Below are 57671 nucleotides of genomic sequence, written 5' to 3'. Positions count from 1 at the left end.
ATAGATTCTATATTATCAATAGTTATACTACTCTTTAATTGTCTTTTCGTTATAAATAAACTATTATTCTCATAGGATAATTTAATTACTGTGTCATTATTTAAAACATATGGTTCAACAGATATGATATCTGGATCTTTAAAACCTATTTTGTATAACTTCCCTTGATCTATTACATATATGCTATACCTGTTAACATTTAGACATGCATCTATGCTAAATACAATACTATTTTCGTAACACTCCCCTTTATTTATAATCGATTCTTTGTCATTGAATAACAAAATTGACGGACTTTTAAAATTGTAGTTACTAACTGTAGCCAACACAACTTTATTACCTTCAAACTTAAATTCCACACCATCTAATGTTTTAATAAAATGAGGATTTATTTTTTCTGTATCTTTATTGATTACAACATCATCATCCTCTAGATTATTTCCCTTTAAAAATGATTCAATAGAGATATTTTCTATTAAACTCTTATAATAATCTAAATCCGTATTTATATCATTATAATAAAAGTTATGAGATAATAAGTATTTAGACCCTGCTTCTATTTCAACAATACGTGAATCTGTAAAATAACTTACGATTTTTTTATCAGGATAAACACTACTTCCAATATTGCCTCTCGTATTATCTATAACAACATTTTTCAGTTGAATAACTGACGTAATTACTTCCCTTGTAAATGGTCGAATTCTATCATCCATCATAATATTATTTCTCTCCTTCTAAAAACATTGCTATTACGAACCTTACCATTTAATCCTTTTCCAATTCTTAAATGATTTATTCAAGGAGTAAGTTTTTATATAATAACTTTCCTTTTATACTATAAAAAATGAGATGCCAGATGCACCTCAGATACCAATGAACATATTAATTAATTACAGCAAATTATCGATTTTTAACTTTAAATCGTCTTTAATCTTAGTAGTAGATATTCCCTCTGTTCTCGGTAAATAAACTACCTCACAGTATTCTTGTAAAAAGTCAAATTTACCTACCCAGTCATCACCCATGACAAATGTATCTACTTCGTATTTCTTAACATCGTCAACTTTTTGTTCCCAGTTGTTCTCCGGTATTACTAGGTCAACATACCTTAATGCTTCTAGGAGATTTTTTCTAGCTTCATAGCTATAATAAGCTTTCTTCCCTTTTATTGCATTAAACTCATCTTTAGATAAACCAATTATCAAGTAATCTCCAAGTGCCTTGGCTCTTCTGAGAATATTGATATGTCCTTCATGTAACAAATCAAATGTACCATATGTTAAAATTCGTTTCATTTTTATCACCTTGCTTCAGTATTTTCATCTATAATATATTAGACATTATACCATCATCATATAATATTGTCCATATTTACTAAGTTCGTATGAGGCGACTAAAAATGATTTAAATATTCATCAGTTAATCTACAACATCTCTTCAGCAGATACCCATCTACTCTCCTCTCTTGCAGATATATAGCCCATCTCAATAATTTTCTGTGACTCTAATGCTTCTTTAATAGTCGGTGTTTCAGAATAAATAATCTTATTTTGATGTACATTTGAAAGCATATTACACAGTGATGTTAAGTGTGCATTTGTATGCCATCCTAAATCGTTTTTATTATTAGGGTATGCTTTTTTAATAAATAGTCCAAAATCCGAAACATACTCCAACTTACCAATTTCTTGTATACCCCTAGTGTGCTTGTATATTGATGGGTAATCTAAGTTATTTGATGAGATTTTTATATTTCCTTTGCTTCCGTAAATCTCTATAATAGTATCCTCGGTAATATCAGAAGTAATTCGAGACACCTCTAGTGTACCTTTACCTCCATTTACTAGATTAATATTTAATAGAGTCCATTCATCTACATCTGCTTGCACCTTTTCATTAGAGTTGGCATTTTTATATCGTTCTTTAAAATATATACTTGTTTGCCCCATAACTTCCTTAACTTCTCCTAACAAAAACCGAACAAGGTCTGCCATATGGATACCTAAATCCATAGCAGCACCACCACCAGATTGATCACTTTGGAGCCTCCACGACATAGGTCTATTTGGATTTAAATAACCACTATGATAGAGTGCAAATCTAAAATGTAATATATCGCCTAATTGACCTGATCCAATATAGTCTTTTGCCATAACTATAGCAGGAAAAAAACGATACATTAAAGCAACTTGATTAATTAACGAGCTACCTTCACTAATATTAGCTAATTTTATTCCTTCTGCTATATCTTTAGAAACTGGTTTTTCCATATAAATATGCTTTCCTGCCTCTAAAACTTTCACTCCTTGTTCAAAATGAAGAAAATTCGGTGTACATATATCTATCACGTCTAAGCTATTATCAGACAATAGATTTTCGAATTCACAAGTTGCATATTCAAAAGGGCTCATGCAATTTTCTTTGCTAGTACATAAACCCTTTAATACAGGATTAAAATTTATTTCATTACCTATTAATTCTAGCCACTTAATAGCTATAATATGTGTCTTAGCTATTCCACCATAACCAATAAGGCCAATATTAATATCATTCATTAAAGCACCTCTTTCACAACTTGAATTTCATTCATCATTTTAATTATCTCAGATAAATTTGGTGCTTTTGTACCTTCCTTTGTTACTGCTACTACCGAAGCGGCTACACCACATTTAAAAGCTTCCTCTATGGAACACCCTTTATCTAAGTAAGAAACTATACCTCCTAGCAGAGAATCTCCTGCTCCAACTGTACTTTTGACTGCTACAATCGGCACCTTTGCTTTTAGTACATAATCTTTTGTTATCAGCATAGCTCCTCGTGAACCCATAGATAAACATATATTACTTATGTCTTTGCTATCTAGTAATTTTCTACATTCATCTAATATTTCATCTTGACTATGAATTTTTTTTCCTACGACCTCTTCTAGTTCATCAATATTTGGTTTTATTAAAAACACCTTAGACTCTAGCGCTTCCTTTAGATAATTCCCTGATGTATCTAAAAATACTTTTGCACCTACTGTTTCGGCATACTTAGATAAGATATAGTATATGCTATCAGGTATCCCCCTAGGTACACTCCCTGCAATTACTACAAAATCACCTTTTCTAACTATTTCTTTATATTGGCTTAGAAACTCTTCTAATTCATTTTTCTGAATATATTCTCCTCTTTCATTTAAATCGGTTGTCTCACCTGTTGCTCCATCTATAATCTTAATATTCATCCTAGTATTAGCTTTTATAGATGTGAATTTTTCTTCTATACCCATTTGCTTTAAACTTTGTACAATAATTTCACCATTATTTCCACCTATAAATCCAATAGCTAAATTAATATTATCTATATTTTTTAAGACCTTAGATACATTGATCCCTTTCCCACCAGGATCTTGTATAGACTTTTCTACCTTATTTACTTGACCAAAGATAAATTTATTAGTGTTAATTGTTTTATCTAGTGCAGGGTTTAGTGTAACTGTTATAATCAACTCTAATACTCTCCTTTCACAAAAGATTAATTTTATTTTTATTTAGTTTTTTAAGTATCATATTTGAAGGTTCCCCTTCTGTAATAATACCAGTAATCTGGTTTATATTAGCAAATTTATATATTCCATCATAGTTAAATTTCTTATTTTCCATGACTAAAAATACTTCTTTCCCACAGTGAATAAATGCATTTTTTGTATTACCATCTTCGACATTAAAAGTTGTAATACTTTTCAGATCCAAGTCTACTCCGCAACTACCTATAAATGCCTTTTGAACATTGTACTTTCGTATAGAATTAATGGTTTCACTACCAACGAACCCCCCTGCTTGACAGAAGTACATCCCCCCTGGTGAAATAAGAGTAATCTTAGAACTTTTAGATAGAATATATAAAATATCAATACTATTAGATATAACAGTGATTTCCATTTCGCTATCCCTAATCATCTCTGCTAAAATCATATTTGTCGATGATATATCTAAAAGAATAGTCTCTCCTCTTTTTATCAGTTTAAAGGCCTTGTTAGCAATAATATTCTTTACAGTCTTATCTTTTTTATTTCTATCCCCTACATTAGTAAACTCTGCAATTCTTTTTTTTAATATTCCCCCTCCATATGTACGCTCCATTATTCCTTGATTTTCAAGTATTTTTAGATCCTTTCGAATGGCATCTTCTGATACTTGATATTTCTTACTCAAATCTTTTACTATTACCTTCCCATCTTTGTATAACAACTGTGTAATAGAATCTAATCTCTCTTGGGCAAACATAGTATCTCCTTTAGTTTCATTAATTGATTGTCTTTATATTATAATTCATAATACATGAAATTAAAACACAAATAATAATAAATATTGATAAACAAGTGAATATAATATAAAATAATAACAAACAATAATACGCTGAGGGGTGTTACTATGAAAGATACAAGTATACGAATAAAAGTTTTGAAGGATCAATTATTAGAAAATAAACGCGAAATTTCTTTGGAGCGCGCCAATTTATATACTGATAGTTTTAAACAAAGTGAAGGTAAGTCGAGTATACTACGTAGAGCTCTCGCAACTGCTCACATTCTAGAAAACGTAAATATTGCTATTAAACCCCACGAACTAATTTTAGGCGATCGAACTATAAAGCCGCGTAGTGGAATTGCATCTCCAGAAATGTCTCCTTATTGGATTTTAGACGAAATAGATACAATGTATTCAAGACCCCAAGACAAGTTTTATTTTACCAAGGAGGATAAAACAATTTTCAAAGAAAAACTTTATCCATTTTGGGATGGTAAGTCTTTAAAAGATTATGTAGATTCTAAAATGTCAGAACAAGTAAAACAAGCAATAAATATAGGTATTGTAAAAATAAATCAAACTGATAAAGGTCAAGGTCATATTATACCAACCTTTGAAAAGATATTTAGTAATGGATTAGCTTTTTTAATAGATGAAATTAAAGATAAACTAAAAACAAATGTTGAAAATGATTTTTTGCATGCTGGACTAATTACTTTAGAATCACTAAAAAAATATATGCTACGTTATGCACATTTGGCAACTACTTTAGCATTAGAGGAATCAGATTATAATAGAAAGCAAGAACTTATAGAGCTTCATGATATTTGCACTAAAATATCCCATGAAAAGCCTCAGTCTTTGCATGAAGCACTACAACTTTTTTGGTTTGTAAACCTAGCGTTACAGTATGAGTCCAACGCTAGTTCAATTTCTACAGGACGCTTCGATCAATTTATGTTGCCTTTTTACCGTCAATCTATATCTGATGGTATTGAAGAAGAATATTGTAGAGAATTACTAAGATGTTTGTGGCTTAAGATGAACGATGTAGTATTACTAAGAAGTGAAGATAGTGCGAAATACTTTGCAGGTTTCCCAACAGGTTATACGATTATACTAGGTGGTGTAGATAAAGCAGGAAGAGATGCAACCAATGAATTAAGCTACATTATTCTAGAGACATATGGAGATATAAGATTGCCTCAACCAAATATAGGTGTAAGAATTCACGAAAAATCACCGATGGAATTCCTAATGAAAGTAGCAGAAACAATCCGTCTAGGCACAGGTATACCTCAGGTATTTAATGATGAAGTCATCATTCCAGGCTACTTAAATAGAGGCGTATCATTAGAAGATGCCCGAGACTATGCAGTAGTAGGATGTGTTGAGCTATCTCTTCCAGGCAAAACCTATGGCCTTCATGACATTGCTCTATTCAACCTTCTTAAGGTAATGGAAGTTACTTTAGACAAACATAAAGAAAACATTACTTCCTTTGATATGCTCATTAACGAGATAAAAAACACTATTAAAGAATATGTGAAATATATGGTAGACGGTTCAAATATTACAGATGCTGCCCATGGGCTTATAGCCCCTACTCCATTACTTTCCTGCTTCATAGATGACTGCGTAGCCAAAGGTAGTGATGTGTCTACAGGTGGAGCTATATATAATTTCTCAGGAGTACAAGGTATTGGTATTAGCAACTTAAGCGATTCCTTGTATGTCATAAAAAAGGCTGTATTTGAAGACAAAGATATATCCTTATCTGAGCTACATCATATTTTGCATAACAATTACCATAATAATGAAATTGCAAGACAACGATTTATAAATAAATACGATAAATATGGCAATGATATAGATGAAGTTGACTATATTGGAAGTGATATTCTTTCCTACTATTGTCGAGAGGTAGAAAAGTATACAAATATAAGAGGTGGTATTTTTCAACCTGGATCATATACTGTTTCAGCTCACATACCTTTAGGTGAAGCTGTTGGTGCAACAGCTGACGGTAGATTATCTAAAGAACAATTAGCCGATGGCGGTTTATCACCTATGGTAGGTCGAGACAAAAATGGACCTACCTCAGTATTAAAAAGTGTTAGTAAGTTGGATAATTACCTAACTACCAATGGAAGTTTACTCAATGTCAAATTTAGTCCATCAGTTTTAGATGGTGTAGAAGGTTTAAGAAAGTTTGTGAACTATTTACAGGGGTTTATGCGATTAAAAATACAACATATACAATTTAACATAGTATCTGCCAAGACACTAAAAGATGCTCAAAAAAATCCTCTTAAATATAAGGACTTAGTTATAAGAGTTGCTGGATATAGTGCTATATTTGTAGAGTTAAATAAAGCTATACAAGACGATATAATTAATAGAACTGAACATGGAATGTAAAAGGTGAGCTTATGAAAAAAGCGATGATTTTTAATATACAAAGATATAGTATTCACGACGGAGAGGGAATTAGAACTATTGTTTTTTTTAAAGGATGTTCTTTAAGGTGCCCTTGGTGTTCCAATCCTGAATCTCAAAGTACTAATAAAGAAATAATGCGTAAAGAAGTTTTATGTATTAATTGTAGTAGTAAGAATATATTTGACTGCAAACAATCTCCAGAATTTTGCCCGACCAACGCCTTAGAATGGGTAGGAAATGAGATGACTGTGGATCAACTTGTAGAAGAGGTAATGAAAGATCATATATTTTACAATAGTAGTGGCGGTGGAGTTACATTATCTGGTGGCGAAGTACTAGTTCAGGGCGAATTTGCTATAGAATTTCTAAAAAAATTAAAGTCTCTTGGAATTCATACTGCCATTGAAACTACAGGTCATGGCAACTGGAATATATTAGATGATATGTCTGATTATTTAGACGAAGTTTTATTTGATCTAAAGATAATGGATAACCAAAGATTTAAAGAAGTTATTAAAGGTGATGGTAAATTAATTAAAGATAATTTCATAAAATTAGTAAATAAAGGTGTTAAAGTTACCCCAAGGATACCGCTTATCCCCACATTTACAATGGATAAAGATAATATTAATAGCATTATTGAATTTTTAGAAACTAATAAAATAAATGAAGTTCACTTGCTACCATTTCACCAGTACGGAAGTTCGAAATATAAAAGCATAGGAAAAGAATATACTCTACAAAAATTGGAGCCGTCATCCAAAGAACAGATTAATAGGATTAAAGATATTTTCATTAGCAAAGGATTTACTGTCACAGTTGGTGGTTGATAGACAATATTCCAATAAAAAGGAGGGCTTCAATAGTTCTTCTTTTTTTGTTATTACAAACCCAATATATAGTGGTACTTATTTACATTCGAATAAAAGTAACAATACACAAGACAATGTAAAAAGCCTTGTAGAATATAAGATCAATACAAATATTGAAGAAACTAATAAACTATTGCCACATTAATAACCCCTATTTCGTTACCTTTCAGAGTATTGATATACGCCTTTTTGTATGATAATCTGATGATGTAGTGAGACCACAACAAATATATTATTGCCACATATGTGCAATAAGAAATTGAAGGTGCTACCAATGAACAAAACCGCGGATACAAGATTAGAAAAACTTTTAAATCTATTAATTACAAATGACACTCCTATTACCATTGATAAATTATCTTTAAATCTGGGTGTTTCAAATAGGTGTGTAAGAAATGATCTTGAAAAGCTAGAATTATATCTTACTAATTTAAAAGAGGATGTACGTTTAATCAAAAAACCTAGAGTTGGCATCTGGATAGAGTATAGTAAAGATGGTTTAAAGAAACTCAAAAGCATCAGAAATATTAGTGATATATACATTGAACCATACTCAAGCGAAGAAAGACGAAGGTTCATTATTAAAAAACTAGTTCAATCCACAGAACCAATTTCAATGCAATTTCTAGCAGACGAACTATTCGTAAGTAGAGTGACTATACACAAAGATTTAAACTGCGTAGAAGAATGGTTCCAGAAATACAGTTTAACCTTAGTGAAGAAACAAAATTATGGAATCGAAATTCAAGGTGATGAAAAAAACTGGAGAAAAGCCGCAATCGATTTGTTAGTAGACTTAAAAAAAGGTCAAGAAATAAAGGATATTCTATCACAATCACTAGAGTATCTACCAAATAGTAGACTCAATCAACACGATATTAATCACATTAAGGAGCTTATTCCTCATATTGAGATCTTGACAATTGAAAAGATCATTACAGAAGCTGAAAAAAAATTAAAATACACATTATCCGACGAAGCATTTACAGGATTATTGATACACATTGCTATTAGTATCGAGAGACTTAAACAAGCAAAAGATATAAAAATGGATTCAAAATGGCTTAAAGATCTAAAAACTCATGATGAATATGAAATAGCCTCTACTATCGGGCTTCAACTAGGTAAAGAACTACACATCACTATTCCAGAGTCAGAGATAGGATACATTACCTTACACATACTAGGTGCTCAGCTATTAGAACCAGTAGATATTGGAGATAATAAAGACACCCTTATCAAAAATATAGAGCCAGAAATTATATCATTGACAAAAGATATAATTCAATTAACGGGAAATATCCTTTCAGTAAGTTTACAAAATGACAATAATCTGTTAGTCGGCTTAGCACTACATTTAAGAACCACCGTTAAAAGATTGCAATATGGTCTTAGTATGAGAAACCCTCTCTTAGGAAATATTAAAGAAAACTTTCCTAGTATATTTGGAGCTTCCTGGGCCACTAGCATAATATTTGAAAAGCATTTTGGCATAAGAATCACTGAAGAAGAAATAGGGTATATTGCTCTACATATTGGAGCAGCCTTAGAAAGATTAAACGAAAAGACAAAAGCCATTGTCGTTTGTGCCACTGGAGTAGGCACCTCTCAACTTGTTGTTTCTCGATTAGAAAAACGTATAAAAGATTTAGAAATAGTAGGAGTGTCCTCTTATCACGATATACAAAAATACGATACAACAGAGTTTGATATTATAATTAGCACGATTCCTATGAGACATGACTTAAAACCTGTGGTAAAAATAAATGTCTTTGTAGATGACCAAGATATAAGTGCAATCAATACCTATATTAAAAATTTCAATTATGCTAGTAAGTTTGGAAATACTATAAAAAATAACCATAATCATATATTTAGTAAAGATCTTATCTATACAAACTGTGTCTATAAAGATAAGAAAGACCTTATAAAGAATATAGGACAAAATCTCTTAGATAAGGGATATATAAAAAAAAGTTTTATACAAACCGCAATCAAAAGAGAGCAAATCACCTCAACCGCCGTAGGCAAAGGAGTAGCTATCCCACATGGAAAAGAGAGTTTGGTAATCACTCCTGTTATTGCAGTAGCAATTTTACAAAATCCCATTGACTGGGGTGATGAATTAGTAGATATAGTGTTTTTTCTCGCTTTACAATTTGAGAACGCTCAAGATACAAAGAGTTTTTTTAAAAAGTTTTATTCTCTACTAGATAACCACGCAAAGTTAGAAGAAATAAGATCTACTAATAATAAAGAAGATTTATATCAATTACTAATAGATATATAACTAAAAAACTAAGTAAAGGTGTGATAACTATGAATAATATTATTAATAAAAATCTTATCAAACTAGATGTACAAGCAAATAGTAAAGAAGACGCAATGAAAGAGCTAATCTCTCTAATGGAAGCAGAAGGCAGACTAAATGACGTTTCATGTTATACAGAAGAAGTCTTAGCGAGAGAAGCTTTATGTACTACTGGAATTGGCTTTGGCATAGCCATACCTCATGGTAAATGTGGAGCAGTAAAAAATCCAACAGTTGCCTTTGGCAGAATAACTACGGGCATTGAGTGGAAATCTCTAGATGGTGATCCTGTTAATATGATATTCCTACTAGCAGTGCCAAAAGAGTCAGAATCAAATGAACACTTAAAGATATTAGCTGCTTTATCTAGAAAATTAATGAATGAAGATTTTCGAAATGACCTATTAAGTATTCAAGACGAATCAGCATTATTAACCCTATTAGAAACAATATTCTAATAACTTATAATTTATATGTAATCTTATTGTTACATATAAATATGTAAACCATTACGTATATAATATTTTTATTATATAAACCATATAAAAAAGGAGGAATTATTATTATGTTTGAATTATTAAAAGATACTCGTAAGCATTTAATGTCAGGTGTATCATATATGATACCCTTTGTTGTAGCAGGTGGTGTACTTCTTGCATTAGCTGTTATGTTATCCGGTAGCCCTTCCGTCCCAGAAAGCGGTATATTAGCAGATGTTTGGGAAATCGGTATAGCTGGAATGACTTTGTTCGTACCTATTTTAGGAGGATTTATAGCATTCTCTATGGTTGACAGACCCGGGATTGCTCCAGGTATGATTGGCGCTTTCTTAGCCAATTCTATAGGTGCAGGTTTCTTAGGAGGTATGATTGCAGGTCTAATAGCAGGTATTGTAGTATTCTACTTGAAAAAAATAAAAGTTCCTAAAATCATGAGATCAGTAATGCCAATATTCATTATACCTTTATTAGGATCATTCATTGTTGGTGGAATTATTATTTGGGTACTCGGAACTCCAATTGCTGCAATGATGACTGGTCTAACAACTTGGTTAACAGGTATGGGTGATGCCAGTAAAGTTGTGCTAGGTTTAATACTCGGGTCGATGATTGCCTTTGACATGGGTGGACCATTAAACAAAGTTGCTTATGGCTTTGCAGTAGGATTAGTAGCAACAAATCCACAAGTTATGGCAGCTGTAGGTGTTGCAATTTGTACTCCACCTCTTGGTTTAGCACTTGCTACTTTCCTTTCACCAAAGAAATATACAGCTGAAGAAAAAGAAAGTGGAAAAGCAGCAGTTATCATGGGCTTCATTGGTATTACCGAAGGAGCTATTCCATTTGCAGCCGCAGATCCAATAAGAGTAATACCTTCTATTATGGTTGGTGGAGCTGCCGGTTCAATCACTTCCTTATTACTAAATGCTACAAATAATGCTCCTTGGGGAGGATGGATTGTTCTTCCAGTAGTAGGAAATGTATTTGGATATATTATAGCTACTATAGTTGGTGTAATTATTACCGCATTAATGGTAAACGTACTAAAAAAACCAGTTTCTGAATTACCTAATATTGGAGACAATAATTCAGATTTAGACGAGTTAGATATTGACTTTGAATAAAAGAAAAGATCTTCGCTTGTGAAAATTTACAAGTATCTCGCATCTAGCTTCCCGTTTCCTGAATCTCATTTATGATATACTATCCGTACCAGCAGATTGGCTCGCAATTGGGAAGCGAGAGGCGAGAAGCTGGATGCAGGATTGGAACTTTCTAGCATCTAGCATCTTACTTCTAACTTGTTACTTCTCAAAGGAGTAAGTGCCAACGACTGAGACCGCAAAGCGGTCGAAACAATCTACGTAGGATAAAGTAGACAATATAAATAATCATTAAAATATATGATATACTAAAACAAGAGGCTAATAACTAGATACGTGTTTAGACACTTAAAGTAAGGAAGGTGATAATATGAAGATAGTAGCTGTAACATCGTGTCCTTCTGGAGTAGCACATACTTATATGGCCGCAGAAGCAATCGAAAAAGCTGCAAAAGCTGCAGGTATTGGAGTAAAAGTAGAAACTCAAGGTTCTATTGGTATAGAAAATGAATTAACTGCTTCAGATATAAGTGAAGCTGATGTAGTTGTTATAACAAAAGATATGGATATAAAAAATACTGATAGATTCAAAAACTCAAAAGTAGTAAAGATATCTATTGGAGATGCAATAAAAAAAGCACCTACTTTAATGCAAAAAATTAAAGATCATGTAGAAAAGAAAAATTCATAGAACTACAGGCTCTATTCTAAGCGGATAGAGCCTGTAGTTTTTAGCAAACACAATAAGCCAAATAGATGATAATATCAACTAATTACTTTTATAATCTCTTTTCTCACAGCCTCTAAATCTGGCACATAACTTTTTATTAACTTTAATTTTCCAATAAACTTATAATTTCCTAATGTCGCTGGAATTAAAATACTGTCTCCAAGTGAAATGCTTTCTGTTCCACCGTCATAAGCGATATTTCCAGACCCCTCTACACAAGTAAATATAGCGAACCTCTCACAATCGCTTGTCTCTGTGAATCCTAACTTTGTACTATAAACCTCAACTGAAAAATGGTAATTCACCGTATAGTAGGTCTTTGTATAAGTTTCGTAATTTATTGATATACCACGACTTTTTTCACCTTTCAAGTTAAAATCAATACAATCTAAGGCCTGATCAATATGCAATTCACGTCCACGATTATAATCATATACTCGATAAGTAATATCGCTATTTTGTTGAATTTCAGCTAAAACCACTTCCCCGTCTACAGTATGCATAAGACCAGGTTTTATATGAAATACATCGCCTGCCACGAGAGGAATTCTTTGCATCAATTGTTCTGACGTATCCTCTTTTATAGATTTTTCAAATTCTCCTCTTGTACAATCTTTTGTACCTAGTATAATCTCTGAACCTTCTTTAGCGTACATAATATACCATAGTTCTTCCTTTCCATAAGGCTCACCTACACTTTGTGCATAATTGTCATCAGGATGAACTTGCACAGATAATTTATCAGATACAGTAAGTATCTTCATCAACAACGGAAATTCCACATCGACAAGCTGTGTTCCTACTAAGGAAGCTCCCTCCAAGCGAATTAATTCCCTTAGAGACATACCTTCAAATTCTCCATTGGCAATAATACTAATGTCATCTCCTTGACATGAAACATCCCAACTTTCACCAATTACTTGATCCGGAATATTTCCTCTAAATTTTTTCAACAACTCATTTCCCCAGGGTTTTTCCTTATATATATTTACAAATTTCAATGGATACATAAAAAGCCTCCTTAAATTAACAATCACAAAAACAATACTTAATTTTCATCTTAAAATTGCACTAAATACATCCATTAGTGTAAGCACTTATAATCAAACTTACTCTATTATTTTAATTGATTTTCACTATCTTCTAAGTAAAATTATATCAGTAATATCAAAGATTTACCAACATATCTAGTTCAAGATTTAAAACTGAATTTGCTTAAGTATATAATTCTCATGTTATCATTTTATCGTCATAAATGTTTTACTTTATATTTACACTCCTCACATAACTTTGAAATAACATCTATATTATTTCGAATGCAATCATGTTATAATCTTGAAATGATGTATAATGCAAATTTCAAGACAAAAAGGTAGGTAGATTACATGACTAAGAAAAAAAGTAAAAGAGGAAGTACTAAGAAAAAAGTATTAATTAGTATAATGATAATCATTATATTATTAATATCTGGTTTCTTTATAGCATACAACCTATTATTAGGAGGTATTAATACCGTCGATATGACAGACGATAATGATGAACTTAATATCTCGGCAGATTTAGATAAAAACATTGTCAATATAGCATTATTTGGTATTGATACTAGAGATGATAACTACGATGGTTCACGTGCTGATACTATTATGATCGCTTCTATAGACAAAATACATAAAAAAATTAAATTAACTTCAATTATGCGCGATACCTATGTTAGTATACCTGACAATAAATACGATAAGATTAATCATTCTTACGCTTTTGGAGGTCCTGCACTTACAGTTAAAACTATTAATCAAAATTTCGACATGAATATTAAAAATTACGTTACAGTTAACTTTAGCGCTTTAGAAAAAATAGTTGATGCTGTAGGTGGAGTCGAGATAGATGTACAGGCAAATGAAGTAAGTAGTGTCAAGGTTAGCTCTTCTGGATTACAAACCCTGAATGGCAGCCAAGCATTAGACTATAGTCGAATACGTAAGGTGGGCAATGGTGATTATGAAAGAACTGAAAGGCAAAGAACTGTATTAGAAAGTGTAGTCATGAAGGTTCTAAATAGCAAATCTCTTCCTCAAACACTTTCACTAATAGAAACATTATCTCCTTATATAGAAACTAGTTTTAAGAAGACTGAAATGATAACATTAGCTTCTACAGTATTTACATCGGGAATTAAAGAAATGGAAGATACGAGATTACCACTTGATGATTATTCTAAAGGTGGTCTAACTAATGGAGTATACTATCTAAAACCTAATAATTTAATAGATAATGTTATATATTTACATGATTTTATATATGAAAAAGAAGAATACGTCCCAACATCAACTGTACATGATATTAGCAACGAAATTATGAAATAATTTGGCTAGGTTAAATACTAACGTTAAAAAACACCTATAATGTAGTGTACATTATAGGTGTTTTTTAACCTGTTATTCTCCATCACTAGTTAGTACAACCTCATCGCGCAATAATTCTATTTGTTCATCATTATTATCATTATATACCGGCTTGTAAGTTGGCACTATCTTCATCATTACTTCTTTTATATTATTATCTGAAGCTTCTATAGCATCTCTTAATACAGATATTCTCCTTAAAATAAACTTATAATCCATATCCATTGGTTGACCTATAAGAATTTTAGAATGCTTCGTAGATCTTATGTCTTCTTCATCTAATAGTAATTCCTCGTAGAGCTTCTCGCCAGGCCTTAATCCTACAATCTCTATGGGTATATCTTTACCAATTTCAAAACCAGATAGTCTAATCAAATCCTTAGCAAGATTTAATATTTTTACTGGTTCTCCCATATCTAATACAAAAACTTCTCCACCTTTAGCCATCGAACCTGCCTGTATAACTAATTGTGATGCTTCTGGTATAGTCATAAAGTAACGAATAATATCTGGATGAGTTACCAAAACTGGTCCGCCTGCAGCTATCTGCTTTTTAAATAATGGTATGACACTACCATTGCTTCCCAAAACATTTCCAAACCTAACAGCTACAAATTTAGTATCACTGACATTATCAATAGATTGTATTATCATTTCACATAATCGTTTAGTTGCCCCCATAATGTTGGTGGGATTTACTGCCTTATCAGTTGAAATCATTACAAAATTTTCGACACCATATTTATCTGACGCTTGTACTACGTTTAATGTGCCAAATACATTGTTTTTAATTGCTTCTTCAGGGTTGTCTTCCATTAGTGGCACATGCTTATGAGCAGCTGCATGGAATACTACTTGTGGCCTGTTATCAAATATTATTTCTTCAATTCTTCTCTTGTCTCTTACAGATGCAATAGTAACTTTTAAATTCAAATTAGGATATTTTTTCTTAAGTTCGATTTGTAATTCGTATGCGTTATTTTCATATATATCTAACAGTATTAGCTCTTTAGGATTGTACTTAGCAATTTGTCTACATAATTCAGATCCAATAGAACCACCACCACCAGTAACTAGAACTTTCTTACCTTCAATGTAACCACAAATCTCTTCTGTGTTTAAATCTACTGTCTCTCTACCTAACAAATCCTCAATCTCAACTTCTCTTATTTGTTTAGTAAAATATTTATCATCTACTAGTTCAGCTAAGTTTGGAAGTATCCTAATCTTACACTTTGTATTTTGGCATTCACTTATGATTTCCTTAATTCTAGTCTTTGATACAGATGGCATTGCAATTACTATCTCATCTACATTATATTCTTTAACTATTGAACTTATCTCGCTTACCTTACCAAGAATCCTTAAACCATTAAGATACTTGCCATTTTTTCTCCAGTCATCATCTATAAATCCAACTAGCTTAGAATTTAGCACAGGATTATGCTTGTATTCCTTCATGATAGTGACGCCACCATCACCTGCTCCTACGATCAACACATTATTGGTTTTAACCGAAAACAATCTATGGTTTTTTAATCTTCTTACTAGACGATATATTATACGAGTTCCTCCAGTAAATGTAATATCAAAAACAAACATTACTGCAACTAAACTTAATGTCACTTCACTATTTATCATTCTAAATATTATAAATGAAATAATATTTCCCACAATATTTACCACTATAATTTTAGATAATTCCTCAATACTTGCGTATTTCCATAGAGTATTATATATATTAAAGATAAAAAAAAGACCAATTTTAATAACAATTAAAACAAACGCAAAACTAATAAAGTGGGATACTATAGAATAATTAGACGTAATTATAGCAGCAATATATAAAGATATACTCAAGAACATAATATCTAATAAACCTAAGAAACTTATTCTAATTATTTTCTTTTTAGATTCTTCCATGTCTACCTCCAAGTGCGTATTTCCTAATATTTATAAACTTATTATACCATTTTATCTAAAAATATTACAGTCTGTTTTTTTTCTAGAGTTTAATTAGGTTTATCGGCACATTTTGTATCAACATGGACATTGAAGTATATATTTTTAAGAAATGTGTTATAATACTCATATTCGGAGGTGCTAGCAATGTACAATACAATTGTTCGATTACAACAAATTGAATTAATAAATTTTAAAAATGTAAAAAATGGCACCATAGTGTTTCCTAGCTACATGAAACAGGATTGTAATAGAAAAGCAGAAATAATTGGTCTCTATGGACAAAATGGTTCTGGCAAAACTGCACTTATCGATGCAATGTGGATTCTCCAACACGCATTAACAGGAAAAAAACTTCCACTGAATACTAAAGATTATATTTTACAGACTTCATTAAGCTCTGAGCTGAATTTTGTATTTAGTTTAGAGCTACAAGAGGAGAGGTATCTTGTTTTTTATGAGATTGAATTAAGTAAAACAAAAGATAATAAATTGCAATTTACAAAAGAAAACTTATCCTACAAGCGTTTTTCTAATGGAGAATGGAAAAACAAATCTGGTATTATTGACTACAATACAGATTATAATATTACTATATTTAAGCCACTAAAGAATTTTAAACTCTTAACTGCAAGTAATCCAAATAATCACATTAATTTAGGAGTATCCAAGAAGCTTTCTCAGAAAAACATTACATCCTTCATATTTAGTTCTGAAACTGAAGAAGCTATTAAATGCTGCGATTCTTTTAAAGAGTATACAGATATTATATTAAATCTTAAATATTATGCTACTCATAATTTATTTATAATTCAAAACAATTCTGACAATACTCTTAATATGAACTTATTCAATCCGTCAAATTACGAAATAAGTGATTATAAAAGTATTTCTCAAGGTTATTTAAGTATTAGTTTACTTACTCCATCTGTTGTCGATAAACAGGTATTTGACTTGTTAAATAAAATACTTAAACAAATGAATATTGTACTTGAAACTATAATACCAGGACTAAATATAGATATAAAGAATCACGGCAAACAATTAAAAGAAGATGGCTCAGAAGGTGTAAGGATTGAACTAGTATCTATAAGAGAAACAATAATCATACCATTAAAATATGAATCTGATGGAATAAAAAAAATAATCTCAATATTGAGCACTCTAATATTGGTCTTTAATAATCCATCTGTCTGCATGGTTGTTGATGAACTTGATGCAGGTATTTTCGAATATCTTCTTGGCGAGATATTGCAAATTATCAATGAAAATGGTAAAGGTCAACTAATTTTTACCTCTCATAACTTAAGACCATTAGAAATGTTAGATACTAATTCATTGATTTTTACCACAACTAATCCTAATAATAGGTACTCTCGTTTTGCAAATGTTAAGAGCAACAACAACTTGCGTAATCTATACTACAGAAGCATAAATGTTGGCGGTCAAAAAGAGGATATTTATGAAGAGACAAATAATTTTGAAATAAGTCGCGCCTTCAGAGTTGCAGGGAGAATGATTGATGAGCACTAGAAAGATAGTACTATTTCTTGTAGAAGGTATATCTGATCAGACTTCTCTTGCCCTAATAATATCTAAGATAGTTAAGACAGAAATTGTGAGATTTCATACAATTAATGGTGACATTACTTCATATAAATACACTACAGCAGAAAATAGTGTTAATAAGATTAACGCACAGGTCAAAAAGTTTTTGAATAACAATTTTTTAAAAAAAAGTGACATACTAAAAATTGTTCATCTAATAGACACAGATGGAGCATTCATAAGTGATGAATACATGCTTGAAGAGGATATTAAAGGTTTTATCTATACAACTGAGTATATAAAAGCAAAAAATATCGAAACTATCCAATCACGCAATAATAAAAAAAGTAGTATCGTCAATCGATTATCTACTTGTACAGATATATTATGCATCCCTTATGTAATGTATTATTTTTCATGTAATTTAGAACACGTACTACATAACGAAATTAATACTAACAGTAACAATAAAACCGAACTCGCTGAATCATTTTCTGATATATACTACAAAAAAGAAGAAACTTTCATCGAGTTCATTAATAATATTCAATTTGCTGTGCCCGGAGATTACAAAGAAACTTGGGATTTTATTAAGATTAATAATAATTCACTTAAACGGTATTCTAATTTTCACTTATTCTTCAAATCTTCTTAAATTCAGAGTTTTCGTTGATAAAATACTGATAAATGATAAAATATCTAAAATCCTAGGGAAATTAGATTCCCTAGGATTTTATTATTTAAAAATGTATCTAAGTAATAGTAAAATTTACTATTATCTACTTTTCATATTTCTTAATTTTGTTGTTGCCCATTTATATCTTGTTGACCCATTTGATTTAATTGTTGTTGTGCTTGATTAATAAACTGATTCATTTGTCCAAGAACTTGACCAGTTTGAACTTGTTGATTAACTTCACTTAATTTAGACATTGCTTCTTGAATAGATTGCTGTAATTGTTGTTGAGTCTGTTGTTGTTGTTCCTGTGCTTGGTTTCTAATATTACTCATTTGATCTATCAGTTGAGTAGAAGCTTGTTGAACTTGTCCTTGTCCTTGTCCTTGTCCTTGTCCTTGTTGTCCTTGTTGTCCTTGTTGATTTTGTTGAGATTGTTGTCCCTTAGCTTGAGATTTCAACTGGTTTAGAGTATTTTGCATAGAATGTAATTGATCCTTAAGAACACCTACTTCTTCTGCAAGTTCTACATCTACCTTGCTCTCATGTAATTTTTTGAATAATTCATTATTTTTTTCTCCCATTTTGTAAACCTCCTAATTATTATTTTTTAACCACAAACTTATCATTCCCTTATGAACTTTATATATGCTTTTATTTAATACTAATTGATGTTAGATATGGTAGTTATTTTAAATAAATCTCTTCAATAGGATTAACTTTTTCTTTATGATTTTATAATTAATAATTATTAGTTCCTCAAAAAATCAATAAAAAAACAGGGGAATTATTTTTCCCACTGTTAGTATAATAAGTAAATTATTTATTTTTTTTCCATTTTTGTATTATCTAGATGTATATCTATTTGAGGATACGGTATAGCGATGTTTTCTTGGTCAAAACGTTTTTTAACATTTTCCATCATATCAAATTTTACGGTAAAATAATCTGGGGCATTTACCCATACTCTTATAGTAAAAATTAAGGCACTATCTCCATGTTCCGTCAACCTTACAAAAGGTTCATTATCTTTATTAACTAGTGGATGATTATCTAATAAATCCTTTAATAAGGCATTTACTTTGTCCACATCCTCTTCATAAGCCACGCTGAATTGAAGATCTAATCGTCTAGTATCTTTAGTAGAATAATTTACAATACTCTCGTTAGACAGTTTACCATTTGGAATATATATAACTTTATTATCTACTGTCACTAACTCAGTATATAGAATTTGAATTGTCTGCACTGTTCCATCAAATTTATCTGCTTCAATATAATCACCAACTTTAAATGGCCTCAAAGCTAACAATAAGATACCACCTGCAAAATTTGAAAGAGTTCCTTGAAATGCCAGCCCCACAGCGAAACCTGCAGCAGCAAGTACAGCTACAAATGAAGACGTATCAACTCCTAAGACGCTAACAATTGATACGACTAACATAATTTTTAAAAGAATATTTACTAAAGATGCAATATACTGAACCAACCCTTTATCAAGAGTTGATTTTACAAACAAAATTTCAACTTTACTACTAATCCATTTTATAAGAACTAATCCAACAATCCCTAAAATAATAGCAATTGCGATATTTTGAATAATCGGAATAATTAACAAAAAAATACTATTCATTTCTTCCTCCTAACACCATGCTTTGATTACACTATAATAGCATAACTCTATAATATATCCAATATCTCATAGAATAAGTGCTACGACTATTTGCTTTGGCATTAGTTTTTGTCTAGTCAACTATGTCTATTTTTTATAAGCCACATGATTATAATACCTTCAGATTAAGCTTCTTCTTGGCTTTCATTATCCATAACACTATCACCTTCATCGGCAGCTTCTCTTACTCTTGGCTCTGACACAGATACAATTCCATGCTCTGGATCATCTTCAATGACTACTCCACTAGGTAATTTAATATCTCTAATATACAATGTGTCTCCAACTTCCATCTTAGACACGTCAATCTCAATACTCTCAGGAATATCTTGTGGATATGCCTTTACAGATATAACGTCAATCTGTCTTACCAAAATTAATTTATTTGCATCTAGAACTTCAATTCCAATTACTTTAATCCCTACATCTGCCACAACCTCTTCTGTAAGGGATATTTTTTGGAAGTCCACATGTAAAAATTCTCTACCAAGAGGTGCATTTTGAATTTCTTTTATCATAACTGTAATTGGTTCTTCGCTGGGAATCTCTAAACTCAGTACAGCATTTCTACCTAATTTATTTAATATTTTTCTAAACTCTTCCATTTTAATGGACACTGATTCTGTTTCCATGCCTTTACCATACACACTAGCAGGTAAATACCCACCCTTTCTCAATCTAGCGTTTGCATTGCTATTAGTCTTAGTTCTTCTCTCAATTTTAATGGTCTCCATTTATTATTCTCCTCTGTACTAATATATTTTTATACTTTAGTAAATTTATACAAACTTTATATAGTTATACCCAGTTTTAAACATGTTAAAACATATTTTTGTATTCCATATTGAATGTTAAAACTTTTTTACAAATATCTAACACTTACAGTGTTTCTAACTTTAAGTTATCTATTTATATTCTATTATCATTACTAATATATTAAGTAAAAGCCCCTCAATACATTTAATCTTATTTTTGTGTCTTCTAAGGGATAACTAAAAAATTCCTCACCTTAAGATGAGGAACTTAGTTTTATTATTTAGTTTCTTTTACTCTATCCTCTTGGGATAGTTTTGATAATGCTTTGACTTTGTCTATATCAAGACCTAGCTTAGATGCTACTCTACTGCCATATTCTATATGTGACTTGTAAAATAGCGCTGTCTGCCTATATTGGATATTTTCCTTTGCGTTAACTAAATGACCTGCAATATTTGATATCAAATGATTTCTTTGCTCATCGTTCATTACTCTACTATATAGCTGTCCTGCTTGAATAAAATCAACATCCTCTGTTGGTCTTGTATGCCTGTCAATTATTGCTTGAACCTCAATTGCAGGAGGAGCAAATGATGGGTCTGGTTCTACTCCACCCATGGAATTAGGATAATAGTTTGGAGCGTTACCACTATTTCCATCAACATTCATCGCTCCATCTCGTTGATAAGTATTTGCAGTAGCATGTTTTGGAGAGTTCACCTCAATTTGATGATGATTTGCACCAAGTCGGTATCTATGTGCATCTTCATATGCAAACAATCTACCCTGTAAAAGTTTATCAGGAGAGGAACTAATACCAGGAACTAATGAGCTCGGTGCGAAAGCAGATTGCTCAACCTCAGCAAAATAATTATCAGGATTTCTATTTAAAACCATTTTACCTAAAGGAATCAATGGAAAATCAGATTGATACCATACTTTAGTTACGTCAAAGGGATCAAATTTGTATTCCTTGGCTTCCTCTGGCGTCATAATTTGTACATATACACTCCAAGATGGAAATTTTTCCTCTTTAATAGATTCAAATAAATCTCTAGTTGCATGATCAGGATCTTTACTAGCTAGTTCATCTGCCTGCTCTGCTGTCAGTGTTTTATTACCTTGATCAGTTTTAAAATGATATTTCACCCAAACGTATTCATTTTCTTTAGAATACCACATATATGTATGACTAGAATACCCGTTCATATGTCTAAAGTTCTCCGGTGTTCCTCGATCAGAAAAAAGAATGGTGACTTGGTGAATCGACTCAGGAGTAAGAGATAAAAAGTCCCAAAACATATCAGGATCTGGTAAATTTGTTTGTGGGTTTCTTTTTTGAGTATGTATAAAGTCTGGAAACTTAATAGCATCTCTAATAAAAAATATTGGCGTATTGTTGCCTACAAGATCGTAATTTCCTTCCTCAGTATAAAACTTAACAGCAAAACCACGAGGATCTCGAGCTGAGTCAGCAGAGCCCTTCTCTCCACCAACTGTAGAAAATCGTGCAAATAGTTCTGTTCTTTTACCGACCTCAGATAAAAAATCTGCTCTAGTGTATTTACTCAAATCATTTGTAACCTCAAAATACCCTCCTGCCCCAGCACCTTTTGCATGAACCACTCTTTCAGGAATCCTTTCGCGGTTAAAATGAGCGAGTTTTTCTACAAGATGTACGTCACTCATCATTGTGTAACCCTCTTTTTTTCCTGTTGTTACTGAAGCTTGATCATCATGTACAGGAATACCATATCCAGTAGTAAATCGTTTTTTCTTATCCATTAATATACCTCCACTTTCGTATATCATCACATTTCTACATCTATATTTTAACTACCCCTATAAAAGGACATTCAAACTATTTTATATAATTATACTTATGCCTTACTCTTAAAAATTCTTTTATATACCACTTTATTAGCTAGATAGGCTCCAAGTAAGCCTAGTATATAAATAACTATACAAAGTAAAGTTATAGAGATCCATCCACCTATTAATTTATACATTGCATTTCCTGTAAAATAATAAGACACTAAAAATGCCCACAACACCGCAAACATAGGGTATATCCCAGCAGAAGCAGTGATTTTCCATGTATGTCTATAATTATGTAAAATTATCAGAGTAAACAAATCAGTAGTAATTCCAGTCATAAATATAGCAATACCCATAAACACACTAACTGGGCTCATCAAAGCTGCAAAAACTGTACTCATTGCTGAAATAACTCCTATCTTTTGTATCTTTCGTGTAGGGATAAATATCATAAATCCTAAAAACGGTGCAAAAATAATAAATTTATAACCTGGAATAGGAAACATACTTCCCACAATATAAAATACGTATCCAATTACTACAGTTAATGCAGCCATTAAACCAATAACTACAATGTCCTTTACCGTATATTTCATTTTCACCTCTTCTGTATGACTTTTATGACATACTATTTATTCATCGCTTATGTAAAAATACTTCTATTTATATACCCATTATAAACCACAGAGAAACACGCTTCGCGAGTTTCTCTGTGGTTACGCGGACAGTCGCCAAATGTCTGCAAGCAGCTACTTGTCTCATTGTCTTCGCGATAAATAAAACAGAACAACCTTTATTGGGTTAATTGCTAAAATTTTAATAAATAATTACTAAATCAGAATAATCTATACATGATTGAAATATATTTAATACTATAATAACTTATTTTATAAGCTATATTATTTGAAAGGGGTTTAGTTTTACTAGTTAATACTTTAACAAATACTTTAAGGAGGATATTATGAAAAAATTATTAACATTGATGTTAATTACAACCTTGATATCTTTAGTAGGTTGCTCAACTACTACAAAAGAAAATTCCTATACAGCTGATACTTATACAGGTACAGGCATCGGTATGAAAGGTCCAATTTTAATGGATGTTACTTTTTCTGAAGACAGTATTACTAATATAACTGTAAATAGTTCATTAGAGACAGCATATCTAGCTGATCCTGCTTTTGAGAACATTCCTAAAGCAATAATTGAAAACCAGTCCCTTGATATTGATACTATAACTGGAGCTACTATGACTAGCAATGGTATTATAAATGCAGTATCAGATGCTGTTAATCAAGCAGGTGGAGATACAAGTATTTTGTTAGAAAATAAAGTTGAAATTCAAGCTCAAGAACCTATTGAAGGTACATATGACGTGGTCGTTGTTGGCGGCGGAGGTGCTGGACTTGCAGCTGCTATTTCAGCTGCTGAAGAAGGCTCTTCTGTTCTAATAGTCGAGAAAGCAGGTTATCTGGGTGGAAACACTTTAGTAGCAGGAAAAGTATATAACTCTGCTAATCCTGAAGTTCAACAGAAAGCTGAAATAGACGATTCACTTCGTATAGAATTAGAAGGGTATTTAAAAGAGGATCCAAAAAAATATGAAGATTATAGTGAAATAGTAGTGACTGTTCAAAAACAAATTAAAGAATATTTAGATAGTGGTGAATCCTATCTATTTGATAGCCCAGAACTCCACACTATGCAATGGTACATAGGGGGATCTCGTACTGGTCTAGATGGCACTACTATTAAACCAAATTTTGATTTAGTAAGTACAATATCTAATAATGCTCTAGAAACCCTTGACTGGATGAAGAGCCATGACATTACTGTTTCAGATTCAACTTTTACAGTCCTTGGCGCTCTTTGGCCTCGTACCCATGCTACTTTTACTACAGAAAACGGTAGCATAATAGGTACATTTGAACAGCAAGCTTTAGATCTTGGTGTTGAAATAATGACAGAAACTGAAGCTAAAGAACTCATGGAAGAAGACGGTAAAGTAATTGGTGTTAAATCTGTAAAATCAGATGGTACAGAAGTTACATCCTATGCTAATGGTGGAGTTATTTTAGCAACTGGAGGGTACGCAGCAAATGCGAAGATGGTAGCTGAATATGATAATTATTGGGGAGAATATGTTACTGATACGACTAAATCAACTAATGTAGGCACAGCAACTGGCGATGGCATTGTTATGGCTGAACAAATCGGAGCAAATTTAGTAGGTATGGGTTATTCACAGATGATGCCAAGTTCTCATCCTATTACAGGCACAATGACCGATGGTATATGGGGTAGTGCTGAATCACAAGTATTCGTCAATAGTGAGGGTGTTCGATATGTAAATGAGTATGCAGAACGTGATGTTCTTTCTAAAGCTGCTCTTGATCAGGAAAATGGTCTTTTCTACATTATCGGTGATAACGATATTTTAAGCAATTATGAAGAAGATGTTCTAATCAATATGCAAGAAGCAGGGCATATCTTCTATGCTGATACATTAGAAGAACTAGCAGAAAAAATGGGAGTTCCTGTTGATAATTTCGTAAATGAAATGAAGAAATACAACTCTTATGTAGATGATAATCTCGATCCTGATTTTGGAAAATCAAACTTTGGTGACGATAAAATTGATAAAGGACCTTACTGTGCAACTCCACGTATTCCTTCATTACATCATACTATGGGTGGTGTTGAAATCAATACAGATACCCAAGTTATTGATACTGAAGGTAATGTAATTGAAGGTCTTTATGCAGCAGGGGAAGTAACTGGTGGCATCCACGCAGGTAACCGACTAGGTGGTAATGCAACCGCAGATATTATGGTATTTGGTAGGATTGCCGGTACAAAAGCAGCTGCAGCTACTTCACAATAATTATCACATTATCCTTAATTTCGTATTATAGAGTCGTTTATTTCTATTTTTTAGTAAATTAACTTATAACACAATCATTGTCAATATAACTTTAGTAATAAGAGTGGGGCCCTTAAAAAGGCCCCTTTACTCTTATTTCCTCAACATCTTAGGTTCTTTAGGTTGATAAAGACCAAACCAACAAGCAGATGCTGAAGTAGTAGTAGCAACAAGAGTTAATATCATAGTTGCAAAAGCTACTGCTGACATAGTTAATCTTCTCTTCATTGAATTTCACCTCCGATATTATAAATTCTACCTAGTAGTTTATCTAAATTAGATATTATCAGATTTCCTATGTAGGTTAATGTAAAAGCTTGCCAACTTATTCCACATAAAATAGAAAAAACAATAATCAATCCATATAAATAAATACCTCTTGTAGACAAAAACAGTAGTAATACAGTAATTAATAAAAAAATATGTAAAACCCATAAGGATTTCTTCCTCAAACTTTTCCTAACTTCTACATTTGTAATTAATTTATTTGGTGTATCTTTAGGTGCATTTTTAAAAACAGTAAAATAAGCAAATCCAAAACATCCTATAATAAAGTAAAAATTTATTAGTAGACTGAAATTTATTAACTGTTTAATAAGTACAGCCATGCTTACAAATGCAGTAACACCTAATATAGTGCATCGACCTGAAGTACTTGCGTGTACTCCACCAGAATATTTTCTTAAAATAGATGCAGTAAATGAAATAATAAATGCTTCAACAGGTACTTTGAAAAAAATACTAAATAATAAAATGAGCAAAATAGTAAATATTGTTTGAAGCATAGAAAATGCACCATAAGCTAACACTTCTTCGTAATCCTTATCGTAATTCAAAATAGAAGAAATTTTTGCTGCTATACTATTAGATATTTTTTCTATATTGTTCATCCTAATCTACCCCCCTTATATCTACTTTTTATTAACGTTGAAAAGAGCTACTGATATTTTTTTTATTATACAGTATATATTCAACAATAATTTCGAAAATCCTTTATTTGTAATTAACTATTATAAATTACGTTACAAAAATTGATAAATCTACAATGAAAAATATGATTTCTAAAGCATTATCGTGAAGCCTCTTTATTTACTAAAGGTACAAAAATAAGCAGTTAGAATATGTCCAACTGCCTTAAAAGTTATGTTTAATGCTTATTTAGTCGTTTATTATTCTTCTAACTTTTCCTTCAATGTCAAATAATCTCTCATATTAATACTTTTTCCAATTGAAAATTGAATGTTTTGCTGTTCATCACTTGGCAAACCTCTATATGCATCCATAAGCTGATCTATTTTCTCTTTATAATCCCCTTCATTATTAAGAGTACTGTCAATGGCCTGTTGCGCTAATGTTACTACTTCTTTTTGTTGCTCTGTAGATAGAGATTCCCTTGCCTTCGTAAGATCCTCAGATATATTATTTAGAGCCTTCACCGATTTTTCATCAGAGAGAATTTCTCCACTTTCAACATATTGCTTTATTGTTTCTCCAAGACCATTCTCATTGGTAATTCCTGGTTCATCTCCATTTAAGTAATCTATACCTACTACAATATAAGGGTATACCTTCCATCCAATTACACCTAGAACAGACAACACTACTAAAAAACCAATTAGTCTTTTCATACATCACTTTCCCCATTTCTATTTATCTATATAAACTAAATTACCACATAAACCTTAATTTTTTCTTACATTACTTTAAATTTTAACAGAAAATTATATTTATTTGACTATATTCTTTTCATTAATATAAAAAGTCTTTTGATTACATTAAGTAAATAATATGTATGAATAACAACCAATATAATAAATAGAGAAGTACAATGTAATTTATTCACACTGTACTCCTTTTTGTTTGAAAGGTTTTGTATTCATTGTGATTCCTTATTTTAACTATTACATTACTTCATTCTTTCAGAAAGCAGTGACGTTCCGTTTCCAATATTATCAAAGTCATTTTCTCTAATAAGAGTGACAAATGCTTGCTCCGGAATATTCATTACTTCACTTGCTTTAGTAACAAGTTCTTTTACTAGTAAAGCTTTAACTTCCTTTGTCATTTGAGATCCTTCAACTGTTATTACTGGCATAAATAATCCCTCCTTTTCAAAATCATCTGTTTGTATTATATCATAAATTATGGTAGAAATATTTAATTACCTACTTTATCCTCTGCAAATTGCTTCGACCGCTTTGCGGTCTCAGTCGTTGGCACTTGCTCATAGAAATCCTCTCATCTTTTCGTGCAAGCATGAAAAATGCTTTGATTTCTGCGAGCCAATCTGCTGGTTCGAATATTATATCATAAATTATGGTGGAAATATTTAATTACCTACTTTATCCTCAACCTTTAGAACTAACACTATCCATCCGTCAGTAGCGACCTAAATCCTTAGATACAAAGTGGGCTATGCTAGTGGCATTCCAAATGTTTTTAGGTGCAACGCAGTCACCAATCTGATGAAATTCTCTGGCGCAATTTCTTAGGGAATTGGTTTCATCCCATAAAGGAGCTTGCCCCACAGCGTAAACTACCGTATCACCCTCTTAGAAGCATCGCCAACCTACGGCGGGAATCTTCGTGCTTGTTAATGCGGGATAAATTCTAAGAATACCAGCTACTCATCTAGATCATCAAAATCAGCTCATTCATATGCTTGTATACGTTCTAATAGAATAGCATTAATCACTCTTCTACTATTATTTATAATTTTAATACACACCATATTCTTTTACTGTTTTGATTACTGCCTTAATATTTTCTAATATAACATCTTTTCCTCTTAGAGGTGACTTATCTGCCATAAATTGATACTTACCTCCCGGTGCCACTTCATCCAAGAATTTTTTTGTAGTGTTTATAGCATCTTCTACAGTTCCACTACGATAAACTTCCATTGGAAAGAATCCTGTAAAAATATTCTTCATGCCACATTTTTCTCTTGCTAATTTATGATTCGTTTTTTCAAATCGAATCACCGCTTCTTCTGGAAGCTCTGCTACCATATCCATATATGGATCCCAATTATCTTCACAAAACACGTAAATTCCTCGGCCTGTATTCTTCACATGTTTTACAACCTCCATAAAACTAGGCCAGAAAAATTTCTCAACATCTTTAGGTCTCATAAATGTTGCCATATGCAAAGCAAAAAACACTCTGCTTCCAGGTACACTGCGATCTACTCTTTGAATCTCATATTCAGTAAGAGCCTCAACTGCCTCTAATACCTCTTGTGGTCTTCGTCGTATATCATTTAGAACCTTGGTAAATGAACGATTGAAATCCGCTAGAGTATCAAATGGTGCGCAACCAATACCATCAAAGAGATTACATGTAGAACGATTATACTTTTCTACGATAGCTTGCCTCCCAGGAAAAAACACTTCATTATAATTTTGCTGAGCAAATAAACCCTTTAAAAGAACTGTAGCATTCTGTATGGCACTGATATCCTTATTTCCTGTCAAAGTTATATTGTCAAATGATCGATCTACACCTTTTGTAGCATTAAAAAGATAAATATCTTTACTATATTCTTTATATTCATCTGCATTCATAAAACTTTCATTAGCATGTTGAATATATCCATCACTGCCAGTTTTAAATTTATGAGATCCCATAATACGCAGATAAACGGGATTTTGAGACATTGATACAGGAGTAATATCAGAATCTATCTGGGAAGTTGTATAATCAATAGCCTCTAATACTTTTTCTGGATTATACTGTTCACGTACAAGCGAATACCCTTTCAATTCAATTGCGCAAGCAGTATCTACCTGTTGAACAACAGGTACACGTTTAGGCACTCTTCCTTCCCATTGATCTATAAATAGTTGATTTTTTTCTTGAACCTCTAAATTTCCCATTATTTCTTCTCCTCTCTACAACATAATAAGAATATTGAATACTTGGTCTTCAACTTTTCTTAAAGCTGGAAGTAAATATACTTTTTCATCTTCTGTCAAATTATATTCCTTGATAATCTCATCATCAGTTTTATATAGGTCTGTATTGTACTTCATAATATTACACCTCCATATAATTAGTTTTGTTAAAATAAATCTCCTACATTTGTACCAAAAGTTTAAATATTAATGTAATAATTTAAAATGCTATTATGTAGTACGGTATAAGAGTTACGGCATTGTAAATAACATTTAATATTTAAAATTGACATCATTAATTAATATTAATTTATTTATGAATTATTCCAATTATTGATGTATTTAAAAGTCTATATTCTTTTGTATCTTTTACATTGTAAATGTATAGCAAAATTAATAATATTCAACTATAAAATCTAGATATTTGTTTCACCAATAAACCACTACAAAAACAGTTCTAAATAGAAGAAGCGATTCTTGATTCAATCCCCTTCTTGGTGTAATACTGCATTTTGAGATTTTAATTGTACTTGTAGCTTTTTTAAGTCAACTTTTCTGAAATCTTCAAATAATGCAGCCGCAGTTCCAGCCGCTTCCCCAGTAACAGCACATGCGGGAATTACCCTAGTAATATCCCACATTTCATCTGTCACGGAAATATTCCTACCTGCAACCAACAAATTACATACGTTATCGCCCATAAGGCATCTAAATGGAACTTCGTATACTGGACCGCACTTTCTCCAATCACTAATCATTCCTATGCTGTCTTCAAATTGCTTATGGGATTCAGTATCATGTAGAATATAGGTGCCAACAATTTTTCTAGTCATTCGTACTAAAGGAATAGTCGATATAGAAACAGGGACATACTTGGGGTTTTTATCCTTATGTTTCATAATATCATCAAACATCTCCTGATGCGCGTTTATTACCATATCGCTTAGCTCAACGCCGTCCACACCTGTGTAACGTTTACTTCCAATAATCTGTACCGTTTCATTAAATGTCTGTTGTCCTTCTTGATCAGGAACGATATCAGCTAAACCAAACATTTTTAGCTGAACACTATCTTTCTCAAAATAGTAATACCAGCTAGCAACACTGTTTTTAGGTTTATATAATTCTGTTTTTTCATCTGCAAACTTACAGATATCTGAGTCGCCTGTACAATCTATAACAGTTTTAGATTGTATTGCACTTCTTCCCGATTTATTTTCTAGTATTACTGCTTCAATCCGATCATCTAATTTAACTACATCCACAGCTAGGGTTCCATATAATATTCGAACATCTAAGTCAAGTAATAGTTTTTCCATTTCAATAGCATATAGGATAGGGTTAAACTGTGTCATAAAACGTTTGCTCACACGTTGTTCTTTGGTTCCCCGATTCAGCCAAGCAACAGGGTAGTTCTTTTCGGCGCCGTGCTTGATTGACAATCTTAACAGCTCTTCAGCAATACCAAATGATATTTGGTTTCCCATACCATCACATAGAGGTAGATAAATGGTAATAAGCCCTAATGTGGCAAGACCACCAAGTGAATATTCTCTTTCTAGTAAAGTCACACTAGCTCCATTTCTAGCTGCTGCAATAGCAGCAGCTACTCCCGCAATTCCACCACCTGCAACCAGAACGTCACAATTTAAATCAATGTTCGTTTTTATTTGATTTTCTATTACATATGTTGCCATAACAAATCCTCCTACAAAAGAAACTTTCCCAATCTAATTACAATTACTTATATCCTCTACTATCCACTAATTAATCGCGGTAACCATAAGCTGAGCTCTGGTACAAAGGTAACTAGAAGAAGCATTGGCACTCCTGTAAATATGAAGTAGTAATATAAAGGTTTAATAACCTTAGATACTTCTACATCCACTACTCTCGCTGCAATAAATAGATTAAAAGCCATTGGAGGTGTTATGTTACCAATACCTATTGCAACAAACAGCATAACTCCAAGCTGAATCGTATCAATTCCCATTGCCGCCGCAGTAGGCATAAGAAGAGGAGTGATTACAAATATAATTACTGCAGGTCCTACAAAAAATCCTGAAACAATAAATACTGCATCCAATAAGAGCAATAGTATTATTTTATTATTGGAAACAGAAAGAAAAAAGTTAGCTATTGCTGCTGGTGCTCCATTGGTAACCAGAACATATGTAAAAATTGCAGCAAACGGAGTAATAAACAATATCGTACCCATTTGTTTTCCAGTCGATGTAAAACTATCCCAAATACCCTTTGCTTTCATATTCTTAGTTATAATTACACCAAGAATGATCGCATAGACACCTGATACGGCACCTGCTTCTGTAGCAGTAAAAATCCCTCCATATATTCCACCGAAGATTATTAACGGCATAATTAAGGCAGGTATAGTCAACACAAAGGTTTTTCCCAGATCTTTAAAGTAAGTGCCTATCGTTTCACCCGGTATTTTGTCTCCATCTCTAATTGCTATTTCTTTATATTCTTCTGTTGCTACACTGGGATCATAATACTTCTTATATAAAAATCTATTCACTACCATCATCATTATAGCCCAAATTAATCCAGGTACTACCGTAGATAAAAACAAATCGCTAACAGAGCAACTTGCGATAACCGCAAACATGATTGCATTGGTATTTGGAGGAATCATATAACCTAGTGGACCAGACGCCGCTAAAACCCCTGCAATGTACTCTTTTTTATACCCCATTTTCATCATAGGTTCCTTCATGATACCGGCTATTGCAGTAATAGTGGCAATATTGGAACCTGTTAGCATGCCAAAGAACATGGATGCAAAAATAACTGCCGCTCCCATTGCTCCTTTTACATTTTTAAGCAAGGATGATGAAAAACCCACTAATCGATCGGCAATACCACTTCTTGTCATTAAATCTCCCGCCAATACAAATAGTGGTATAGCCAAAAAAGCAAAACTATTCATTGCATAAAAAGCAGTGGAGGCAACTGGACCAAGACTTAATCCATTTAAGATAAGAAATAGTAATGCTCCAAGTCCAAATGAATATGCTACAGGAGCTCCCATAATCATAATTACAAATACCATGATCGAAATCAATAATAATTGCACTGTTATCCCTCCCTTCTTTTACTTAATAATCTTGAATTAATCAAATGCACAATATAAGATAACTCATATATTGCTATGAGAGCAGAACAAAGAGTCATGATGCCGGTAAAAACCCAAATTGGGAAGTTAACACCTGATAAAACAGAACCTCTTTTTAACTGGTATATAAAGTATTTGAAAGAAAGGTTTGTATACATAGCCATAACTATAATTCCAATTATTTGCCATATGGAATCGAATACAGCCATTACTGTTTCATTTTTTACGTAAGTTCTTAGTAGATCAATCTTTATCTGCCCTTCTGAGTAATTTCTACTTACTAAAACAGCACCTACCCAAACTGAACTAGTCATACAATACACAGTAAACTCATCGATACCCCCTGTGTTAATATTAAATACATACCGACATAATATGGTATATAATACAATTGCGAATATTGTGAATATCAAAAATCCATTAAAATGATTCAGTAAAACTCCAGTTGCCTTATTGATTGGTTTTAAAAATCTAATTATGGTTTTCATTCCAATCTCTCCTTACTGAATAATATTACTTCACGTCGATGTCAGCTAGAAAAACGACGTGAAGCCAGAATTCATAAACGGTGATTATAGTTTCTTATTTCATAGCCGCTTTATTCTCTGCAACTGCAGCCATGTACTCATCGTAGGCTTCTGATCCTACATAATCTTTAAACCAATCATCCATTCCTCTTGAAAGTTCAATCCATTCCTGTCTTTGTTCATCAGTTGGCTTGATAATCGTCATTCCCTCTTCTTCTAAATCAGCAAAAACTTGTTCTTGATCTGCAATTTCATATGAGTATTGACGCTCCACCATTTCGTCGGCAGCCCTTTGAAGTGCTTTCTGTACCTCTTCAGGGAAAGATTCCCAAAGTTCAATAGGTAAAGTCAAAGTAGCACCATTTGTCCATTGCCAGTTTAAATCTGTAAAGTATTTGGCTACTTCATATAATTTAAAGCTCATAGTACCTGTTGCATGGAATTCCATGGCATCTACTGTTTTTGTCTGTAATGCTGAGTATATTTCAGACCCTGCAATAATAGAAGCCGTTCCAATTTCTCCCCAGAACTTATTAACAAGAGAATCTTCATATGTTCTAATTTTCATTTTTTTCATATCAGCAGGCACATATACTGGATCCTGTGATATTACACCTCTAAAGACACTTGTGTTTACTGCTAATAGCTTAACTCCATTTTCTTCCATCCAATTTGAAGTCAGTTTAAATAATACACCTGTCTCAGAATTAAATCCTATTTTAACTTCTTCCAAAGACTCGAAGACAAAAGGTACATTCCAAGCTGCAAAACGTTTGTCTGCGCTTGACATTGGTTGACCTATATGGAAATCTAACTCACCCATCATAATTTGCTCATAAAGTTGAACATTATTTCCAAGTACACTTGACCAGTGTGGTGTTATCTTTACTTTTCCCTCTGTATACTCATCTGCAAGTTCCGTGAATTCCAAAATAGCTTTACCAATCGAATTGTAACCTGTTGATGTTGTAGGATTGTTAGCAATACATCCTAAATTAAGTTCCCAGGTTTGTTCAGAACCACTAGTTTCAGTAGAATTATTACCACCACCAGTTCCACAACCTACTAAAAGTGTTAATGTTAATAAACATACAAGACTTATAGCTAAAATGCGTTTCATACTGCTATCCCCTTTATATTTTATTTAAACATTTTTAACTATTTCGATAAAACCTTCATCTGCATTAACGATTATGTAATCACCCGTTTCAATAATTTTAACTGGATCTATGTCAAAATCTGTCATCATAGGTTGTTTCATAGTCATGGCTGCAAAAATACCATATGAGATAGGTTCTGTGCAAAGCATTGCCAATGGATTAACTCCATATCTCTTGGTATGACCATACATAACGAAGCCACCTGATCCTCTTACATAAGGAAATACCAATATTTTATCTTTTAGAGGTACTTCATATAAGGGATGATCCCTTTCTACGGTGAAACCTTGTTTTACGTTTACATTACCCCAGCCCATTAATGGCATTTTAGAAACTAAGGCTTCTCCTTCAACTTTCCCTGGGTAAACAGTTCTTCCTTTTATGATGATACTGTCTTTAGTTTCACTCATTTCAATTACCTCCATTCCCCTCTCCATTTTCTAGTAACGGCAGCATCAATACATTCTTTCTGAGAACCATACCAAATCTGCGGTTTTCGTGGATACAAATGACCGGACATGTAATAGTTTTGTTTGGTAGCATCCATTGCCATGACACTGTATGGGTACAATTCTCCCCGAAGCTCACCAGCACATGTACCAGACATAAAATGCGCTCCCGATTTCTCAATAATATCTTTTAACCCCATTTTTTCTGCCATAGAATATACTTGGGGACTTGTCATTACCCATAAATCTGCTTTGACTTTTCTACCATATAAATGACGCGCAGCTTGTTGTACTTCTACGATATTATAATGTGGACATCCAAGAAAAACAAATTCTACATTTTCATCTGACGCATAATTTACCAAATTGTAAACTCTTCGTAAATCTTCATCAGTTATGTTCATCTCTTCTTGAGGTTTTTTTCCTTTAAATGCTTCTTCTAAAGATGATGCTTCTGGCGTGACTCCAGGAATGTGATACATTCTTACCTGTCCTCCTGTTGCTAAACTAGAATTCATTTTGACTAACTGACTAACTGTTGGCTTTCCGATTCCCATAAAAGCAGGCACCTTCATTCCAAGCTTTTCTGACACTGCCCATCCAAACAGGTCATAATCCATATCCCTCTCCAATTTAGTTTCACACGTTACTAGAACTGTGGCGGCTCTATTTTCATCTAAATGTAAGTCATATTTCGGTACCTTTCCCAAATACGCCGTTTGAAAACAACCATCAAAGTTTCCTTTTGCTCCCAGTACCGCATTAAGCCATGGAATAGCGGAACTTTCTCCCCATGAACAATGTTGCCCAGCTGTTGGCCAGTAGGAAGCAGTCAAGTAATAGTCACATGAAAATGTTGGAATCATACCCATCTGAAATAGCGGTTCCATATCTTTGAGCCTTTGTTGACAATATTCTTGATCTCCGCTAGGCCAGGTTCCGCAACCTTCGCATCCATCTATAATAAAACCAGGAGTTGGCTTATTAGAAAAAGTTGGTACCTTAAATTGTTCCCCTCTTTTTGCAGCTTCGTATATTTCTTCTTCTGGTATTCTGTAATCAGGAACCCAAGTAGGATTCCCACCTGGATGTATGTCAACTGTTCCATCTATATCGACTAAGCACTCTGCACCTGCTGCTTCTCCATAAGCCACAAGAAATTCCATACATTTAGCTGCTAGATATCCTTGCTTTCCGTCCAATATGCTTTTTTCTTCATCATTTAAATACATTCTTCAACACCTCACCCGAATTAATTTTTTCTTCACTATATAGATCCAATACACAACTCCATCTCACATTTTGACATTTCATCCTTTACTGCCTCCAAAACAAGTGGATCTTTTATTCCCCAGACCACCGAAGGTAAGAAACCTCCATTTTTTCCACACACTTCCATAGTATATCGGACGGATTTTCTTGCTTCTTCTACTCCTACATCTGGTCTAGATATGATCTGTCCATTAAAGCAACCTCTTAGGATTAATTTATCTCCAAAATTTTCTTTGATATATTCTAAATCATTGCAAGATTGGATTTCTACCATGTCTACTCCAATTTCCACTAAATCTTGAATAACTGGTGTGACATGACCACAGGTATGCTGTTCATAGTACATTCCTAATTTATGGCATTCATCAACTAATCTCATCACATGAGGTTTAATAAATTTCCGCCACATATCAGGTTTGAAAAACATATTTAGGTTGGTTCCCCAATCGTCATGTTGACTGTAAACATCGGGATTGTAGTACTTTTTAACTCGATTAATGATTTCTAATTTTGTCTGTGTCAAAGCTTCAAAGAATTCCATTACATCCTCTTCAGATTCATAAAAAGATATAAGTGCATCTTCAAAACCTACTATACTGTATAACCGTTCGAAATGGCCGCTTTGCACTTTAATCATTTGGAAATAATTTTCTCTGTCCCAAACAGAGGTTACCGATTTTGCATGTTCTTCCCAATCATATAAATTCAGTTTTGGCATAATGTCTTTTTCCTTCCATTCTGAGATATCATTGAGACGTTTAAAACCCTGAGTTACAACTTGTGTCCCATCTTTTTCTTTGGTCCAATGAACACCAAACCAATCATACCCTCCTTGTGGTTCATGACTGTGTTCCCAAGGCACAAAATCTAATTGTATTCCATTTACAGGAAAACGAGGAGGGCATTTGTGCTCTAAAACACATTGTATAATATCTCTTTCTTTGGTCACCATTAAATAATCATCTCCTTTTCATTGTAAATTTTATCAATCAATATTGCTTGATTGAATATTGTATCTTTGCATCTAATTATAAAGTTTAAAACTACGCTTAGCAATTCGAATACTCTCAAGATATATGCATTTAAAGAATAAATCCTTTTTTATGCTTTAAATACAATTTGACACGTAATCTTTTAAATTTTATAATAATATTAAGTTGCAATTTTTGTGCAATTTAATAAGCATGGGAAGTAGGGATTGGATGTACATGATGATTGAATTTCTAAATTTTTTTTTATCCTTGTCTGAAACATTGCATTTTTCTACCACCGCAGAAGAAATGCATATATCCCAACCTACCTTATCAAAAAATATGATGACTTTAGAAAAAGAATTAGGTGTCATACTATTTCATAGAACTACGAGAAATGTTAGCTTAACCAGAGAAGGCGAGAATCTCATTCCCTATGCAAAGAAGGTTGTTGAATCTTATAATGATATGAATGATTATCTCCAAAAATACTTGGACAACAAAAATTCATTGATAAATATTATCTCATTGCCTGTCATGCATTTATATGATCTATCAAGTCTTATCATGGAATATAAAAGACAAAATTCAGACATTAATTTAAAAATTGCCGAAGAGGATATAAAAACAATTATTAAGAAGATTTATGAAGAAAATGCAGATATCGCAATTGTTAGAGAATTTTCTATGAAATACCTGAAAAATTTTATAATACATCACACTATCGAAGATGAACTTAGTGTCATTTGTAGCAGAGATCACCCTTTAGCTTCACAAAAAAACGTAGATTTATCTCAATTAGAAAATGAATCCATTATATTAATCAACAAAGGTGTGGAAGAATACAAACAAGCTCTTGCACCTTTTGGCTTTGAAAATTTATTAAGCGATAACGTTGTTGCCACAGTTTCTTCTACTTCTGCACTCTTTCAATTTGTTTGTTTGAAGTTCGGTATATCTGTATTATCTAAAAGCCTTTGCAAAAGCATCACTTCTGAATACGATAGCAATGAAACTATAGTAATTGTACCCATTCACGAAAGACCTCCCTTTTCAATTTACATAGGTACACCGTTTGAACATCCTTCTAAAGAAGCCAAAAGTCTTATCAACTTTATTAAAAATAAAATGAAAACATAGTTATTATCGAATTGTTTATCTCTAGCTTCTTACTCAAAATTAAGATCTATTACTCAAAGTATTAAAACATTAGGAACTAATATGCATCGCCGTGTTATATCACTCTTGCTGATAATTACTTTTTAAACGTTTTTTATCTGCATACATCAATAGATCAATATCATGAAGAAGATCATGGACGTCATGATCTTCTTTCAGATAAAAGACATCACTACCTATAGCAACATCGAGCTTATACAATAATTCCTGCTTAGACTGTAAAAGTTTAGTTCTAAATAGGGTTATACCTTTTTCATACGCTTCCATTTCAATATTCCTTATAATACAAACAAATTCATCTCCGCCTAGTCGATAACACTCTCCTATTATATCAAAAGCTTCCTTTATATATTGATAACATCTAATTATTGCCTTATCACCTTCTTGATGACCATATTGATCATTAATTAATTTTAGGCCGTTAATATCTAGAATTACTAAACGAAAATCTTTTTTAGCAGTATTTATAAGTTTATCAACATCCCTCTCAAAAGCCCGTCTGTTTAGTCCACCAGTAAGCATGTCTTTGTAAGCAAGTTTTCGTAAGATTTCGGTTTCCTTCTCTTTACCTATTAATTCATCAATATAATGACATGAATCAATTGCAAGCAAACCAAAAAAAACTATAATTCCTACTCTAATATATGACGATGTCATAACAAAATTTTGACTATAGAACTGAATGATTTCAAATATAATTAAAACAGCGAACACACTCAAATATAGGAGAAATTTTTTTGCTTTAACATTACCATGGTGTATCACTTCTTTAATCAAGAGGAAAATAATGAGCAATGCAGTCAAAAATATAAGACTATTTGTCACCTGAATTGTCTGAAAAAATATAAGAACCCCTATTAGCTGAAGAAATAAACTGATAATAAAATCCAAAGAAAATATAAAAACTAAAATTTTACATAGCTTTCTATATCTCATCAAAACTGTATCTCTTAAATACAATATTAGAAGGATAGGCATAATTGTAAGCAACATATAACTAATGCCGCCAAGAATAAAACGATTCCCTGTAAAAAACTGCAATAGCCTTGCTTCAGATAACATCCACAAACTTATTGAGATAGCAAACAATCCTAGATATAGGAGTCTATTATCTCCTATATTATATAAGAAAAAAGAAATAATAATAGCTACTACTCCTAATAAAAAGATCAGCATCCAAGTTATAAGCCCTATTTGCTGACTAAATAACAAGTCATATATTAGAGAATCTCCTCTTCCATAGAAAATAGAGTTAACTAATCCCGAAAAAGCCTTGACAGGCGAATTCATCACTAGTGTAAGAGTCTTTCCTTTCACATCCTCTGGCAATTCCACAAAATGCCAGACACTTGCTTCTGGACTCGTCAATATTCCAGATGACGGTTTTTTACTTGCGAAAATTTCCTCTCCATCAATGAGTACTTTCAATGATTGCATCGACGACCTAATACGAAGTTTCATATAATTGGGAAAATCATCTTCAAATACACGCTCAGCTATATAAGTTTCATTTGGTATTACATCAAATTTAATTGGTAAGTCAACATCACTAGCAACTTTTTCTTTAGATATAATGCTCCAATTTTGATTCAAATCATATATAGGACTCTGATATATTCGAAGATTTTCTGATGGTAATATGTAAGCTAATATACTTATTATTAGAATTACACCCGCAATTGCCAAATAAATCAATTTATTATTTTTCTTATGTATTTGACCCATGTCTTCTACTCCTTATCAGGCTTCAGATATTTTATAGTCACAAATAACTTTAAAATATTTACCAATGTAATTCAATAAAAGCTGTTACTTTTGAAAAAGTAATTGTCCTGTTAATGCGGGATAAAGTATTCGTGATACCATAAGAGCATTGGTTTTTCCAATGCTCTTAATAATCTAAATCTATCTTCTAATAATCCCTCCAAAGACAATTTTCCTTGGATATTTATGTTATAATTATACATATTGTACTAACATTAATCAATACTAGAATTTGCTATTATTACTTCGAGAACCCCTTTTTAAGTTTACCTCTTTCAGCCTTATTTGTACGGAATGATTTTGTTTTATATTTCAACATTATGTTTTGATTTTTTTAGTACAGCAGGTCGCTGTGGGCAGCGACCCCTACCAGATATTATGATATGAAATTAATCTCAAACCGTATTTGTCCCAAACCTTATTTGTTCCAAACCGTAGTGGTCGCTGCCCACAGCGACCATAATAACAAATCACAAAATAGATTACCCCACATACTGGTCGCTGCCCACGGCGACCATAATAACAAATCACAAAATAGATTACCACCTGTAGTGGTCGCCGCCCACGGCGACCATAATAATGAATAACGAAAAAAATAAATACATTACTCACTTTTAATGATATATAAAAAAAGCTTGGATCCCCCTATTTATAAAGGGGATCCAAGCTTTTTTATTCTTCACAACTGCAGAATTATACTAACATTAAGCAATACTAAGCTTAGGTATTATTACTTCGAGAAACTCTTTTCGGGATGTTTGATATTAATTTTGTTCTCTACTTATCACATTCATCGTGATGTTGATGTTCACGACATACAGATCCTGTAGATTTTAAAGTACCTTTTAGATATGCTTCTGCCGCTTCTTTAGCATCACCACTTGCCCCAACAATTACCTCAATACCTTTTTCATTAAATATCTCAATAGCGCCACCACCCATGCCTCCTGATATAATTACATTTACTCCTATATCATTGAGGAAATTTGGCAGGAATCCTGGTCTATGACCTGGGTTTGGTATGGACTCACTCTTTACTACTTTGTCCTCTTCGGTTTCGAATATATTAAAGTTGACACAATGTCCAAAGTGCTCTGTCACCATTAAATTTTCACTCGCTACTGCAATTTTTATCATTTTATTTCCTCCATTTTTTCTATAATTTCTACAACAGGTTCAAGCCAATTTCCATCGTAAAGCTCTATCATCCCTTTATCACAAGCTGCTGATATTTTTGGATCAATTGGTAACTTAGCAAGAACCTTTAAATTGTGCTTTTCAGCAATCTCTTCAATATGACTATCTCCAAATATCTTGTAATCCTTATTATTATCAGGACATTTAAAATACGACATATTTTCTACTAAACCTATAATTGGAATATTCATCATTTCTGCCATTCTTACTGCCTTGGATACAATCATTGAAACAAGTTCCTGGGGAGAAGTTACTATAATAATACCATCTACTGCTATGGACTGAAATACAGTTAGTGGAACATCTCCTGTACCAGGCGGCATATCTATAAACATAAAATCAACATCACTCCATATAACGTCGGTCCAGAACTGCTTTACTGTTCCTGCTATAATTGGTCCTCTCCAAAGGACTGGGTCTGAGTCGTTTTCTAATAGAAGGTTTATAGACATTATATCAATACCCGTCTTACTCTTAATTGGGTACAATCCAAATTCACTTCCTGTAGCTTTACCCTTTATACCAAATGCTTTTGGAATAGAAGGCCCTGTTACATCAGCATCAAGTATGGCCGAACGATAGCCCATCCTGTTGATTGCAACGGCAAGCATAGATGTAACTAGTGACTTACCAACACCACCTTTACCACTTACAACTCCTATTACTTTCTTAACACTGCTTAATTCATGGAGTTTTTCGGAAAAATCCATCACCTCTTTTCTTTCATCACACTCTTCTCCACAACTGCTACAACTTTCATTACAATTTTCACTCATTTAACTAACTCCTTTGTATTCAAATTTTAAATTGCTCCCTAAATCCTCAGAAACTAATGTGTTTCCAATACGGTTTTTATTATCATGCTTCATACCTGTTTATTTCTCCAAAAATTAAATCCATTGTCTTGTTAAAAACTTCTCTTACTGCTCGCCCTGATGAGCATTCCATTTCCACAATAGTTAGACCCTTGTTGATTGCTTTAACTGCATTAGAGTCAAAAGGTATCTTGCCTGCAAATGGAATACTTTTCTCTTTGCTATATTTCTCTATCTTTCCTGTATTAGCGAGATTTATATTGTATTTATTGATACACAATGCTGTCTTCGTATGAAATGTCTCCGCAATTTTTATTATACGTTCCATATCACTAATACCAGATATGGAAGGCTCTGCAACTATTAAAACCATGTCAACACCGCTAATAGATGCAATAACAGGACAACCAATTCCTGGAGAACCATCAATGATTGCAAGCTCAGCATCCACATCAATTGCGGTCATCTGTTTCTTAACTTCTGTAACTAGCATACCGGAAGTACCGCTACCCATCTTAAGCTGTGCCGTTGAAAAGGCTTTATCCTCATCTAAGTAGAGCATCAGTTCTCCCGCTACAGATGGTTTTAAAGTAACCGCTTCAACAGGGCAAAGAGCCTCACAAACTCCGCAGCCTTCGCAATCAAATGGATTCACTTTATACACATTATCTATATCAATAGCATCGAACTTGCAATTTTGTTTACACTGATCACATTGAATACATACATCCTTGTTAATCTCTGCTTTAGGCAATCCATAATAATCTGTTCTTTTCGGCTCCACAAACTGATTCATAATTAGATGTAAATTCGGTGCATCAACATCGCAATCTGCATAGGCATTAGCATCAGCAAGCTTGATAAAAGCACCAGCAATTGTAGTCTTTCCTGTACCACCTTTGCCACTAAGAATTAATAACTGTTTCACGCTGCACCTCCTTCATCACAGTCTGAAGTAGTATACAAAACAAGTCTTTATATTTCTCGCTTTCTCTGACTGAGATCAAAGCATTCGAATTAATAGTTCCAAGCTCATTGTCAAAGGGAATCTTCCCAAGTATTTGGATACCATTGTCTATACAGAACTTCTCTGAAGGGTTTTCTCCCTCAAGGCATTTATTGAGAACTACTCCATATGGTTTGTTAAATATTTTCACCAAGTCGTTAACCATTTTCAAGTTATGTGTACCAAAAATAGTAGGTTCTGCAACAAGAATACAGTAGTCTACATCTTTTATACTTTCCATAACAATGCAGGCGCTCCCAGGCGGACAATCAATGAAAGTATGATTTTCATCTTTATTCACGTCGTTCAAAAGTTTCTTGATAATCGGAATTCCAGAAGCTTCTCCTGTATTCATAATACCTGATATGACTGTCACATTCTCTGAAACACCCTTTTGAATTTCTCCAATAACTTTATCTCTTTCAAATAAAGCTTTCTCAGGGCAAAGTAAAACGCATCCCCCACATGAATGGCAAACCTCTTCAAAAACTAAAAATTTAGTACCTATATAAGCCAAAGCATTAAATTTACAAAAATCAACACATTTTCGGCAGCCATTACAAAGTTTTTCATCTACATATGGGATCTTAATAGAAATTTTTTCCGACTGAATTTTCTCTGGTTTAAAGAAAAGATGACCATTCGGTTCCTCAATATCACAGTCAATATAGACTACTTCATTTGCTGCTGCAGCCAGATTGACAGATACCAGAGTTTTACCTGTACCCCCTTTACCGCTTAACACAGCTATCTTCATATTATTTGCCTCCATGCCCATGAAACCCAGGATGAATTTCATCGAGCAATGACAATTTCCCTTCTATAAAAGTATTGATACTACTCTCTATCGAATCTTTAATCGTCTTGTATATTTTGATATTTGCTGCTTTAATTACCACTGCAGCATTTTCACCGCATCGTGGCGTAAGTAAAGCTTCTACTTTAGTATCTACAACAGTCTGTGCTGCTTTTATTCCTGCACCACCTTGGCTTGATGCCGCGCTATTAACTAAAAAAAAACTTTCCTTTGTGTCTGTATCATATATAAGAAAATACGGTGTTCTTCCAAATGATATACACACACTGCTTTCCATGGTTTTATCCTCTACTGGTATTGCTAACTTCATCAGGTATCCTCCTCATTATCATATTGTTCAGATTCTATAAAATTTCTTCCACATCTATTTCTTCTGCATCTCCCACAACTGTTCACCCGTTCATTTTCGCTGTAAAGTTTATAGTCTCCTCCCTCAATTTTTAGTATGTTTCCATTGACTAAGGATTCCGCTATCTTACTTCTTGCGTCTTTATAAATATTCTGTACCGTAGCACGTGCAACTTGCATCTTTTCAGAACATTCCTCCTGGGTTAATCCTTCCAGATCTATAAGGCGAATAGTTTCATACTCTTCAACTGTCATTATAATAATTTCATTTTCTATATGTGATCCGTTAAGTGGACCATACAGGTTGCTCTCTGGCAAGCAACATACTTTTCTCCATTTTCTTGGTCTTGGCATTACTATTTCACCTCTTCTACTTTAATTACTTTCTGTTCATTGTCATCCCACACTTTGGGCACTTCAGACTTGTACAAGGTACTCCACGCAGGTGTTTTGCAATTTCTCCACAGTTTGAGCATTCACAATAAGCTTTTAAACCTGCAATTGCAGAACCTCTCATTCTTCCCCTACCAACTCCTCTTTCAACTTGTCTAGTTATACTAGCACACCCGCCTGCTCCAACTGAACCTGTACCATCTTTTCTTGGCATATCAATTCCTCCAAATAGTTTTTGGCATATGTTATTTATGGTTTTATTATATATCTTTCTTGGCATATGTCAATAACTAAATTCAAAATTATTACATCCTTCACTGACTTTTTCGATAAGAGCACTACTTAAGTAAAAAAGATTATTAATTAAATAACGAATCATATGATATATACGCATTTAACTACATATACTTAGATAACAATATATGTAGTCTTGGATTATTAAAATGTATACAAAGTCCAGTACTACATAGTAAAAAAGGGGGGTACCAAAATGAAAAAAACTATAAGTCTAATATCACTATTACTTGTATTCGTTTTAATAATGGCTTCAGCAGCCTGTACAAAATCAGATGAAACTAATAAAATCACATCAATGAAAGCTGGAGAGTATGTTATTGATGTTACTGGTATGAATGAAATGAAAGTTAAAGTAACTTTGAGTGAAACAGCCATAACAGCAATCGAAGTTGTTTCTCATAGTGAAACACCAGGAGTATCTGACGAAGCTATAAAAGAAATTCCGGTAAAAATAGTTAACGATCAAAATATAGGCGTTGACACTATCTCAGGAGCTACATTAACTAGCTCTGCAATTATTAATGCAGTGACTACTGCCATTGAGGAAGCTGGAGGTGTAGTTAGTGAATTTGACCTCTCAGAAACTACGGAAAGATCTGATACAAGTGATGTCCGTCCAGCATTAGGCACAGCAGAATTGCCATCCTCTTGGGATATGACATACGATGTAGTAGTAGTGGGAGGAGGTTTCGCAGGATTATCTGCCTCTTATGAATCAGCAACATCAGGTGTAGAAACTCTTCTTATTGATAAAATGCCTGTATTAGGAGGCAATTCTCAAATTAATGGTGGAGTATATGCTTCTTACACTAGTAAAATTGCAGAAGAACTATATAAAAAGTTAGATATAGAACCTGATACTGTTGAAAAACATATCGAAGACACCATCGCAGGCGGAGACTATATGAATGACGAAAAGTTAGTAAAAAACATGGCTTATGGAGCTCCATACTTTCTCGACTTAATGCTAGATAATGGCTTAGAAGTTAGAGAATCTATCACTCGTCCAGGAGGCCATTATGGCTATCGTACCTACACAACAATTAATGGTGTAGGCGCAGATATAGTTGCAGTTCAAAAGAAAATTTTAGAAGATACCTCTGCTAATGTAATGTTAAATACTGAATTAGTCCAAATCTATCGTGACACTACTGAAGATCAAAGAGTAGTAGGTATTCGAGTAAAAACTGATGAAGGATTCAAGAATGTTAAGGCAAATAATGGCGTTATCATTACTACTGGAGGATTCAGTGGAAATATTGAAATGCGTTCAAAGCATGTTCCAAGTCTTACAGATAGCATTCCAACTACTAATCACGTTGGTGCAACTGGTGAGGGTATACTAATGGCTCAAGAAGTTGGAGCTAATACCAAGCACATGTCCTTTATACAGCTATATCCTTTTGCAGATCCTAATAACGGTGTACTTGATGCCACAGCAGTTATTCCCTTTAGTGGACCAAGTTCAGGAATAGTTTATGTAGATGTAAATGGAGAGCGTTATGTCAATGAAGGAGAGCGTCGAGATGTTTGTGCAAGAGCTGCTCAAGAAAGTGGAGGTTTCCCAACTTTTTCTATATTTGGTCAAGAAATAGTTGAAAAAGGTGGATTCATCTCAGATGCTCAGTTAGCTGGAGGAATAGAATCAGATCGTATCTTTAAAGCAGATACACTTGAAGAATTAGCAGAAATGATAAATGCTCATAGTTATATGGATAACAAAATAGATATGTCTGCTAAAACACTTGTAGATACTATTAAAACCCATAATGGTTATGTAAAGGCTGGCAAGGACCCTGACTTTAATAAGAGTATCGATAAAGGTGTAATGCTAACAATTGAAAGTGGACCATATTATGCAGTTCCTCAATGGCCTTCAGTTCATCATACAATGGGCGGCTTGACAATTAATGAAAAAACCGAGGTACAAGATATCTGGGGTAATGTTATTCCAGGCTTGTACGCAGCTGGTGAAGTTACAGGTGGAGTACATGGTACTAACCGACTTGGATCAAACGCTATCCCCGACGCAGCCGTACATGGAATCATCGCAGGTCAAGTTGCAGCTAAAGGAACAGTACCTGATTTTGTACCTAAAAACTAAAATGTCAAAATAGTCATCCGTTATCCAGAGGAGCTTCAGCGACGTGGGATCTTATTCCTAGCATACAATCGCTGATAGTTCCTCTTTTTTGTCATATAAAAGCACTAAGACAGAACAATGCCTTATATAACTTTCACAGATTTTTTAATTGCATAGTCTCCAAGTTCAGAAATTCCGCCGGCCATAGATATACTTTTGAAAATTTCTATTTTATTTGCTATTTTCCACCATGATCCAGCGAGAACAGTTACTTTAGTATCTAAAAATGCATCTGGAAACATTGGTGTCGACGAACCAAGCATAACAATTTCCCTTACATTTGTACATATATCTAACAGGTGATCAATGGTCCCATTAATCATAGTTGTACCACTGATCATGACGATATCACATGTAGGAAGTAGTACTTCTTGTCTTTCCATCGGTAGTATCTCTATTGAAGAACCTTTTTCAAAAAAACCTGTTTCAGAAATTCCTTTATCAAATATATACATATCTTTCACGCAAGATTTCAACCTTTTAGCAACAGGCTTAATGTATCCAATCATTCCTAATCTATCAGTTTCTTTAAACGTGATACCAAAAGGCTTATGTAGATCTTCACTATCTATTAAATCTTGACTTTGAGATGCAGCACATAAAACAGCTATACCAATACTCTTTTGCAAAACATCATTTCCATTTAATGCCCAATTAGCTATTTCAAAAGCATTTTTCCCAATTACTTCTTGTCCATAAGTAAATATAGAGCATCCTGCGCTTAGATTTTCTCTAAGCATATATGATACACCTACACTTCCATTACTTAGTTCTATGCCTATTAATGAAATGCCAACAACTATATCTTTCACTTTATGATCCATTAAATAAATTTTTGATTTTTCTAAAACCCTTTCAATTAACATATCTTACCTCCTATAAAATTCCTTGAGCAATACATGCCATACGACCTAATTCTTTAATATTCAGAACTTTTATCTTAGATCCATATAATCCATACAAAAATTCTTCATTTAGTATATCTCGACTTTTTCCTGAAATCAGATTTCCTTCATCTCTAAGCACTGCAACCTGATCGTCTAGAATAAAAACATGATCAGGATTATGAGTAGTCATTACGATACCATAATCTTCTTGCGCTAGATCATTAAGAATTTCTAAAAGTTTCATCTGATTACCCATATCCAAATGAGAAGCGGGTTCATCCAAAAGAATAAAAGATGGCTTTTGAGTAATCACTCTAGCAATAGCAGCCTGTTGACGCTCTCCTCCACTAATTTGCATAATGGATTTATGTGCAATATGTTCTAATTTTAATTTCTTTACTGCGCACCATGCCCTATCATATTCTTCTTTTTTTGGTTTTTGAAATACTTTCATACTTGGAGCACAACCAGTAACAATATAGTCAATAACACTATAGTTAAAAGCTGGAACGATAATCTGTGGTACATACCCTATATTTTGAGCAATCTCACATTGTGTCATAGAAAGATAACTTTTCCCATCAAAAAACACATCTCCTTGACTTGGTAAATATAGACGAGCAATACATCCAAGCAAGGTTGTTTTTCCTACTCCATTAGGCCCTAAAATTGAAAGTACTTTACTCTTATTTATAGTAAAATTCAAGTTGTTAAATATACTCTTTCCATTTGGATAATTAAAACCAAGATTTTGTACAACTATATTCATATAATCCCTGCCATTCTCTGTTTCCATAATAACCATGCGTAAAACGGTGCTCCTATAAGTCCTGTAAGAATGCTAATTGGAATTTCAACAGATGTTGCTGCTCTGGCAAGTGTATCTATAATTAGCATAAACAATCCTCCCGACAGTAAAGTAACAGGAAATAATTTACTATTATTAGAGCCTATTAACAAGCGACCAAGATGTGGAATAACTAAACCAATCCAACCTATTGTACCACTTATGCTTACAGCACTTGCGGTTAAAAAACTTGCACAGATAATTGTTATCGCTCTATAAAAAGTAATATTCATACCTAATGTTTTTGCCTCTTCTTCTCCAAAAGATAAAATATTGATTCTCCAACTTAATGCTAAAAGTATCGCAATACAAACAATGAAAAAAGGAGATATAGCTACTAACTGAATTCGATTTATAGAAGCAAAACTACCCATTTGCCAAAAAACTATTTCTGCTAGTTGAGTCTCAGGATCTGCTATATATTTTAACAAACCTAAAATGGAGGACATAAATCCTCCTGTTATAATACCTGCCAAAACTAAAGCCATATTTGTATTATTTCTTAAAATTTTAGTAATCGTAGTACTAATCAGTACAGCAAACATTCCCATAATAAAAGCTGATACTTGAATCATTATCATCCCTGCTCCAAGAAGAATAGCTAAAGCCGCACCCACTGTAGCTCCTGATGACACACCTAAGAGATCAGGAGATACAATAGGATTTTTAAAAATTCCTTGGTAGACAGCTCCAGAAAGAGATAGTGCTGCTCCAACGAGTATGGATGCAATAATCCTTGGAAGACGTATAATAAACAAAACATCATGCATTGATGAATCTCTTGGCACTACACCTCTAATCGTGTCTTCAATGCTTTTAATTACATCTAAAGGATTCATACTGTAACGACCTAAACTAATGGCTAGAAGAAAAACTACAAGCAATGATCCAAGTAATAAAGACACGACATTTTTGTACCTTTTACCTTGTAAATCATTCATTCCTAGTTAAGACCTAACTTTTCTGCACTAAATGTAGTGCCATAAACAGATTGATAATATTCATCTACATCTGTAATTAAATCATTATTAGAATATAAATCTGGATGCATATTATTAAAAGCCCAACATAGACCTAATGATGCTGAAGCTGTAGGATAATCCCACGGTTCTAAAGAACTTGGAAATACATATACTTTTTTGTTTTGAACCGCAGAAATATTTGACCATTCTGAATCATTTAAAATATCCTCTACAGTATAATCTGCATATGATGGAATGTATATAATTTCAGGATTCCACTTTATGATTTGTTCAATATTTACTTCAGTCCAAAGTTCATCTGATTGAAATCCTTCCGTCACATTAGTTCCTCCAGCAGTTTTAATAATTTGATTTTGTAACATTGCATCAGTACTTACCTGTGTTTTTGAACTTCCAGATAGCATAATTACTGAAGGTTTATCTGCTACTTGTTCTGCCAAATTAGTGATTTTGTTAATCTTTTGATCAAATAATGAGATAATCTCTTCTGCTCTTTCCTCATTACCTAGTGCTTGTCCTACAATAGTAAGTGCATCTTTAATAGAGTCAAACTTTTCTACTTCAAGAGCGATACATGAAACTCCAATATCCGTAAATTGTTGGATCTGATCTTTAAATCTTACAGGCAAAAGTACAAGATCAGGTTTAACTGTCAGTACAGTTTCCATGTTTATTTCTTTACCTTTACCTATTTGAGTTACATCGTTTATTTCTGGAGCAATTTCATCATAAAGTCCAAAAGCTTTATCTTTTTTACCAAAACCGGCAATTTTCGTACCGCCGCCATCTACAACTACTGCCATATTCATGCTTGGATTATGAGTCCCAACAATTTTTTCTGCTGCCTTTGGAAGTTCCACTGTCCTACCTAAGTGATCTGTAACGACAATTTTAAAATCTTCTGACTTTTCAACAGATGTTTCTCCTGTAGATGCCTTTTCAGAATTATTTGTACATCCCATCAATAATCCCAAAATCATAAAGCTCATTAAAATAATACTTAAATTTTTCGTTCGTTTATTCATTGTATTCCTCCTTTTTTTTATTATCATAAGATAATATCAAAGTATTAACTGGCATTTACAAAAAATAAAAAATGCCAAACTCCCAACAGAGGTTGACAAATAAATCTCTAAAGGCACACCTTTAAAGATAGTCGAACTCTCCTTTCCACAATGGGAGACCATGTCGTTTCCAACATAACCCTAACGTCTGTATATTCATAGGTTTACCCGTAGATTTTACAGATTCGGAGTAATATGTAATCGTTAATACAATGTCATATTATCATGAACTAAATAAAAAGTAAATAAATTATTAACTTAATATGTGAAAATATTCCCAAATTATAAAAAAGCCTACTGTTTTTAGTAGGCTTTTTCGTCAAAATCTATCTTATTAATCGTTTATAACAATAATTCTAAATGTTTCTGGTTTTACTGCATCTTCAAATGCTTTTTGAGCATCATTAAAATTATATACTTTTGATATTAATTTTTCAGGATTTACAATTCCCTTCGAAATCAACTGAACTGATTGATGGAAAGAATTAACACTTGGGCTTACAGCTCCTGTAATAATAGCTTGAGATTTATGTAACCAATTTGGGCTAATTTCAACTGGATTATCTGGATGCATTGAACTATAGTATACTAGCCTACCCAAATATCCAACCATTTCTAAAGCTTGTTGTGCAACTGCTCCAATAGGTGTAGTATTAAATACTACGTCTGCTCCTCTTCCTTGAGTTAAGTCTTTTATTATTTGTACCGTGTCCTCTTTCAAAGGATTTATTGCTATATCTGCGCCTAGTTCTAACGCTAACTTTCTTCTAGCTTCGTCTGGCTCACTAATGATTACATATGCACCTCTTAATTTACTAAGGATAACGTGCATCATACCCATAACACCACCGCCAATAATTACTACATCATCCCCAAATTTGATTTTCCCTTGATCTATACTATTTACTACACATGCTAGCGGTTCTGCAAATGTGGCATGTTCAAAAGAAATATCGTGAGACATTATATATATTTGTGAGGCATCTACTAATAAGTACTGACCCAAACCTCCTGTCCCAAATATTTCCATTTCATTATCTTCTAAATTATTCATTTCAACACAAAGATTTTCTACACCATTTCTACAATAGTAGCATTTTCCGCACACATTAATTAATCGTGCTACAACTTTTTGTCCTATAGGAAATTGGATGGAATCTAACTTATCTCCTATTTCTTCTATCACACCTGAAATTTCGTGACCACCCACAAAAGGCAATGGCATATTATTCTCTCTTGTAAATGCTCGTTGTTCCCAAGTACATAACCCGCACGCTTTTATATTTATTAAAACTTTTTTTCCTTTAGCAACTGGTTTTGTAACACTTGCAATTTCTACTTTTTTTTCATCGATTATTGCTACCACGTTCATTTTTTCACTCATGTTCTTCCCCCATTTTTCCATAATAAAATTTTAGAAATAATTCTTTTAATACTTTCTCATTTACTTCTTTAGGTGCTAATAGATTATTGGGATCCTTCATAGCTAATTTGACATACTCGTCAATATGATTTAAATAACTTTTTTCGTCAATAGCGATTTCCTTAAAACATATTGGCATCTCAATTTTATTATAGATATCAAAAATTATATTAACTAATTTTTTTTGTTTTTCTATATAATCTCCTTGAATCCCTAAGCGCGTTGCGATTTTTTCATAAACAGGTTGAGGTATTAAATATTCCATAGTATATGGTAAAAGCATACCTGTCACAAGACCATGAGGCAAATTAAAATCGCCTCCTGCATAATCCATTCCATGAGCCATGCCAGTAATGCTATTATTAATTCCCATTCCTGCTATAGTAGCTGCAATATGCATCTTTTCTCTACTTTCTTGGTTACCTTCGACAGATCTCTGTAAGTTTTCAATTATTTCTACTGCAGCACATATTGAATTCATTTCAACAAAAGGTGATGCGATTTGTGAGACTGCTGATTCAATAGCGTGGGCTAACGCATCAACACCAGAATAAATTACAACACTAGCAGGCAAACTCTTTAATAGATCGAAGTCAAGAATTGCTTTAGTTGGAATAATTTCATCAGACAATATTAAGTTCTTTCTCTTATCTTTATCTTTTACAACTGCCGCCGATGTAGTTTCAGATCCTGTCCCGCTAGTTGTAGGAATTGCTATTAACGATACTTTCCCAGTGAATTTTTCAATCTCATTAGGCGAAAATATATTATCCCATGTAGACTCAGGCAATTCACTGAATAACCACAATACTTTTCCAGCATCTATTGTAGCTCCTCCACCAATTGCAACAATAATATCCGGATTATATTTTTGTATTTTACTAATATAAGGGTCTAACATATCTATTGAAGGTTCTTTATCAATATTACAAATTAAACTATAATCACAGCCTTTTAGTATTTCATTAAATAATTTATCTTTTAAATTTAGTGCCTCAATAACTCTATTATCTACAACTAATGCAATTCTCTTGTCTTTGTATTCTCTTATGTAATTTATACTGCCTTTACCTAATATGTAATTTGTATTATTATATTTTTGGAAATTCATTGTAGTCCTCCTAAATTGCCTATATTTATTAAGAGTGCCGATTCGACACTCTTAATATAAATCAAATCATCGTTTTAAGAGCTTGTTCAACTGTAAAGTCATTATGAACTATTGAAGTAATCGCTGCACAAATTTTTTCTGGATTGTCATGTCGCCATATATTTCTTCCCATAATGACACCTTTTGCTCCGCAGTCAAGAGCATCTTTAACTAGTGTTAGTATTTCTTCATTTGATTTAGAGTTTCCTCCCCCTAATATCAATACTGGCTTATAACAACCGTCTATAAGTTCTTTAAAACTCTTTTTATCTCCTGTATACTCAGTTTTGATAAAATCCAGTCCTAGCTCACAACCTATTCTACTAGATAACTTTATATTATATGCACTTCTTAAATCCTCAAATTTATCAAATTCAAATCCTCTTGGCAGCATTTCTGCGCCAACTGGGATATTCCATTTAGCACCTTGTGAAACTAAACTAGTAATACTTTTCATACTTTCTCTTTCATTTGTAGCACCTGGAAAGCCCATACATAAAACCCCATCTGCCCCTAAACGCACAGCATCTTCAACTGTATACATTAATTCCATAGGATTATTAGAAACATTTAGCTCACTAACCATTCCATCCATTCTTAATAGAAGTGCAGTGTTTCCTATCTCTTCAGCAAATGTAACTGCCATTCCATATGTAACTAAAAATCCATCTACTCCACCTAATCTCGCTTTTTTTATAATCTCACCAGTTTCATTTAATTCAGGTAAAACATTTACACCTCCACCATGATCCATAGCTAATATAAAACTTTTACCATCTTGTCTAAAAATGTTATTCATTCTTCTTTTCATTGTAGTACCTCCAATTAATTTTTTTAAAATATTCCTATTGTGCCACCTAGTATACCTATTGCTATTATTGATAACATTACCTTAATAGACGATAAACCTTTATCCAATAACTTAAAACAGATAATTGTGATACCTAATGGTAGTACCTTAGGTAAAATAACGTCAAACAACTCTGCCTGTACTGCTACTTGCTGTTCTCCTATGCTTAATATAGCTGGCGTACTTAACGAAACATAGTTTGCTACTAAAGCACCTAATACCATACATCCCATAATTCCAGCTCCTGCAACAACTCTATTGATCAAACCACTACTAAGAAACGACATTATAGCTTCTTTACCCTTTTTGTATCCCTGCATAAATCCAAAATACGATATGCTCAGAACAGTAGCGGTAATGATAATAATATAGAGTATAGGTCCCATAAGATTTCCTTCTATTGAAAGGCCTATACCAAAGGCTAAAAGTAATGGTACTATTACTCCTTGAATTACAGTATCTCCAATCCCTGAAACTGGCCCCATTAAACCTGTTTTAACAGAATTAATAGCCTCATCTGATATCTCAGCACCATTGGCTCTCTGTTCTTCCATTGCTACTGTTAATCCCACCACAGGCGATCCAAAGTTGGGTTCAGTATTAAAAAACGTTAAATGCCTTTGAAGAGCCTTTTTTTCTTCTTCTTTATCTTCTTTATATAATTTTTTTATAATTGGTACCATTGAATGACAAAATCCAACCCCTTGCATTCGTTCGTAGTTGTAACAACCTTGGTTAAAAAACAACCAAATTAGCCATGATTTAAAAACAACCTTTTTATCTAATTTTACATCTTCCATTCTAACGAGCTCCCTTCCTTCAATTGCATGTAGACTATTGCAACACACAGTGCTAAGAAACCTACAGTTATCATACTTAACTCAAAGTATGCTGTGATTAAAAAGCCTATAAAGAAAAATACTCTAGCATCACCTTTATAAATTGCTTTCAAATTTAATCCAATTCCTAAAGCAGGCATCATTCCACCAATAACAATTAAAATATGAAGGATGTTTCCACCAAGATAGTTAATTAAACTTTCCACTGAAGATGTGCCATATAAAGCAGCAATAAATACCGGCGTAAAACATATTAGAAACAAGAAACCTTGAGGTGCTAATACATTCATCATCCATATCTTATTGCTTTTACCTTCTCTAGCAAGTTGGTCAGCTTTATGAGCAAAAAAAGCTGATATAGTCAATCTACCGAACCAGATAAGAGTTCCTAACAATCCAATAGGAATTGCTAATGCTACAGCTGCTTCAGTTTGAAGATTTGATGTTATTGCCAATGCTGTTCCCATTACTCCCGCGAGACATGGGTCCCCAGGTAATGCACCACCTGCTGCTATAAAACCGATGTACATTAAATTAATTGTAGCACCAACTATAGTACCAGTTACTGGATCGCCTAATACCAAACCAGTTAGAAATCCTGCTACTAAAGGTCTATAAACCGTATAATATCCTACAGGACCTGCTATAAGGGCACTATTCCCAAGAAAGTATATAACTCCTAAAAGAAATGCTTGAAAAACATTCATAAATAAACCCTCCCCTTTATATCAATTTTTCCATACTAATAGCCCGTTCATCTGGGACAATTTGCACAAATACTTTTACATCATTATCTATCAATCTTTTAAAACAACTCAATTCTTCATCATCAATTGAGATATTTCTGTAAAATTTCTTGCGTCCACTTTTAGCTCCTATACCTCCAAGAATGATTGTGCGAATCTCAACACCATCATTAATGATTAACTGCTCTAAAACATGTGGCCCTTTTGTTAGAATGATTATCCTTTCATTGTTTTTCGGCTCTGTTTTCAACAATTTAGATGCATCAACAGTATTTACCACCTCAACTTTTATTCCTGTAGGCGCAGCCATGTGAAGAACTTGTTGCATAAAACTATCTGTTGACAATTGATCGTCCACTATTATAATTCTATTGCCCTTAGTATGTTTTACCCAAGCAGTTACTACTTGCCCATGGATAAGCCTATCGTCAATACGGGTAAGCACAATATTTTTCATAAATTCACCTTCTTAAATAAATCGTTTGCCAGTTTAATTGTCTCGCGCCCTACACTAATCACATTATTTGCTATTTCATTTGCTGTACAAGTTTTTCTTAACATTAGAATTTCTAATAAAATAGGCATGTTTATTCCAGTAATATGAATAAAATCTAATTCCTTCATATTTGCTGTAGTTGCATTAAACGGGCTACCAGACATCATATCTGTTAATACAATCACTTCATGGTGTTTTTTTTGAGCTTCCACTATTGAATCATGTATATTTGCATTTAGTTCATCTACACTATCACCATGTTCTAGATTGTATGTTTGAATATGTTCTTGTTTACCTGTTATTAATTCTGCACTGTTTTTTAGTGCTTCTGCCAATTTACCATGACATACAATGATAACTTCAGTCAAGATATCCCTCCTTAGTTTGTATCCAAATACTTTTTAGTCGACTTTAAGTATCTTAGTATTTATATAGCATATCTCATGCCAAATTTCTGTCTTAATCAACAAAGAAACCAAATTATAAAATTTAGTAAGCATGTTATGTGCATCGTCAGCTTTACATACATGTCAATTTCTACTCAAAAAAAATACTGTTTGCAGGGCAACAGTATCTTGTAGAATCTATTAGTGTATTAAAGTGTATTAAATAAATCTATAATATAACATATTTCAGTATCAGGAATACTAATACCAAAAATCTCTTCAATTTCTTCAAAATTAAAACAAAGAATATTATATAATTTTATATACTCTTTAATTTTTTGATTAGTGTTTTGATAATAAATTGATTCATTTTTTATTAATCTCTCTACCATACAGCTACAGTGAATAAAAAACTTGGTTTTTAATTTATCATTATCTACACTATTTAACTCGTTTAATATCGAATAGTATCTCGTTTTTAAAGCATTATATATTTTTTGTGGATTCAAGAACACAAGTGTTACTCCTAAGATATGGATTATATCTGAATCAGTCAGCTGCGTAATTTCTTTGTTATTATATTCTTGTAAACCTAATATACTTTCTAATCTTTTTAC

The 57671-nt window shown here is 32.9% G+C and carries 57 protein-coding genes and 1 riboswitch (2 of these 58 cut by a window edge); of the genes, 12 read left to right on the top strand and 45 right to left on the bottom strand.

All coding sequences use genetic code 11. The features are described from left to right. From GC105_RS07720 to GC105_RS07700, 5 genes are all read right to left on the bottom strand, one after another. A protein-coding gene (locus tag GC105_RS07720; protein WP_152803370.1) for a CDP-glycerol glycerophosphotransferase family protein crosses the window boundary here: on the bottom strand, positions 1 to 719 show its start. 1510 nt of this gene lie to the left of the window's left edge; only the first 719 of its 2229 coding nucleotides appear in the window; it begins with the start codon at positions 717 to 719; its stop codon lies off the left edge, out of view. 174 nt (positions 720 to 893) lie between these two features. Then, positions 894 to 1298, bottom strand: coding sequence for a glycerol-3-phosphate cytidylyltransferase (gene tagD, locus GC105_RS07715; RefSeq protein ID WP_152803368.1), 405 nt, complete (start codon positions 1296 to 1298; stop codon positions 894 to 896). 129 nt (positions 1299 to 1427) lie between these two features. Continuing rightward, entirely contained in the window at positions 1428 to 2558 is a 1131-nt protein-coding gene (locus tag GC105_RS07710; protein ID WP_152803365.1) for a Gfo/Idh/MocA family protein, read from the bottom strand. Further along, entirely contained in the window at positions 2558 to 3496 is a 939-nt protein-coding gene (gene pfkB / locus GC105_RS07705; RefSeq protein ID WP_152803364.1) for a 1-phosphofructokinase, read from the bottom strand. Before pfkB ends, GC105_RS07710 begins: the two co-directional genes overlap by 1 nt. 16 nt (positions 3497 to 3512) lie before the next feature. Beyond that, complete coding sequence (locus tag GC105_RS07700; RefSeq protein WP_152803362.1) at positions 3513 to 4274, bottom strand: DeoR/GlpR family DNA-binding transcription regulator; 762 nt, start codon at positions 4272 to 4274, stop codon at positions 3513 to 3515. A 147-nt stretch (positions 4275 to 4421) separates the two neighbouring features. Between GC105_RS07700 and GC105_RS07695 the strand changes: the two genes are divergently transcribed. From GC105_RS07695 to GC105_RS07670, 6 genes are all read left to right on the top strand, one after another. After that, positions 4422 to 6719 (top strand): formate C-acetyltransferase, encoded by a 2298-nt coding sequence (locus GC105_RS07695; protein ID WP_152803360.1) that lies wholly within the window; start codon positions 4422 to 4424, stop codon positions 6717 to 6719. 11 nt (positions 6720 to 6730) lie between these two features. Then, on the top strand, positions 6731 to 7570 hold the full coding sequence (locus GC105_RS07690; RefSeq protein ID WP_152803358.1) for a [formate-C-acetyltransferase]-activating enzyme: 840 nt from the start codon (positions 6731 to 6733) through the stop codon (positions 7568 to 7570). Between the two features lie 316 nt (positions 7571 to 7886). Continuing rightward, positions 7887 to 9902, top strand: coding sequence for a BglG family transcription antiterminator (locus GC105_RS07685; protein ID WP_152803356.1), 2016 nt, complete (start codon positions 7887 to 7889; stop codon positions 9900 to 9902). Positions 9903 to 9931: 29 nt separating this feature from the next. Next, positions 9932 to 10381 (top strand): PTS sugar transporter subunit IIA, encoded by a 450-nt coding sequence (locus tag GC105_RS07680; protein ID WP_152803354.1) that lies wholly within the window; start codon positions 9932 to 9934, stop codon positions 10379 to 10381. A 107-nt stretch (positions 10382 to 10488) separates the two neighbouring features. Continuing rightward, positions 10489 to 11547, top strand: a complete 1059-nt coding sequence (locus tag GC105_RS07675) for a PTS fructose transporter subunit EIIC (RefSeq protein WP_152803352.1) — start codon at positions 10489 to 10491, stop codon at positions 11545 to 11547. 349 nt (positions 11548 to 11896) lie between these two features. After that, positions 11897 to 12217 carry a PTS fructose-like transporter subunit IIB gene (locus GC105_RS07670; RefSeq protein ID WP_152803350.1) on the top strand — a complete coding sequence of 107 codons (321 nt, stop codon included), beginning with the start codon at positions 11897 to 11899 and terminating at the stop codon, positions 12215 to 12217. Positions 12218 to 12291: 74 nt separating this feature from the next. On the opposite strand, the gene GC105_RS07665 is transcribed toward GC105_RS07670, so the two are convergent. After that, positions 12292 to 13266, bottom strand: a complete 975-nt coding sequence (locus GC105_RS07665; RefSeq protein ID WP_152803349.1) for a type I phosphomannose isomerase catalytic subunit — start codon at positions 13264 to 13266, stop codon at positions 12292 to 12294. A gap of 375 nt (positions 13267 to 13641) precedes the next feature. On the opposite strand from GC105_RS07665, the gene GC105_RS07660 reads away from it, so the two are divergent. Beyond that, complete coding sequence (locus tag GC105_RS07660; RefSeq protein ID WP_152803347.1) at positions 13642 to 14619, top strand: LCP family protein; 978 nt, start codon at positions 13642 to 13644, stop codon at positions 14617 to 14619. Positions 14620 to 14691: 72 nt separating this feature from the next. On the opposite strand, the gene GC105_RS07655 is transcribed toward GC105_RS07660, so the two are convergent. Beyond that, a complete protein-coding gene (locus GC105_RS07655; RefSeq protein ID WP_246169764.1) occupies positions 14692 to 16581 on the bottom strand; it encodes a polysaccharide biosynthesis protein in 1890 nt (629 codons plus the stop codon). Between the two features lie 186 nt (positions 16582 to 16767). Here GC105_RS07655 and GC105_RS07650 point away from each other — a divergent pair, with 186 nt between their 5' ends. After that, complete coding sequence (locus GC105_RS07650) at positions 16768 to 18153, top strand: AAA family ATPase (RefSeq protein WP_152803345.1); 1386 nt, start codon at positions 16768 to 16770, stop codon at positions 18151 to 18153. Then, positions 18143 to 18823: a hypothetical protein gene (locus tag GC105_RS07645; protein WP_152803343.1), complete on the top strand. Its 681-nt coding sequence runs from the start codon at positions 18143 to 18145 to the stop codon at positions 18821 to 18823. Before GC105_RS07650 ends, GC105_RS07645 begins: the two co-directional genes overlap by 11 nt. Before the next feature lie 140 nt (positions 18824 to 18963). Here the strand turns inward: GC105_RS07645 and GC105_RS07640 are convergent, their stop codons facing one another. From GC105_RS07640 to GC105_RS07620, 5 genes are all read right to left on the bottom strand, one after another. Continuing rightward, the gene (locus tag GC105_RS07640; protein ID WP_152803341.1) at positions 18964 to 19428 is read right to left on the bottom strand and encodes a hypothetical protein; all 465 of its coding nucleotides are present in this window, start codon (positions 19426 to 19428) and stop codon (positions 18964 to 18966) included. 239 nt (positions 19429 to 19667) lie between these two features. Further along, positions 19668 to 20477: a mechanosensitive ion channel family protein gene (locus GC105_RS07635; protein WP_152803339.1), complete on the bottom strand. Its 810-nt coding sequence runs from the start codon at positions 20475 to 20477 to the stop codon at positions 19668 to 19670. Positions 20478 to 20641: 164 nt separating this feature from the next. Next, on the bottom strand, positions 20642 to 21250 hold the full coding sequence (locus tag GC105_RS07630; RefSeq protein ID WP_152803337.1) for a 50S ribosomal protein L25: 609 nt from the start codon (positions 21248 to 21250) through the stop codon (positions 20642 to 20644). Between the two features lie 298 nt (positions 21251 to 21548). Beyond that, on the bottom strand, positions 21549 to 23057 hold the full coding sequence (locus GC105_RS07625) for a catalase (RefSeq protein ID WP_152803335.1): 1509 nt from the start codon (positions 23055 to 23057) through the stop codon (positions 21549 to 21551). Between the two features lie 95 nt (positions 23058 to 23152). After that, a complete protein-coding gene (locus GC105_RS07620) occupies positions 23153 to 23686 on the bottom strand; it encodes a hypothetical protein (RefSeq protein ID WP_152803333.1) in 534 nt (177 codons plus the stop codon). 365 nt (positions 23687 to 24051) lie between these two features. On the opposite strand from GC105_RS07620, the gene GC105_RS07615 reads away from it, so the two are divergent. Next, positions 24052 to 25974, top strand: a complete 1923-nt coding sequence (locus tag GC105_RS07615; protein ID WP_152803331.1) for a flavocytochrome c — start codon at positions 24052 to 24054, stop codon at positions 25972 to 25974. A 132-nt stretch (positions 25975 to 26106) separates the two neighbouring features. Here the strand turns inward: GC105_RS07615 and GC105_RS07610 are convergent, their stop codons facing one another. The 13 genes from GC105_RS07610 to GC105_RS07555 all read right to left on the bottom strand — a co-directional run bounded on the left by GC105_RS07610 (position 26107) and on the right by GC105_RS07555 (position 37405). Beyond that, positions 26107 to 26241 (bottom strand): cyclic lactone autoinducer peptide, encoded by a 135-nt coding sequence (locus tag GC105_RS07610; RefSeq protein WP_152803329.1) that lies wholly within the window; start codon positions 26239 to 26241, stop codon positions 26107 to 26109. Next, positions 26238 to 26903: an accessory gene regulator ArgB-like protein gene (locus tag GC105_RS07605; RefSeq protein WP_152803327.1), complete on the bottom strand. Its 666-nt coding sequence runs from the start codon at positions 26901 to 26903 to the stop codon at positions 26238 to 26240. The genes GC105_RS07610 and GC105_RS07605 overlap by 4 nt, the downstream gene beginning before the upstream one ends. A 279-nt stretch (positions 26904 to 27182) precedes the next feature. After that, the gene (locus GC105_RS07600; protein ID WP_152803326.1) at positions 27183 to 27641 is read right to left on the bottom strand and encodes a hypothetical protein; all 459 of its coding nucleotides are present in this window, start codon (positions 27639 to 27641) and stop codon (positions 27183 to 27185) included. Positions 27642 to 27919: 278 nt separating this feature from the next. After that, positions 27920 to 28108, bottom strand: a complete 189-nt coding sequence (gene dmpI, locus GC105_RS07595) for a 4-oxalocrotonate tautomerase DmpI (protein WP_152803324.1) — start codon at positions 28106 to 28108, stop codon at positions 27920 to 27922. 622 nt (positions 28109 to 28730) lie between these two features. Further along, positions 28731 to 29891, bottom strand: a complete 1161-nt coding sequence (locus GC105_RS07590) for a uroporphyrinogen decarboxylase family protein (RefSeq protein ID WP_152803322.1) — start codon at positions 29889 to 29891, stop codon at positions 28731 to 28733. A gap of 15 nt (positions 29892 to 29906) precedes the next feature. Next, complete coding sequence (locus tag GC105_RS16830) at positions 29907 to 30047, bottom strand: hypothetical protein (RefSeq protein ID WP_193708326.1); 141 nt, start codon at positions 30045 to 30047, stop codon at positions 29907 to 29909. A gap of 344 nt (positions 30048 to 30391) precedes the next feature. After that, positions 30392 to 31606 carry an FAD-dependent oxidoreductase gene (locus GC105_RS07585; protein ID WP_152803320.1) on the bottom strand — a complete coding sequence of 405 codons (1215 nt, stop codon included), beginning with the start codon at positions 31604 to 31606 and terminating at the stop codon, positions 30392 to 30394. A 59-nt stretch (positions 31607 to 31665) separates the two neighbouring features. Then, positions 31666 to 33006, bottom strand: a complete 1341-nt coding sequence (locus GC105_RS07580; RefSeq protein ID WP_152803318.1) for a TRAP transporter large permease subunit — start codon at positions 33004 to 33006, stop codon at positions 31666 to 31668. Between the two features lie 2 nt (positions 33007 to 33008). Then, a complete protein-coding gene (locus GC105_RS07575; RefSeq protein WP_152803316.1) occupies positions 33009 to 33533 on the bottom strand; it encodes a TRAP transporter small permease in 525 nt (174 codons plus the stop codon). Between the two features lie 94 nt (positions 33534 to 33627). After that, complete coding sequence (locus GC105_RS07570; protein ID WP_152803314.1) at positions 33628 to 34692, bottom strand: TRAP transporter substrate-binding protein; 1065 nt, start codon at positions 34690 to 34692, stop codon at positions 33628 to 33630. Between the two features lie 24 nt (positions 34693 to 34716). Continuing rightward, positions 34717 to 35142, bottom strand: coding sequence for an aconitase X swivel domain-containing protein (locus tag GC105_RS07565; protein WP_193708325.1), 426 nt, complete (start codon positions 35140 to 35142; stop codon positions 34717 to 34719). A gap of 5 nt (positions 35143 to 35147) precedes the next feature. Then, positions 35148 to 36413, bottom strand: a complete 1266-nt coding sequence (locus GC105_RS07560) for an aconitase X (protein ID WP_152803309.1) — start codon at positions 36411 to 36413, stop codon at positions 35148 to 35150. A gap of 35 nt (positions 36414 to 36448) precedes the next feature. Then, the gene (locus GC105_RS07555) at positions 36449 to 37405 is read right to left on the bottom strand and encodes a uroporphyrinogen decarboxylase family protein (RefSeq protein WP_152803307.1); all 957 of its coding nucleotides are present in this window, start codon (positions 37403 to 37405) and stop codon (positions 36449 to 36451) included. A gap of 250 nt (positions 37406 to 37655) precedes the next feature. Here GC105_RS07555 and GC105_RS07550 point away from each other — a divergent pair, with 250 nt between their 5' ends. Beyond that, positions 37656 to 38564, top strand: a complete 909-nt coding sequence (locus tag GC105_RS07550; RefSeq protein ID WP_193708324.1) for a LysR family transcriptional regulator — start codon at positions 37656 to 37658, stop codon at positions 38562 to 38564. Positions 38565 to 38663: 99 nt separating this feature from the next. Here GC105_RS07550 and GC105_RS07545 read toward each other — a convergent pair whose 3' ends face one another. From GC105_RS07545 to GC105_RS07510, 8 genes are all read right to left on the bottom strand, one after another. Then, positions 38664 to 40328, bottom strand: coding sequence for a sensor domain-containing diguanylate cyclase (locus tag GC105_RS07545; protein ID WP_152803303.1), 1665 nt, complete (start codon positions 40326 to 40328; stop codon positions 38664 to 38666). An 816-nt stretch (positions 40329 to 41144) separates the two neighbouring features. Beyond that, positions 41145 to 41504 (bottom strand): NifB/NifX family molybdenum-iron cluster-binding protein, encoded by a 360-nt coding sequence (locus GC105_RS07540; protein ID WP_152803301.1) that lies wholly within the window; start codon positions 41502 to 41504, stop codon positions 41145 to 41147. Further along, positions 41501 to 42340: an Mrp/NBP35 family ATP-binding protein gene (locus tag GC105_RS07535; protein ID WP_152803299.1), complete on the bottom strand. Its 840-nt coding sequence runs from the start codon at positions 42338 to 42340 to the stop codon at positions 41501 to 41503. The genes GC105_RS07540 and GC105_RS07535 overlap by 4 nt, the downstream gene beginning before the upstream one ends. Before the next feature lie 82 nt (positions 42341 to 42422). Then, positions 42423 to 43307 (bottom strand): ATP-binding protein, encoded by an 885-nt coding sequence (locus GC105_RS07530; RefSeq protein ID WP_343029984.1) that lies wholly within the window; start codon positions 43305 to 43307, stop codon positions 42423 to 42425. Next, entirely contained in the window at positions 43285 to 44142 is an 858-nt protein-coding gene (locus tag GC105_RS07525; protein ID WP_152803297.1) for a nucleotide-binding protein, read from the bottom strand. The genes GC105_RS07530 and GC105_RS07525 overlap by 23 nt, the downstream gene beginning before the upstream one ends. 1 nt (position 44143) lies before the next feature. After that, positions 44144 to 44512: a NifB/NifX family molybdenum-iron cluster-binding protein gene (locus GC105_RS07520; protein WP_152803295.1), complete on the bottom strand. Its 369-nt coding sequence runs from the start codon at positions 44510 to 44512 to the stop codon at positions 44144 to 44146. Beyond that, complete coding sequence (locus tag GC105_RS07515; protein ID WP_152803293.1) at positions 44512 to 44904, bottom strand: DUF134 domain-containing protein; 393 nt, start codon at positions 44902 to 44904, stop codon at positions 44512 to 44514. The genes GC105_RS07520 and GC105_RS07515 overlap by 1 nt, the downstream gene beginning before the upstream one ends. 25 nt (positions 44905 to 44929) lie before the next feature. Continuing rightward, positions 44930 to 45157, bottom strand: coding sequence for a hypothetical protein (locus GC105_RS07510; RefSeq protein WP_152803291.1), 228 nt, complete (start codon positions 45155 to 45157; stop codon positions 44930 to 44932). Between the two features lie 276 nt (positions 45158 to 45433). Between GC105_RS07510 and GC105_RS07505 the strand changes: the two genes are divergently transcribed. Continuing rightward, positions 45434 to 47344, top strand: coding sequence for a flavocytochrome c (locus GC105_RS07505; RefSeq protein WP_152803289.1), 1911 nt, complete (start codon positions 45434 to 45436; stop codon positions 47342 to 47344). A gap of 122 nt (positions 47345 to 47466) precedes the next feature. Here GC105_RS07505 and GC105_RS07500 read toward each other — a convergent pair whose 3' ends face one another. The 12 genes from GC105_RS07500 to GC105_RS07445 form a co-directional block, all read right to left on the bottom strand. Further along, positions 47467 to 48249, bottom strand: coding sequence for a Rossmann-like domain-containing protein (locus GC105_RS07500; protein WP_152803286.1), 783 nt, complete (start codon positions 48247 to 48249; stop codon positions 47467 to 47469). Between the two features lie 10 nt (positions 48250 to 48259). After that, positions 48260 to 49039, bottom strand: a complete 780-nt coding sequence (locus GC105_RS07495) for an ABC transporter ATP-binding protein (protein WP_193708323.1) — start codon at positions 49037 to 49039, stop codon at positions 48260 to 48262. Further along, entirely contained in the window at positions 49036 to 50058 is a 1023-nt protein-coding gene (locus tag GC105_RS07490; RefSeq protein ID WP_152803282.1) for a FecCD family ABC transporter permease, read from the bottom strand. Before GC105_RS07490 ends, GC105_RS07495 begins: the two co-directional genes overlap by 4 nt. Positions 50059 to 50060: 2 nt before the next feature. Next, the gene (locus tag GC105_RS07485; protein WP_193708322.1) at positions 50061 to 51125 is read right to left on the bottom strand and encodes an ABC transporter substrate-binding protein; all 1065 of its coding nucleotides are present in this window, start codon (positions 51123 to 51125) and stop codon (positions 50061 to 50063) included. A 122-nt stretch (positions 51126 to 51247) separates the two neighbouring features. Further along, positions 51248 to 51367: riboswitch (molybdenum cofactor riboswitch) on the bottom strand. Between the two features lie 131 nt (positions 51368 to 51498). Next, the gene (locus GC105_RS07480) at positions 51499 to 52548 is read right to left on the bottom strand and encodes a zinc-dependent alcohol dehydrogenase (RefSeq protein WP_152803278.1); all 1050 of its coding nucleotides are present in this window, start codon (positions 52546 to 52548) and stop codon (positions 51499 to 51501) included. Next, positions 52541 to 53698, bottom strand: a complete 1158-nt coding sequence (locus GC105_RS07475; protein WP_152803276.1) for an iron-containing alcohol dehydrogenase — start codon at positions 53696 to 53698, stop codon at positions 52541 to 52543. Before GC105_RS07475 ends, GC105_RS07480 begins: the two co-directional genes overlap by 8 nt. Positions 53699 to 53759: 61 nt before the next feature. Next, positions 53760 to 54548 carry a class I fructose-bisphosphate aldolase gene (locus tag GC105_RS07470; RefSeq protein WP_152803274.1) on the bottom strand — a complete coding sequence of 263 codons (789 nt, stop codon included), beginning with the start codon at positions 54546 to 54548 and terminating at the stop codon, positions 53760 to 53762. Between the two features lie 23 nt (positions 54549 to 54571). Beyond that, positions 54572 to 55387 carry a PTS system mannose/fructose/sorbose family transporter subunit IID gene (locus GC105_RS07465; protein ID WP_152803272.1) on the bottom strand — a complete coding sequence of 272 codons (816 nt, stop codon included), beginning with the start codon at positions 55385 to 55387 and terminating at the stop codon, positions 54572 to 54574. Continuing rightward, the gene (locus GC105_RS07460) at positions 55375 to 56133 is read right to left on the bottom strand and encodes a PTS mannose/fructose/sorbose/N-acetylgalactosamine transporter subunit IIC (protein WP_152803270.1); all 759 of its coding nucleotides are present in this window, start codon (positions 56131 to 56133) and stop codon (positions 55375 to 55377) included. Before GC105_RS07460 ends, GC105_RS07465 begins: the two co-directional genes overlap by 13 nt. 16 nt (positions 56134 to 56149) lie before the next feature. Next, entirely contained in the window at positions 56150 to 56629 is a 480-nt protein-coding gene (locus tag GC105_RS07455; RefSeq protein WP_152803269.1) for a PTS sugar transporter subunit IIB, read from the bottom strand. After that, on the bottom strand, positions 56626 to 57036 hold the full coding sequence (locus tag GC105_RS07450) for a PTS sugar transporter subunit IIA (protein ID WP_152803267.1): 411 nt from the start codon (positions 57034 to 57036) through the stop codon (positions 56626 to 56628). The genes GC105_RS07455 and GC105_RS07450 overlap by 4 nt, the downstream gene beginning before the upstream one ends. Before the next feature lie 227 nt (positions 57037 to 57263). Beyond that, positions 57264 to 57671, bottom strand: the end of a protein-coding gene (locus tag GC105_RS07445) for a sigma-54-dependent transcriptional regulator (RefSeq protein WP_152803265.1). It continues 2385 nt past the right edge of the window; 408 of the gene's 2793 nt are visible here — the last part of the coding sequence; its start codon lies beyond the right edge, outside the window — the gene reads right to left on this strand; it ends in the stop codon at positions 57264 to 57266.

The organism is Alkalibaculum sporogenes, assembly GCF_009362815.1.
Taxonomy (GTDB): domain Bacteria; phylum Bacillota; class Clostridia; order Eubacteriales; family Alkalibacteraceae; genus Alkalibaculum_A; species Alkalibaculum_A sporogenes.
Note: the sequence above shows the minus strand (reverse complement) of the source record. Positions and strands in the feature narration are given on the sequence as shown.

Coding starts and splice junctions, on each gene's coding strand:
- tagD (WP_152803368.1), bottom strand. CDS start 1,298: ATGAAACGAATTTTAACATATGGTACATTTGATTTGTTACATGAAGGA.
- GC105_RS07710 (WP_152803365.1), bottom strand. CDS start 2,558: ATGAATGATATTAATATTGGCCTTATTGGTTATGGTGGAATAGCTAAG.
- GC105_RS07700 (WP_152803362.1), bottom strand. CDS start 4,274: ATGTTTGCCCAAGAGAGATTAGATTCTATTACACAGTTGTTATACAAA.
- GC105_RS07695 (WP_152803360.1), top strand. CDS start 4,422: ATGAAAGATACAAGTATACGAATAAAAGTTTTGAAGGATCAATTATTA.
- GC105_RS07690 (WP_152803358.1), top strand. CDS start 6,731: ATGAAAAAAGCGATGATTTTTAATATACAAAGATATAGTATTCACGAC.
- GC105_RS07685 (WP_152803356.1), top strand. CDS start 7,887: ATGAACAAAACCGCGGATACAAGATTAGAAAAACTTTTAAATCTATTA.
- GC105_RS07680 (WP_152803354.1), top strand. CDS start 9,932: ATGAATAATATTATTAATAAAAATCTTATCAAACTAGATGTACAAGCA.
- GC105_RS07675 (WP_152803352.1), top strand. CDS start 10,489: ATGTTTGAATTATTAAAAGATACTCGTAAGCATTTAATGTCAGGTGTA.
- GC105_RS07670 (WP_152803350.1), top strand. CDS start 11,897: ATGAAGATAGTAGCTGTAACATCGTGTCCTTCTGGAGTAGCACATACT.
- GC105_RS07665 (WP_152803349.1), bottom strand. CDS start 13,266: ATGTATCCATTGAAATTTGTAAATATATATAAGGAAAAACCCTGGGGA.
- GC105_RS07660 (WP_152803347.1), top strand. CDS start 13,642: ATGACTAAGAAAAAAAGTAAAAGAGGAAGTACTAAGAAAAAAGTATTA.
- GC105_RS07655 (WP_246169764.1), bottom strand. CDS start 16,581: ATGGAAGAATCTAAAAAGAAAATAATTAGAATAAGTTTCTTAGGTTTA.
- GC105_RS07650 (WP_152803345.1), top strand. CDS start 16,768: ATGTACAATACAATTGTTCGATTACAACAAATTGAATTAATAAATTTT.
- GC105_RS07645 (WP_152803343.1), top strand. CDS start 18,143: ATGAGCACTAGAAAGATAGTACTATTTCTTGTAGAAGGTATATCTGAT.
- GC105_RS07640 (WP_152803341.1), bottom strand. CDS start 19,428: ATGGGAGAAAAAAATAATGAATTATTCAAAAAATTACATGAGAGCAAG.
- GC105_RS07635 (WP_152803339.1), bottom strand. CDS start 20,477: ATGAATAGTATTTTTTTGTTAATTATTCCGATTATTCAAAATATCGCA.
- GC105_RS07630 (WP_152803337.1), bottom strand. CDS start 21,250: ATGGAGACCATTAAAATTGAGAGAAGAACTAAGACTAATAGCAATGCA.
- GC105_RS07625 (WP_152803335.1), bottom strand. CDS start 23,057: ATGGATAAGAAAAAACGATTTACTACTGGATATGGTATTCCTGTACAT.
- GC105_RS07620 (WP_152803333.1), bottom strand. CDS start 23,686: ATGAAATATACGGTAAAGGACATTGTAGTTATTGGTTTAATGGCTGCA.
- GC105_RS07615 (WP_152803331.1), top strand. CDS start 24,052: ATGAAAAAATTATTAACATTGATGTTAATTACAACCTTGATATCTTTA.
- GC105_RS07610 (WP_152803329.1), bottom strand. CDS start 26,241: ATGAAGAGAAGATTAACTATGTCAGCAGTAGCTTTTGCAACTATGATA.
- GC105_RS07605 (WP_152803327.1), bottom strand. CDS start 26,903: ATGAACAATATAGAAAAAATATCTAATAGTATAGCAGCAAAAATTTCT.
- GC105_RS07600 (WP_152803326.1), bottom strand. CDS start 27,641: ATGAAAAGACTAATTGGTTTTTTAGTAGTGTTGTCTGTTCTAGGTGTA.
- dmpI (WP_152803324.1), bottom strand. CDS start 28,108: ATGCCAGTAATAACAGTTGAAGGATCTCAAATGACAAAGGAAGTTAAA.
- GC105_RS07590 (WP_152803322.1), bottom strand. CDS start 29,891: ATGGGAAATTTAGAGGTTCAAGAAAAAAATCAACTATTTATAGATCAA.
- GC105_RS16830 (WP_193708326.1), bottom strand. CDS start 30,047: ATGAAGTACAATACAGACCTATATAAAACTGATGATGAGATTATCAAG.
- GC105_RS07585 (WP_152803320.1), bottom strand. CDS start 31,606: ATGGCAACATATGTAATAGAAAATCAAATAAAAACGAACATTGATTTA.
- GC105_RS07575 (WP_152803316.1), bottom strand. CDS start 33,533: ATGAAAACCATAATTAGATTTTTAAAACCAATCAATAAGGCAACTGGA.
- GC105_RS07570 (WP_152803314.1), bottom strand. CDS start 34,692: ATGAAACGCATTTTAGCTATAAGTCTTGTATGTTTATTAACATTAACA.
- GC105_RS07565 (WP_193708325.1), bottom strand. CDS start 35,142: ATGAGTGAAACTAAAGACAGTATCATCATAAAAGGAAGAACTGTTTAC.
- GC105_RS07560 (WP_152803309.1), bottom strand. CDS start 36,413: ATGTATTTAAATGATGAAGAAAAAAGCATATTGGACGGAAAGCAAGGA.
- GC105_RS07555 (WP_152803307.1), bottom strand. CDS start 37,405: ATGGTGACCAAAGAAAGAGATATTATACAATGTGTTTTAGAGCACAAA.
- GC105_RS07550 (WP_193708324.1), top strand. CDS start 37,656: ATGTACATGATGATTGAATTTCTAAATTTTTTTTTATCCTTGTCTGAA.
- GC105_RS07545 (WP_152803303.1), bottom strand. CDS start 40,328: ATGGGTCAAATACATAAGAAAAATAATAAATTGATTTATTTGGCAATT.
- GC105_RS07540 (WP_152803301.1), bottom strand. CDS start 41,504: ATGATAAAAATTGCAGTAGCGAGTGAAAATTTAATGGTGACAGAGCAC.
- GC105_RS07535 (WP_152803299.1), bottom strand. CDS start 42,340: ATGAGTGAAAATTGTAATGAAAGTTGTAGCAGTTGTGGAGAAGAGTGT.
- GC105_RS07525 (WP_152803297.1), bottom strand. CDS start 44,142: ATGAAGATAGCTGTGTTAAGCGGTAAAGGGGGTACAGGTAAAACTCTG.
- GC105_RS07520 (WP_152803295.1), bottom strand. CDS start 44,512: ATGAAGTTAGCAATACCAGTAGAGGATAAAACCATGGAAAGCAGTGTG.
- GC105_RS07515 (WP_152803293.1), bottom strand. CDS start 44,904: ATGCCAAGACCAAGAAAATGGAGAAAAGTATGTTGCTTGCCAGAGAGC.
- GC105_RS07510 (WP_152803291.1), bottom strand. CDS start 45,157: ATGCCAAGAAAAGATGGTACAGGTTCAGTTGGAGCAGGCGGGTGTGCT.
- GC105_RS07505 (WP_152803289.1), top strand. CDS start 45,434: ATGAAAAAAACTATAAGTCTAATATCACTATTACTTGTATTCGTTTTA.
- GC105_RS07500 (WP_152803286.1), bottom strand. CDS start 48,249: ATGTTAATTGAAAGGGTTTTAGAAAAATCAAAAATTTATTTAATGGAT.
- GC105_RS07495 (WP_193708323.1), bottom strand. CDS start 49,039: ATGAATATAGTTGTACAAAATCTTGGTTTTAATTATCCAAATGGAAAG.
- GC105_RS07490 (WP_152803282.1), bottom strand. CDS start 50,058: ATGAATGATTTACAAGGTAAAAGGTACAAAAATGTCGTGTCTTTATTA.
- GC105_RS07485 (WP_193708322.1), bottom strand. CDS start 51,125: ATGAATAAACGAACGAAAAATTTAAGTATTATTTTAATGAGCTTTATG.
- GC105_RS07480 (WP_152803278.1), bottom strand. CDS start 52,548: ATGAGTGAAAAAATGAACGTGGTAGCAATAATCGATGAAAAAAAAGTA.
- GC105_RS07475 (WP_152803276.1), bottom strand. CDS start 53,698: ATGAATTTCCAAAAATATAATAATACAAATTACATATTAGGTAAAGGC.
- GC105_RS07470 (WP_152803274.1), bottom strand. CDS start 54,548: ATGAAAAGAAGAATGAATAACATTTTTAGACAAGATGGTAAAAGTTTT.
- GC105_RS07465 (WP_152803272.1), bottom strand. CDS start 55,387: ATGGAAGATGTAAAATTAGATAAAAAGGTTGTTTTTAAATCATGGCTA.
- GC105_RS07460 (WP_152803270.1), bottom strand. CDS start 56,133: ATGAATGTTTTTCAAGCATTTCTTTTAGGAGTTATATACTTTCTTGGG.
- GC105_RS07455 (WP_152803269.1), bottom strand. CDS start 56,629: ATGAAAAATATTGTGCTTACCCGTATTGACGATAGGCTTATCCATGGG.